The 57,671-nt window shown below is 54.5% G+C and carries 47 protein-coding genes (1 of these 47 running past the window's edge); 13 read left to right on the top strand and 34 right to left on the bottom strand.

Annotation, left to right across the window (positions count from 1 at the left end):
* Positions 1 to 908 carry the 5' portion of an ammonium transporter gene (locus ACWICV_RS01745; protein WP_105657853.1) on the bottom strand. 313 nt of this gene lie to the left of the window's left edge, so the window shows 908 of its 1,221 coding nt (coding positions 1-908); its start codon is at positions 906 to 908; its stop codon lies off the left edge, out of view.
* A 260-nt stretch (positions 909 to 1,168) separates the two neighbouring features.
* A complete protein-coding gene (locus ACWICV_RS01740; RefSeq protein ID WP_454090840.1) occupies positions 1,169 to 1,828 on the bottom strand; it encodes a hypothetical protein in 660 nt (219 codons plus the stop codon).
* Positions 1,829 to 1,937: 109 nt separating this feature from the next.
* Between ACWICV_RS01740 and ACWICV_RS01735 the strand changes: the two genes are divergently transcribed.
* Positions 1,938 to 2,612: a DNA-3-methyladenine glycosylase gene (locus tag ACWICV_RS01735; RefSeq protein WP_454090841.1), complete on the top strand. Its 675-nt coding sequence runs from the start codon at positions 1,938 to 1,940 to the stop codon at positions 2,610 to 2,612.
* Positions 2,613 to 2,676: 64 nt separating this feature from the next.
* Here the strand turns inward: ACWICV_RS01735 and ACWICV_RS01730 are convergent, their stop codons facing one another.
* Positions 2,677 to 4,809, bottom strand: a complete 2,133-nt coding sequence (locus ACWICV_RS01730) for an acyltransferase family protein (RefSeq protein ID WP_454090842.1) — start codon at positions 4,807 to 4,809, stop codon at positions 2,677 to 2,679.
* A 440-nt stretch (positions 4,810 to 5,249) separates the two neighbouring features.
* Complete coding sequence (gene ftsY / locus ACWICV_RS01725) at positions 5,250 to 6,431, bottom strand: signal recognition particle-docking protein FtsY (RefSeq protein WP_454090843.1); 1,182 nt, start codon at positions 6,429 to 6,431, stop codon at positions 5,250 to 5,252.
* Between the two features lie 176 nt (positions 6,432 to 6,607).
* On the opposite strand from ftsY, the gene ACWICV_RS01720 reads away from it, so the two are divergent.
* Both ACWICV_RS01720 and ACWICV_RS01715 read left to right on the top strand, forming a co-directional pair.
* The gene (locus tag ACWICV_RS01720) at positions 6,608 to 7,843 is read left to right on the top strand and encodes an MFS transporter (protein WP_133833473.1); all 1,236 of its coding nucleotides are present in this window, start codon (positions 6,608 to 6,610) and stop codon (positions 7,841 to 7,843) included.
* A gap of 285 nt (positions 7,844 to 8,128) precedes the next feature.
* A complete protein-coding gene (locus ACWICV_RS01715) occupies positions 8,129 to 10,198 on the top strand; it encodes a cell wall-binding repeat-containing protein (RefSeq protein ID WP_454090844.1) in 2,070 nt (689 codons plus the stop codon).
* A gap of 138 nt (positions 10,199 to 10,336) precedes the next feature.
* On the opposite strand, the gene ACWICV_RS01710 is transcribed toward ACWICV_RS01715, so the two are convergent.
* Both ACWICV_RS01710 and smc read right to left on the bottom strand, forming a co-directional pair.
* Positions 10,337 to 11,782: a glycosyltransferase family 2 protein gene (locus tag ACWICV_RS01710; protein ID WP_454090845.1), complete on the bottom strand. Its 1,446-nt coding sequence runs from the start codon at positions 11,780 to 11,782 to the stop codon at positions 10,337 to 10,339.
* 78 nt (positions 11,783 to 11,860) lie between these two features.
* On the bottom strand, positions 11,861 to 15,433 hold the full coding sequence (gene smc, locus ACWICV_RS01705) for a chromosome segregation protein SMC (protein ID WP_454090846.1): 3,573 nt from the start codon (positions 15,431 to 15,433) through the stop codon (positions 11,861 to 11,863).
* A 149-nt stretch (positions 15,434 to 15,582) separates the two neighbouring features.
* Between smc and ACWICV_RS01700 the strand changes: the two genes are divergently transcribed.
* The 5 genes from ACWICV_RS01700 to ACWICV_RS01680 all read left to right on the top strand — a co-directional run bounded on the left by ACWICV_RS01700 (position 15,583) and on the right by ACWICV_RS01680 (position 21,380).
* Positions 15,583 to 16,410, top strand: a complete 828-nt coding sequence (locus ACWICV_RS01700; RefSeq protein ID WP_454090847.1) for a serine hydrolase domain-containing protein — start codon at positions 15,583 to 15,585, stop codon at positions 16,408 to 16,410.
* Positions 16,411 to 16,576: 166 nt separating this feature from the next.
* Positions 16,577 to 17,491, top strand: a complete 915-nt coding sequence (locus ACWICV_RS01695; RefSeq protein WP_400288835.1) for a hypothetical protein — start codon at positions 16,577 to 16,579, stop codon at positions 17,489 to 17,491.
* Positions 17,492 to 17,770: 279 nt separating this feature from the next.
* On the top strand, positions 17,771 to 18,616 hold the full coding sequence (locus tag ACWICV_RS01690) for a hypothetical protein (RefSeq protein WP_400288833.1): 846 nt from the start codon (positions 17,771 to 17,773) through the stop codon (positions 18,614 to 18,616).
* 124 nt (positions 18,617 to 18,740) lie between these two features.
* Positions 18,741 to 20,567 (top strand): hypothetical protein, encoded by a 1,827-nt coding sequence (locus tag ACWICV_RS01685; RefSeq protein WP_454090848.1) that lies wholly within the window; start codon positions 18,741 to 18,743, stop codon positions 20,565 to 20,567.
* Positions 20,568 to 20,651: 84 nt separating this feature from the next.
* Positions 20,652 to 21,380 (top strand): DUF6270 domain-containing protein, encoded by a 729-nt coding sequence (locus ACWICV_RS01680; RefSeq protein WP_133833480.1) that lies wholly within the window; start codon positions 20,652 to 20,654, stop codon positions 21,378 to 21,380.
* 1 nt (position 21,381) lies between these two features.
* Here the strand turns inward: ACWICV_RS01680 and mutM are convergent, their stop codons facing one another.
* The 4 genes from mutM to ACWICV_RS01660 are packed head-to-tail and all read right to left on the bottom strand — an operon-like array spanning position 21,382 to position 23,751.
* On the bottom strand, positions 21,382 to 22,311 hold the full coding sequence (mutM, locus tag ACWICV_RS01675) for a bifunctional DNA-formamidopyrimidine glycosylase/DNA-(apurinic or apyrimidinic site) lyase (RefSeq protein ID WP_454090849.1): 930 nt from the start codon (positions 22,309 to 22,311) through the stop codon (positions 21,382 to 21,384).
* A 10-nt stretch (positions 22,312 to 22,321) separates the two neighbouring features.
* Entirely contained in the window at positions 22,322 to 23,020 is a 699-nt protein-coding gene (gene rnc / locus ACWICV_RS01670) for a ribonuclease III (protein WP_388021798.1), read from the bottom strand.
* Between the two features lie 3 nt (positions 23,021 to 23,023).
* On the bottom strand, positions 23,024 to 23,227 hold the full coding sequence (gene rpmF / locus ACWICV_RS01665) for a 50S ribosomal protein L32 (RefSeq protein WP_013348816.1): 204 nt from the start codon (positions 23,225 to 23,227) through the stop codon (positions 23,024 to 23,026).
* 2 nt (positions 23,228 to 23,229) lie between these two features.
* On the bottom strand, positions 23,230 to 23,751 hold the full coding sequence (locus tag ACWICV_RS01660) for a YceD family protein (protein WP_181148963.1): 522 nt from the start codon (positions 23,749 to 23,751) through the stop codon (positions 23,230 to 23,232).
* A 421-nt stretch (positions 23,752 to 24,172) separates the two neighbouring features.
* On the opposite strand from ACWICV_RS01660, the gene ACWICV_RS01655 reads away from it, so the two are divergent.
* Positions 24,173 to 25,387: a CDP-glycerol glycerophosphotransferase family protein gene (locus ACWICV_RS01655; protein ID WP_133833482.1), complete on the top strand. Its 1,215-nt coding sequence runs from the start codon at positions 24,173 to 24,175 to the stop codon at positions 25,385 to 25,387.
* A gap of 76 nt (positions 25,388 to 25,463) precedes the next feature.
* Here ACWICV_RS01655 and ACWICV_RS01650 read toward each other — a convergent pair whose 3' ends face one another.
* From ACWICV_RS01650 to coaD, 11 genes are all read right to left on the bottom strand, one after another.
* A complete protein-coding gene (locus ACWICV_RS01650; RefSeq protein WP_454090850.1) occupies positions 25,464 to 28,976 on the bottom strand; it encodes a CDP-glycerol glycerophosphotransferase family protein in 3,513 nt (1,170 codons plus the stop codon).
* A gap of 302 nt (positions 28,977 to 29,278) precedes the next feature.
* Entirely contained in the window at positions 29,279 to 30,556 is a 1,278-nt protein-coding gene (locus ACWICV_RS01645; protein WP_388021791.1) for a CDP-glycerol glycerophosphotransferase family protein, read from the bottom strand.
* A 48-nt stretch (positions 30,557 to 30,604) separates the two neighbouring features.
* Entirely contained in the window at positions 30,605 to 31,066 is a 462-nt protein-coding gene (locus ACWICV_RS01640) for an adenylyltransferase/cytidyltransferase family protein (RefSeq protein WP_134780344.1), read from the bottom strand.
* Between the two features lie 66 nt (positions 31,067 to 31,132).
* Positions 31,133 to 32,023 carry a glycosyltransferase family 2 protein gene (locus tag ACWICV_RS01635; RefSeq protein ID WP_400288827.1) on the bottom strand — a complete coding sequence of 297 codons (891 nt, stop codon included), beginning with the start codon at positions 32,021 to 32,023 and terminating at the stop codon, positions 31,133 to 31,135.
* A 40-nt stretch (positions 32,024 to 32,063) separates the two neighbouring features.
* Complete coding sequence (locus ACWICV_RS01630) at positions 32,064 to 32,882, bottom strand: CDP-alcohol phosphatidyltransferase family protein (RefSeq protein ID WP_434690169.1); 819 nt, start codon at positions 32,880 to 32,882, stop codon at positions 32,064 to 32,066.
* A gap of 2 nt (positions 32,883 to 32,884) precedes the next feature.
* On the bottom strand, positions 32,885 to 33,922 hold the full coding sequence (locus ACWICV_RS01625; protein ID WP_388021784.1) for a glycosyltransferase family 2 protein: 1,038 nt from the start codon (positions 33,920 to 33,922) through the stop codon (positions 32,885 to 32,887).
* 7 nt (positions 33,923 to 33,929) lie between these two features.
* Positions 33,930 to 34,721 (bottom strand): ABC transporter ATP-binding protein, encoded by a 792-nt coding sequence (locus ACWICV_RS01620; RefSeq protein ID WP_388022946.1) that lies wholly within the window; start codon positions 34,719 to 34,721, stop codon positions 33,930 to 33,932.
* 85 nt (positions 34,722 to 34,806) lie between these two features.
* Positions 34,807 to 35,655, bottom strand: a complete 849-nt coding sequence (locus tag ACWICV_RS01615; RefSeq protein ID WP_133833488.1) for an ABC transporter permease — start codon at positions 35,653 to 35,655, stop codon at positions 34,807 to 34,809.
* A 136-nt stretch (positions 35,656 to 35,791) separates the two neighbouring features.
* On the bottom strand, positions 35,792 to 36,766 hold the full coding sequence (locus tag ACWICV_RS01610) for an LCP family protein (protein ID WP_400288821.1): 975 nt from the start codon (positions 36,764 to 36,766) through the stop codon (positions 35,792 to 35,794).
* Positions 36,767 to 36,976: 210 nt separating this feature from the next.
* Positions 36,977 to 37,879 (bottom strand): UTP--glucose-1-phosphate uridylyltransferase GalU, encoded by a 903-nt coding sequence (gene galU, locus ACWICV_RS01605; RefSeq protein WP_402696288.1) that lies wholly within the window; start codon positions 37,877 to 37,879, stop codon positions 36,977 to 36,979.
* A 55-nt stretch (positions 37,880 to 37,934) separates the two neighbouring features.
* Positions 37,935 to 38,405 carry a pantetheine-phosphate adenylyltransferase gene (gene coaD, locus ACWICV_RS01600; RefSeq protein ID WP_454090851.1) on the bottom strand — a complete coding sequence of 157 codons (471 nt, stop codon included), beginning with the start codon at positions 38,403 to 38,405 and terminating at the stop codon, positions 37,935 to 37,937.
* A gap of 110 nt (positions 38,406 to 38,515) precedes the next feature.
* On the opposite strand from coaD, the gene ACWICV_RS01595 reads away from it, so the two are divergent.
* Both ACWICV_RS01595 and ACWICV_RS01590 read left to right on the top strand, forming a co-directional pair.
* A complete protein-coding gene (locus ACWICV_RS01595; protein ID WP_133833490.1) occupies positions 38,516 to 39,727 on the top strand; it encodes an aminotransferase class I/II-fold pyridoxal phosphate-dependent enzyme in 1,212 nt (403 codons plus the stop codon).
* Positions 39,724 to 40,506: a spermidine synthase gene (locus ACWICV_RS01590; RefSeq protein ID WP_454090852.1), complete on the top strand. Its 783-nt coding sequence runs from the start codon at positions 39,724 to 39,726 to the stop codon at positions 40,504 to 40,506. Before ACWICV_RS01595 ends, ACWICV_RS01590 begins: the two co-directional genes overlap by 4 nt.
* On the opposite strand, the gene rsmD is transcribed toward ACWICV_RS01590, so the two are convergent.
* The 4 genes from rsmD to ACWICV_RS01570 are packed head-to-tail and all read right to left on the bottom strand — an operon-like array spanning position 40,483 to position 45,304.
* Positions 40,483 to 41,067, bottom strand: coding sequence for a 16S rRNA (guanine(966)-N(2))-methyltransferase RsmD (gene rsmD, locus ACWICV_RS01585; RefSeq protein WP_105661164.1), 585 nt, complete (start codon positions 41,065 to 41,067; stop codon positions 40,483 to 40,485). The two genes, ACWICV_RS01590 and rsmD, sit on opposite strands and share 24 nt — an antisense overlap.
* Before the next feature lie 19 nt (positions 41,068 to 41,086).
* A complete protein-coding gene (locus tag ACWICV_RS01580) occupies positions 41,087 to 43,273 on the bottom strand; it encodes an ATP-dependent DNA helicase RecG (RefSeq protein ID WP_454090853.1) in 2,187 nt (728 codons plus the stop codon).
* Positions 43,266 to 44,234: a DAK2 domain-containing protein gene (locus tag ACWICV_RS01575; RefSeq protein ID WP_105661162.1), complete on the bottom strand. Its 969-nt coding sequence runs from the start codon at positions 44,232 to 44,234 to the stop codon at positions 43,266 to 43,268. The genes ACWICV_RS01580 and ACWICV_RS01575 overlap by 8 nt, the downstream gene beginning before the upstream one ends.
* A 23-nt stretch (positions 44,235 to 44,257) precedes the next feature.
* Positions 44,258 to 45,304, bottom strand: coding sequence for an LCP family protein (locus ACWICV_RS01570; protein WP_105661161.1), 1,047 nt, complete (start codon positions 45,302 to 45,304; stop codon positions 44,258 to 44,260).
* A gap of 141 nt (positions 45,305 to 45,445) precedes the next feature.
* On the opposite strand from ACWICV_RS01570, the gene ACWICV_RS01565 reads away from it, so the two are divergent.
* Complete coding sequence (locus tag ACWICV_RS01565) at positions 45,446 to 45,895, top strand: DUF3515 domain-containing protein (protein ID WP_400289345.1); 450 nt, start codon at positions 45,446 to 45,448, stop codon at positions 45,893 to 45,895.
* 77 nt (positions 45,896 to 45,972) lie between these two features.
* On the opposite strand, the gene ACWICV_RS01560 is transcribed toward ACWICV_RS01565, so the two are convergent.
* The 6 genes from ACWICV_RS01560 to leuC all read right to left on the bottom strand — a co-directional run bounded on the left by ACWICV_RS01560 (position 45,973) and on the right by leuC (position 52,568).
* Positions 45,973 to 47,085 carry a D-alanine--D-alanine ligase gene (locus tag ACWICV_RS01560; protein WP_434690153.1) on the bottom strand — a complete coding sequence of 371 codons (1,113 nt, stop codon included), beginning with the start codon at positions 47,083 to 47,085 and terminating at the stop codon, positions 45,973 to 45,975.
* Positions 47,085 to 48,119, bottom strand: coding sequence for an NAD(P)H-dependent glycerol-3-phosphate dehydrogenase (locus tag ACWICV_RS01555; protein WP_454090854.1), 1,035 nt, complete (start codon positions 48,117 to 48,119; stop codon positions 47,085 to 47,087). The genes ACWICV_RS01560 and ACWICV_RS01555 overlap by 1 nt, the downstream gene beginning before the upstream one ends.
* A 33-nt stretch (positions 48,120 to 48,152) precedes the next feature.
* Positions 48,153 to 48,836, bottom strand: a complete 684-nt coding sequence (locus ACWICV_RS01550) for a lysophospholipid acyltransferase family protein (RefSeq protein ID WP_105661158.1) — start codon at positions 48,834 to 48,836, stop codon at positions 48,153 to 48,155.
* 95 nt (positions 48,837 to 48,931) lie between these two features.
* Positions 48,932 to 50,251 carry a UDP-N-acetylglucosamine 1-carboxyvinyltransferase gene (murA, locus tag ACWICV_RS01545; protein WP_332503888.1) on the bottom strand — a complete coding sequence of 440 codons (1,320 nt, stop codon included), beginning with the start codon at positions 50,249 to 50,251 and terminating at the stop codon, positions 48,932 to 48,934.
* A 257-nt stretch (positions 50,252 to 50,508) separates the two neighbouring features.
* Positions 50,509 to 51,114 carry a 3-isopropylmalate dehydratase small subunit gene (gene leuD, locus ACWICV_RS01540; protein WP_013348787.1) on the bottom strand — a complete coding sequence of 202 codons (606 nt, stop codon included), beginning with the start codon at positions 51,112 to 51,114 and terminating at the stop codon, positions 50,509 to 50,511.
* Between the two features lie 14 nt (positions 51,115 to 51,128).
* On the bottom strand, positions 51,129 to 52,568 hold the full coding sequence (gene leuC, locus ACWICV_RS01535; protein ID WP_454090976.1) for a 3-isopropylmalate dehydratase large subunit: 1,440 nt from the start codon (positions 52,566 to 52,568) through the stop codon (positions 51,129 to 51,131).
* A gap of 122 nt (positions 52,569 to 52,690) precedes the next feature.
* On the opposite strand from leuC, the gene ACWICV_RS01530 reads away from it, so the two are divergent.
* Positions 52,691 to 53,416 carry an IclR family transcriptional regulator gene (locus tag ACWICV_RS01530; RefSeq protein WP_105659150.1) on the top strand — a complete coding sequence of 242 codons (726 nt, stop codon included), beginning with the start codon at positions 52,691 to 52,693 and terminating at the stop codon, positions 53,414 to 53,416.
* A gap of 27 nt (positions 53,417 to 53,443) precedes the next feature.
* Here the strand turns inward: ACWICV_RS01530 and thiL are convergent, their stop codons facing one another.
* The 3 genes from thiL to ACWICV_RS01515 all read right to left on the bottom strand — a co-directional run bounded on the left by thiL (position 53,444) and on the right by ACWICV_RS01515 (position 57,639).
* Positions 53,444 to 54,391, bottom strand: coding sequence for a thiamine-phosphate kinase (thiL, locus tag ACWICV_RS01525; RefSeq protein WP_454090977.1), 948 nt, complete (start codon positions 54,389 to 54,391; stop codon positions 53,444 to 53,446).
* A 75-nt stretch (positions 54,392 to 54,466) separates the two neighbouring features.
* Positions 54,467 to 56,110 carry a GTPase gene (locus ACWICV_RS01520; protein ID WP_454090855.1) on the bottom strand — a complete coding sequence of 548 codons (1,644 nt, stop codon included), beginning with the start codon at positions 56,108 to 56,110 and terminating at the stop codon, positions 54,467 to 54,469.
* Positions 56,110 to 57,639 (bottom strand): dynamin family protein, encoded by a 1,530-nt coding sequence (locus ACWICV_RS01515; protein WP_454090856.1) that lies wholly within the window; start codon positions 57,637 to 57,639, stop codon positions 56,110 to 56,112. The genes ACWICV_RS01520 and ACWICV_RS01515 overlap by 1 nt, the downstream gene beginning before the upstream one ends.
* Positions 57,640 to 57,671: the final 32 nt, after the last annotated feature.

The raw sequence follows: 57,671 nt of genomic DNA, 5'->3' as shown, positions 1-57,671 counted from the left end.
AGCTTCCATTTCAGGTTCACTGCCCAGGCTGCACCGGCTCCAGCCAGGACGCCCAGCAGCATCGCGGCCCACGGGGCCACATCTGCGCAAGAAGGAGTGATGGCGACCAGGCCGGCCACCAGGCCGGAGGCGACACCCAGCGAGCTGGGGCGGGAACCGCGAAGCTTCTCAACCAGGATCCAGCCAAGGACGGCCGCACCCGGAGCTGCCAGGGTGTTGACCCAGATGAGGCCGGCCTGCTCTACGGTGGTTGCCGCACCGGCGTTGAAACCGAACCAGCCGAACCACAGCAGGCCGGCACCGAGCATGACCAGCGGGGTGTTGTGCGGCTGCGGACGATCGTGGAAGTTGTGGCGCTGGCCCAGCTTCAGGGCCAGGACCAGGGCTGCGATACCTGCGTTGGTGTGGACCACTGCGCCGCCGGCGAAGTCAATGGCTTCGCCGAAGATGCTGCCCAGGAATCCGTCTGCGGAGAGCAAGCCTCCACCCCAGACCCAGAAGGCCACCGGTGCGTACACCAGGGTGACCCACAGCGGGACGAAGAACAGCCATGGCGCAAAGCGGGCACGGTCGGCGATGGCTCCGGAGATGATGGCTACCGAGATCATGGCGAAGGTACCGGCGAATCCGGCGGCGAGCAGCTCGGACTGCTCGGTATTGTGCATGGCAAAGTCGCTGATTGGATTGCCGACGATTCCGGCGATGGCTGGTTCCCCGGCGGAGAACGAGTAGCCCCAGAGCACCCAGACAACGGCGGTGATCGCCGCGGCGGAGAAACTCATCAGCATCATGTTCACCACGCCGGTGGCGCGAGTCATGCCGCCGTAGAAAAGTCCCAGTGCCGGTGTCATCAGCAATACGAGTGCGGCAGCTATCAGGATCCATAAGCTGGCTACATCCAACTCCATCTGGATCACTTCCCCTCAAGGTATTCGGTGTATCGGTGGTGTTATGACTATCTAACGCGCCCGATGTTTCCGAACACTAGCTGCTTCGTTTCCGCTGTGTATCAAGTTCCTGCCGGGGGTAACGTTTGCTTCTCGGCAATGTTTCGCCGCCGTTTCGAACAGTTCACGGTACTGCTGGCCGACGGTCAAAAGAACAGCCCGGCATCAGCAGAAAGTGCTTTCTGCTGATGCCGGGCTGGCAAGGTGGACGCCGGCAGCGGCTATAGCCGCTTGATCTTCACGACCTGGAACTTCGGCACCGTAGTGGATCCGCCGATGGTCGTGTCGTAGCTCAGGGATCCGGTCACCGTAGCGGTGATTTGGACAATGTCCTCTGCCACGATGTCATCCAGCGCCTCGCAGTCCTCCAGGCCGTCACCGGCAGTGAACATCGAATTGTGCTCGTAGTCGTATTTGCCCACCCGCGCGTGGCTCAGCTCGGCACGGAAGGTGCAGGGACCGGTCGCGGAGTCGAACTGGGTGACCAGGCCGTAGAGAATCACGTTCTCATCGATGTGCGAGTCCGGTTGCTTCACGATTTGCGCCAGCGCCCGCTTGGTGACCTTCTTGGCCTTGTTGGCCTTGGCTTTTTCCGCCGCGGCCTCAGCTTCCCTGTCTTTCTTTTCCTTCGCCTTGCGTGCCTTCTGGGCTTCTGCGGCCGCTGCGCGTTCTTCCTCGGCTGCGCGAAGCTCTGCTGCTTCTTCGTTGGCCAGGGCCAATTGCGTTTCGGTTTCTGCCAGCTGGGCTTGCAGTGCGTCCTTTTCAGCAGCTATGGCTGCGCTCGAGGCTTGCGCAGCCTCGAACTCTTCTGCCGATACCCCGCAGGCAGCCATCGATAGAATTCCGGCCAGTGCGGTTGCAGTTGCTAAGAACCTTTTCATGCTCATTCCCCATTTCACGAGTGCGAGTTGCTTGAACCCCCAAGTTTCAAGTACCCATGATCCTTACAGGGGCCGGGGACAATTTAGATGGAGCAGGCACACTGGAAGCATGGACCGATCTTTCTTCTTGCCCGATGCCTTGGACGTTGCGCCCCGGTTGCTCGGGGCCACGCTCACCGTGGATTCCATTGACGGACCGGTCAGCGTGCGCATCACCGAAACCGAAGCGTACATGGGCCTGGGAACCGCAGGGCCCTATGACCCGGGCAGCCACTCGAAGGACAGGAAAACCGAACGCAACGCGTCCATGTTCCTGGAACCCGGGCACGCGTACGTGTACTTCACCTATGGAATGCACTACGCCCTGAATTTCGTCTGCTCACCACCAGGAGCTGCGTCGGGGGTGCTGATACGTTCTGGCGAAATTATTTCCGGCGCCGACCTGGCCCACGCACGAAGACTGGAGAAGCGGCCCGTCCGCTACGCCCGCAATCCCATCGCGGAAATCCAGCTGGCCCGTGGACCGGGGAACTTGGCCACCGCATTGGGCCTCACAAGACTGGAACATGACGGGCTGGATCTGTTCGCTGCACCCTTTACCCTCCATGCTGCCCCTGGTCTCCCGGAAGCTTTGCGCACTGGACCCCGCGTTGGCGTCGCGGGGATAGCCGGCGGTCCGCAGTTCCCCTGGCGATTCTGGCTGCCCGATGAGCCAAGCGTTTCCGCATTTCGCCCGGGCCGCGATGCTCCCGGGGCAGTCACGGGCATTAGGAAACAGAAATAGGCTCTGGCCCCAACGCAATTAATGCGTTGAAGCCAGAGCCTATCGAGCAAGGTGCCGCAAAGCCCTATGCTGCCGGGAACAGTTCCTTCGAATCCAGTTCCTTCTTCAGCCGGGATTCCAGGGTCTGGGACAGGGACTCGGCAAAGGTTTCGGTCAGGTGCGAGTGGTCCCAATAGGCCACGATGCCACCGACTACCGCAAAGCAGCGTCCGTCCTCGCACAGCTGGTCATTCATGTCGACATCAATAATATTCGGCTTGTCCAGGGCCTTCACGGCGTCGGCTTGCGGATCCATCGGGATCCATTGCTTCGCCTCGCCACTGCATTCGCTGAATTCGCCATCGCTGGAGGCCACGCAGTCAGGTACATTCTCCACGGTCTCCCCCGGGAAGGACGTATCCCGGATGACCGCTACAGCGGCGCCGGTGCCGGCCCAGTCCTGGAGAATCTTTTCGTAGGCCTGCTGGGCAGGCTCAGCGGTGTTTTCCATTTGGTATCCGGAAACCGGAAGGGACTGGCGGTTGGAGCTGATCACCAGATCATAGTCTTCCTTTTCGATCTGCTTGGTCACCCAGCTGCCATAGTCAGCGCAGCCCTTTTCCCGTGCCTCGGAGTCAAAGACCTGGGGTTCGCCCATGACGGCGCAACGGCTGGCCAGATAGGTATCAATACTCCAGCCATTCTTCTTCGCCATCGGTTCCAAGGCAGGAATCCACTGGCCTGCATGCGAGTTTCCAACCAGTGCTACCTTGATCTTGCCATCACCGTAGTTGCATACCGGGCGGTCCTTGTAGTCGGCGTCCTGGCTGGCGAAGCAATCATCCTTGTAGACAACCGGCTTGTCGGTCTTCGCAACTACCGGGGCGGGAGCCACCGGCTGGTAGGCCGTCTCGATATTCACTGCTTCACCGCATGATTCACTGAGCGACGCGGCACCGAAGCAGTCTTCGCCCAGCTCCTTTTCGACCTGGGCCAAGGCCTTGTCGACGTCTTGGGCGTCATTGATAATGCGTTCGGTGTTGAGGTAGAAAGCTCCGGCAACCAAAGCCAAGACGAGGCTGCCCGTGGCAAGGAAGCGTGGCGCCGTGAGCAGTACCGAGGCGTCAATGAACTTACGGAATCGAACCTCGACAAGCTTCTGCGTCAAAACAGCCAAAACCAGCGTCAAGGCCAAGGCAATGATCTTCTGGGGCCATTTGAAGTCATCCACCATGAACGGCATCAGGATCAATAGCGGCCAATGCCAGAGGTAGATGGCATAGGAATTGTCACCGAAGAACTGGAACGGCTTGCTGCTCAAGAACATGTTCGGCGAGTACTTATGCGTGGAATGGCAGAGCAGGATCAGTGCGGTGCCGAATACGGGAATCGCTGCGATGTATCCGGGGAACGGCATCTGCCCGGTAAAGGCCACCGCGCTGAATGCGATGGCAAGGACTCCGCCCCACGACCCGATCAAGCTCATCGCATCCTTCTTGGCCGCATGCGCACGCGTTCCCAAAGCCGCCACCAGGGCGCCTGCCGAGAATTCCCAGACTCGGGTAAAGGTCGAGAAGTACGCGCTGCCCGGTTCAGTCGCGGTTGCGGATAGCGAGTATCCGAAGGAAATCAAGAAGACGGCGCTGATTCCGGCCAACGCGGCGGTTGCCGGCTTGATTCCGGACTTGATTGCGGCGAAGATCAGCACGCCGATCAGAATTGGCCATACGAAATAGAACTGCTCTTCTGCAGACAGGGACCAGAAATGCTGGAAGGGGCTTGGAGCTTCGCCTTCGGCAAGGTAATCGACCTTGGTCAGTGCCAGGTACCAGTTCTGGAAGTAGAACGTCGCGGCCATCGCTTGCAGCCCCCAGTCCTGCCACACCGTGGACGGTGCGAAGAACCAGATGCCCAAGACGCTGGCCAGGATCACCAAGAAGGAGGCGGGGATCAGCCGCTTGACCCGCCTCATCCAGAAATTGACGACATCGCCAATGTTCTTCGGCGGCTTGGCGAGTAGATGCGAAGTGATCAGGAATCCCGAGATCACGAAGAACACGTCGACTCCGACGAAGCCGCCGGGCAGATAGTGCCCCCAGAAGTGGTACAGCACAACGACACCTACGGCGATGGCGCGCAGGCCCTGGATGTCCATGCGGAAAGCCCTGGGCTTAGGGTCCTGCTTGACTGGTATGGGCAGGTCTTGGTTCGACGACACTTCTGGATGGATCCTTTACCGGCTGGTCTGGCCGCACGGGGGCATCCAGAACCAACCGGAGTATCCCTCATGCAGTGCGTAAAGATTGATGGGACACACTTCCCCAGAAAACATCTTTACCCAAGTAGTCTGGACGTTTTCTGTAGCGCTGGCCACTGCTTCCTTGGGCGACCTGCGGCCAGAAGGCGCAGGGAAAGCTCCATTCGCTCGCTGACTAGATCTTCTCCGCGGGGGCTCCAAGGAAAGTTTCGGACCCATAATCGGGTGGTGTGACTGACATCACTGCAAGATTTCCTTGATCCCAACCCCTGTGTGCGCCCCATGGGCCAACAGGAACAAAACCGCTCTGTGCAGGAATTGCAGATGCGCAGTGCCCGCTTAAACAAGATCTCCCCGCCATTTCAAGCGACGGGGAGATCAAGAAAAGATGGAATTATCGATTAGCCTTCGAGCAGTGCGTCCACGAACTCTTCCGGGTTGAAAGGCGCGAGATCATCCGGGCCCTCGCCCAATCCCACCAGCTTCACCGGAACACCGAGCTGACGCTGGATAGCCACGACGATGCCGCCCTTGGCAGTGCCGTCGAGCTTGGTCAGCACGATGCCCGAGACGTTGACAACCTCGGAGAAGACCTTGGCCTGCTGCAGGCCGTTCTGCCCGGTAGTCGCATCGAGGACCAGCAGGACTTCGTCAATGGTGGCCTTCTTCTCGACCACGCGCTTGATCTTGCCCAGCTCGTCCATCAGGCCGACCTTGTTCTGCAGGCGGCCGGCAGTGTCGATCATGACAATGTCGACTTCCTGCTCGATGCCCGCGGAAACGGCTTCAAAGGCAACGGAGGCCGGGTCGGCGCCATCGATCTCGGAACGCACGGTAGGCACGCCCACGCGGTCGCCCCAGGTAGCCAGCTGCTCGGCGGCGGCCGCACGGAAGGTATCGGCAGCGCCCAGCAGGACGTCCTTGTCTTCCGCAACGAGTACTCGCGCCAATTTGCCGATGGTGGTGGTCTTGCCAACACCGTTGACACCGACCACCATGATGATGCTTGGGCGGTCCGGATGCGGTTCAGGCAGGTAGCTGCGGTCCAAGCTAGGATCCACCAGCTTGAGCAGTTCCTCGCGGAGCATTGCCTTGACGCGAGCCGGGTCCTTGCTGCCTTCAATCTTCACTCGTTCACGCAGTGCGTCAACAAGCTCAAGTGCAGGCTCGGTACCCAGGTCTGCCATCAGCAGGTTTTCTTCAATCTCTTCCCAGACATCCTCGTCAATCGAGTCTTGGCTGAGCAGGGCCAACAGGCCCTTGGAGAACATGCTGTTGGATTTGGTCAGTCGCGCACGCAACCGGGCCAGACGGCCCTGCACTGGTTCTGGAACATCGAGCTGTGGCGCAGCAGGTGCGGCAGGCTCTTGGACCGCGACAGGCGCATCGCTTGCACCGGCAGTGTCCGCTGCGGCATCAGTATCGCCCTCAGCACTCTGGCCAGCTGGCAAGTCGTCTGCATCGCGCTCTGACGTATACGGAGTCTTGGGCTTGCGGCCCTTGGTGACGAAGGCAATGACGCCAATGGCCACCACGGCAACAACCGCGACAATGATGATGGTTAATATAAGCGAATCAGACACGCTCTAAATCGTCTCATATCTCCAACGATTTAGGGATCATATGGCAGGCAGCACCAGCATCAGCGCATTTTGCATTCAAGGCTAGACTGGCAGGTGGGTTGCTTAGCCCCGTTCGTCGTTCCAGAAAGGCTGAGGGTTACTGCTCGCTGAGCGGCAGAACCATCTGTTCAATTGATATGGCATTGAAAACCACCCGTGCTGCCAAGGCGCCCATCCCCCAAGAGATCAGCGTATTGCTGGTTGCGGCATTCATCATCGCATTGGGTTTCGGGCTCATCGCCCCCATCTTGCCCCAGTATGCGGTGAGCTTTGATGTCGGCAACGCGGCCGCCACTATTATTGTCAGCATTTTCGCCTTTACCCGATTGATTTTCGCACCGGTAGCAGGTGTCCTGGTAGGCAAGCTCGGCGAGCCCAAGATCTACGTCACCGGTGTTTTGCTGGTTGCGGTATCGACTTTGCTTTGCGCTGTGGTCCAGGACTATACGCAGCTATTGATTGCTCGTGGACTGGGCGGGTTCGGGTCGACCATGTTCACCATTTCAGCCATGGCATTAATTGCGCGCCTGGCTCCGGAGAAATCCCGTGGACGCATCTCGGGCTTGTACGCCGGCTCGTTCCTCTTGGGCAACGTCTTCGGCCCGGTTCTTGGAACCTTGCTTGCCCCGCTTGGCATGCGTATTCCGTTCTTGATTTACGGCACCGCCCTGGTCATTGCCGCAGGCGTGGTCTACATGGCCTTGGGCCGTCGCCGCGATCTGGATGCAGATGCGGCAAACCCGCGATCAAGGCATTCCGATATTGAAGTGGTGACCACCCGCGAGGCGCTCGTCTCCCCCGCCTACCGGGCGGCATTGTTCTCCGGGTTCAGCTACGGCTGGCTGGCGTTCGGCGTGCGCAACAGCATGATCCCGCTTTTCGCCTTGGCCGTGTTCGGCCAAACCATGGGTGCCACGGCCGCCGGAATCTCCATGACGGTGTTTGCCATCGGCAATGGTTGCGCGCTGGTGTTCTCCGGTCGCCTGACAGACAGCATTGGACGCAAGATCCCCGTGGTCCTTGGCATGAGTGTCCTGCTCGTGTCCATTGGCGCGATGGGGTATTCGACCTCCCTGGTTGGCTTCATCGTCTTCTCGGTCCTGGCAGGCATTGGCGGCGGGCTGCTGGGCCCAGCACAGCAAGCGTCCGTGGCTGACGTGATTGGTTCCGGCCGCAACGGCGGCAAGGCACTGGCCGGATTCCAGATGTGCACCGATCTAGGCTCCATCATCGGCCCGCTGCTGGCCGGGGCCATGGCCGACATGATCAGCTTCCAATTAGCCTTCAACATTTCGGCTGTCGTGGGCCTGGTCGGAGTGGTTGCCTGGCTGTTGGTTCCAAAGACCATAAAACCGGTGGAATTGGCCGATTAAGCAATTCCGCAGTTTTAGATTTCCCTTGGCATCGGCGGCGATATTAATTCCCGGAATCTTGCCGGGAAACATCGGGTAGATATACTAGCAAAGGCTTTCGCCATTTCACTTGCACTCGATTATTCAGGGGAATCCATGCCGGCTATCCGGACGCGACGATCCAAAGCTCTATCAATTGCGGTTATAGCCGCACTTTCCATCCCGCTTTCTGCTGGTCCGGGGTTCGCCTCGCCAACAGAAGAGCCCTCCGCTCAAACTGTTCAGTCTCCCTCGCCCACTGCTACCGTGGCTGATGCGCCGGAACCATCGTCTACGCCGTCTCGCGAGGCCGAGGCCACTGGGACCAGCACCAGCGAAGTTGAGTCCGAGGCGCCAGCACCAAGTGCGCCGGCTGCGATTGCCACTCCAGCAGCTGAAGAAATTTCCAAGGCACTGTCCAAAGACGATGATCTTTCCAAGAAAGAACGCGTACAGCTAGCCGACAAGGCGCTGGCCGAAATGGAGCTCGAGCACCTCGATGCCCAGCTGGGCCAGGGTGCCAAGCGAATTGCCGAAACCGGTGACGCGACGATCCCTACCATGGATGAGCTAGCGGATCTCGCGAAGCTGTCTTCAAATGATTCTGCGACTTCAGTTCCGTTCCAGGTGGGCGCGCCGGCTTCCCTTGATGAGTTGCGGACCTGGCGTCCACCGGGCACCCTTGGGATCGATGTTTCCCGCCATCAAGGCGACGTGAACTGGTCCACTGCCAAGGCAAACGGGGCACGTTTCGCCTACATCAAGGCCACCCAGTCGTGGCCTTCTTCCTTGTACAAGGACCCTAAGTTCAGCCAGAACTACACCAAGTCGCGCAATGCCGGCCTGATTCGCGGTGCGTACCATTTCGCCATGCCTGCCCATTCTTCCGGTGCTGTTCAGGCCAGGGAATTCATGGCTAACGGTGGTGGTTGGACCAATGACGGGTACACCATGCCCCCACTGCTGGATATCGAGTGGAACCCGTACAACAAGACCGCTTATCCGCAGGGCAAGGGCGATATGTGCTACGGCATGACGCCTTCCCAATTGGTTACCTGGATCAAGGACTTCGGCAATACTGTCAAGGCCAAGACCGGTCGCCTGCCGATGATCTACACGGCCCAGTCGTGGTGGGATGAGTGCACGGGTGATTCCGTAGCGTTCAAGTCCTGGCCACTGCATGTCTCGATCTTCCCCACCGCTGACGTTGCGAAGAATCCCCGCGAACTTCCTGAAGGCTGGACCACGTTCAATGTCTGGCAGTATTCTTCCAACTCCAATTTGTTGGGGTCAACGAAGAATGTGGATGCCAACGTGTGGAACGGCGATCTGACGTCGCTGCGCGACTTTGCGAAGAACCGCCGCAGCACGCAGTACAAGCTGACAACCAGCTACTTTGGCAATATGGATGTCTGGCCGACCCGCTTGGGCCCATCACGCATGTCTGGCGCCAACCGCTATGGAACGCCTGTTGCGATCTCCAAGCGCACCTTCCCCTACGGGGCCAAGACTGTTGTCGTGGCTTCCGGCGAGCACTTCGCTGACGCACTATCAGTTACCTCGCTGGCCAACCGCCACAATGCCCCGCTGTTGCTGACCAAGCAGGCCTATCTGCCGAGCGCAGTGGCTGCGGAAATCAAGCGGCTCAATCCGTCCCGCATCATCATTGCAGGTGGCCCGACCGCCGTCAGCAGCAAGACGTTCACGCAGCTGAAGAAGTATGCACCGGTATCCCGAGAAGCAGGAAACACGCGCTATGGAACCAGCGCAGAGATTGCTACGAACTGGTCTTCTGCCAAGAACGTGTTTGTGGCATCTGGACGCTCGTTCCCTGATGCCCTGTCCATGGCAGCTGTCGCGGCAGACCGCAAGGCTCCGTTGCTGCTGAGCAGCAAGAAGTACGTGCCAAGCACCATCTTGAAGCAGCTCAAGCGCCTGAATCCCTCCACCGTGTACTTGGCTGGCGGGCCACTGGCAATTTCCAGAAATGCGGAAAACGAGATCCGCAGAGCGCTTCCGAATGCCAGGATCGCTCGCTACGGCGGAGAAACGCGTTATGACACCAGTGCTGTCATCGCCAAGGCCTTCTGGCCAAATGGTGCGCAGCGCCAGTTCATTGCCAACGGCAAGAGCTTCCCCGACGGATTGAGCGGTGCCGTTGCTGCAGGCTACAACGGCGCGCCAATGCTGCTGGCTAAAAAGTCCTGCCTGCCTAAGTCCATAGGCTCAGCGCTGACCGGCATGGAAGGTTGGACTAATGTGCTGATTGGCGGTCCGCTGGTTCTCGACGAGACTGTTGCCTACCGAAATGACGGAACCCTCAATACGTGTTCGTAGGCGTTGCGAGTTAGGGTTCGCCTAGCTGCACAGAGAGGCTCGTAGTTGCTGTTTGGGGCAACTACGAGCCTCTCTGTGTTCTGCAGGAGGGTGCCTGTCCCGGGGAAGGCGGACAGCCCGGCTCCCTATAGCTCCGTGCTACTTAGCTTGGCGAGCATCTATGCTCATATATCCATTGGCCGTTGCGTAGACCAGCAAGCCCGAGAATTCCTGGCTCGCAGCGCTTTTCCCCATCTTGATCCGCTTTGCAGGAACGCCCTGATACTCGATGAAGATGTTGCCCAAGCGAGAAATCGATTCAAGCACGGTGGCACGCGGGAAAGATGCAGTGAGCCGCGATCCGCTTTCGTCAACTGCAAGCTCTCCCCTTGCCACGGTTTCGGTGTCCCGATCCCTTATATGAATGCCGATTGGCGACGGTCCCGAGGCTGGAAAATCGACAACCAAAGAAATGCGTTCAGCAGTATTTTCGACCGAAACAACTGCAGGCGCTTTCTCGGAATCCATTTTATTCTGGGCAAGCTGCTCCAGGTATTCCAAGTCGCCGGCGAGGATGGCGTCGACCAGCTTTGCCTCTTGCGGCTTGAAGAGCGCTGCAGAATTATCCAGTTGGAAGGTTTCCAAGAAACTCTTGTGGCTCGACACCCATGCTGCGCGCTGTTCTGCGGTATAACGCAGGAAACGTTGTCCGTCATAGAAACGCAAACCCTTGCGAACGAACAATCCGGCAATGCGCTTCCTTGCCACTTCCAGATCCGGCCCCGTGTACGTCGCGATAGTCTGCGCGATCTTGGTCAAGGAACCTACATAACCGGCAGGATCGATTTGCTGCGTACTAATATTCTGGCCGTCCGACCTTAGCCGGATCTCGTAGTAGTTGTAGTCGCCCAGGATGCTGATTCGCCGAGCAGCGGAATATGCTTCGACCATGGCGATGCCATCTTCAAGCCTGACTTTTTCTTCGACAAAGCGGATGCCATGCGAATTGAGAAGCCGTCGCCTGATCATCTTTTGCGGCGAAAGGGTCCGCAGAATAAAGTCGTAGTCGACATCGAGAATTGTTTTTTCAAACAGCTTCGCTTGAACTCTCCGGCCGTCCAAACCGACCATTTTCGGCACGAGGACATCCACGTCGTGCTCCAGCGCAAATGAAGTCATGCGCCTTAGCGCTTGAGGCCCGAGCCGGTCATCACTGTCGATGAAGAAAACATATTCTCCACGCGCATTCTCAATGCCTACATTGCGCGGCTTGCCCGGCCAACCACTGTTCTCTTGATGCAGGGCGATGAAGTTCGAATTTCGCTTCGCATAGACATCCAAAATCTCTCCGCCAAAATCCGTCGAGCCATCATCCACGGCAATGACTTCGAATTCTTCTGGCTTCAGGTCCTGGGCTTCCAGAGAATTAAGCAGTTCCGTAAGGAATGGCATGGCGTTGTAAACGGGAATAACCACACTCACCAATGGAGAAGGTCCCTGGAGCGCCGACCCGCTCGGGAGGACATCCTCCTGCCTTGATTCCCGATGCACAGGACTCTTCGTAACAGCAGGGTTATCATTGATACGTTTACGGAAAAATGCCATGTCATCCTCAGTAGAGACAGTGAATTACAGAGCAAGCAAGCAAGCTCGCTCCTGCAATTCCCTACTTTACCGCAATAGCTACGTCGTCACAGCTCGTTTCATTTTCTGGCTAATCACCGTAGAAACCCCGTCGCCGCGCATAGTGACGCCGTACAGGGCATCAGCTACTTCCATGGTCTTCTTCTGGTGGGTAATCACAATCAGCTGCGAGGACTCGCGCAACTCTTCGAAGATCGTGATCAGGCGCCCCAAATTCATATCGTCCAAGGCCGCCTCCACCTCGTCCATCACGTAGAACGGCGATGGGCGAGCCTTGAAAATGGCGACCAGCAACGCGACAGCAGTCAGCGAACGCTCGCCACCGGAGAGCAGCGAGAGCCGCTTGATCTTCTTGCCGGCCGGACGCGCTTCCACCTCGATGCCTGTGGTGAGCATATTCTCGGGATCGGTGAGCACCAGCTGGCCCTCGCCGCCTGGGAAGAGGCGATCGAAGATCCGCCTGAACTGCACGGCGGTGTCGTTGTAGGCCTCGGTGAACACCCGCTCGACGTGGGAATCAACGTCGGCAATGATCTGCTGCAAATCCCCTCGGGACTTTTTCAAATCCTCGAGCTGGCCGGAAAGGAACTTATGGCGTTCCTCCAAGGCAGCGAACTCTTCAAGTGCCAACGGATTGACCTTGCCCAAGGCCGCCAGGTCGCGTTCTGCCTTCTTCAGCCGCTTTTCCTGCTCGACGCGATCATATGCCCGGGTGCCGACAGGATTGCCTTCTTCATCAACGTTTTGCCGCAGCGCGCCCCACTTGTCATCTTCGTCGAGGGCCTCCGGAATCAGCTGGTCTGGACCGTAATTGGCGATGAGGTGATCAGGGGTGTATCCCAGTTCTTCCAGGGCCTTGGTCTCAAGATTTTCAATGCGCATCCGCAGTTCCGCACGGGCCATCTCGTCACGATGCACAGCATCAGCAAGACGGGCCAGCTCGGCGGAGAGCTGCTCCGCTTCCTTGCGTTGGCTGACAAGCATGGATTCCAGTTCGGATTTCTTTCCGGCCAGCTCTTCGCGTTCTTGGCCAGCCATCGATACGGATACTTCAATGAAACGCAGGACGCGCTCAGCAGCTTGCTCAATACGGATCGCATTGGCCGCTTGCGCCTTACGCTGCTCAGCGCGACGAGCTGCAACTTCACGGTGATTGCGCTCAGCTGCCGCAGTGCGGCGCAGTCCCTCAACGCGTGAACGCAACGCAGAAACGCGCTCTTCACTACTGCGCAAGGCAAGCCGGGCTTCTAGCTCCTGCTGTCGTGCCGCGGCTGCAGCATCTGCAAGAGCTGCTCGTGCCGCGTCATCAACGGTTTCTTCATCTTGATCCGTTGAAGCTAGCTCCATGCGCTCGGTAATCTCTTCAAAAGATTCCTGCTCGATTTCCAGCTTCTCCAGCGTTGCTTCGAGCTTTTCTTCCAGCTTGGTTTTGTCCGATCGCGCGCTGCGAAGTTTCTGTCCAAGACGTGCCAGATACGAGGATAATTCATCAATGGCGGCATCAGATTCAGCCAGCGCCGACAGGGCTTCATCTCGCTGTTGCTGAGCGATGGAAAGCTCCGGTCCCCGCTGAGCCAATCTGTGCTCGACTGTGGAAAGTTCTTCCTGGCACTGGGAAAGTTCAGTTTCCGTCTGCTCCACTAAGGCCTGCTGCGCGATCAGGGAAGCGCCTGCTGAGTCCCCCACGGAACTGCGAACTGCCGAAACAGTGATGCCATCCAAGGTGGTGAGCAGCGCAGATGGGTTCTGCACCAAGGCCGCAGGAGCTTGGCTCATTTCCTCAATGATGTAATGGCCAACAAGAAGCTGATCAAGCAAGCTGTCCAGCGGGCCATCGGCAGCTACAACTTCACGAGCGCTGACGGCATTAGGCATCGCAGGAGCCTTTGCACCACTTGGAAGAACTTCGGCGTGCAGGAATACTTGGCTGGCCTGCTGCTGTTGGAGGTCTTCGATGAGATCCAACGCATCACCAAGGTTCTTGGCTACCAAAGCTTCGGCACTGTCACGCAAAATCGCGGCGATGGCCTGTTCATATCCCGGATTAACCGTAATCAGCTCCCCCAAACGACCGAGGAGCAGTCCGGAAGTTGATCCAAGAAGCTGTGACGACTGATCATCTGGTTTGGAATTCAGCTTCAGGGCTTCAAGGCGGGCACGCAATCCGGAAACACGCACCGATAGCTCGCGTTCACGCTGACTATCGGCATCGTGCTCTTCCGACAATGCTGCGTGTTCGCGATCTGCGCTCTCAAAATCGATATTCAGCTGGGCTTCGCCAGCCCATTGTTTTTCAAGATCACTGGCAACTTCTGCGTGAGAGCGCATATCCAGTTCAAGGTCCGAGTCGAAGGACTGGACGCTTTCCTGGAGTCGGGATATTTCGGCCCTGGTCACATCGACACGACTGCGTGCGGAAGCCACCTGCGAGGCGAGCCGTGACATGCCTTCTCGACGGTCCGCCGCGGCGCGGAGCATGGCAGCCATCCGCTGCTGTTCGGCGCGTGATGCTTCCTCGGCCTGCTCTTTAGCCTCTACAGCTTCAGCAAGAATCTCGTGGCGGTCTTCAAGAGCTTCTTCAAGTTCCTCAAGTTCTTCGCTCATTCGCTCAGCTTGAGCTTCCAAACGCTCAGGATCACGGCTGGAATCGAAATGGGTTTCATTGCTTTCCAGCAATTTCCCGCGTTCACGAGCCAACGCGGCCAGCGATCGATAACGCTCTGCCTGCGTGCTCAACGAAACCCACGTTTCCTGGATCTGAACCAGTCGCGGGGTAATGGTTTCCATCTGGGCAGTCAGTTCAGCGATGTGCTTCTTGATGCGTTCCAGGCGTGCCGCAGCGTCTTCTTGCTGAGCTTGGATTTTGGATTCGTCATCAATATCCTGGGCCAGCTTGTTGTTCAGTGTGACCAAATCATCTGCCAGCAGACGGGACTTTGCATCCCTGACATCAAGCTGCACCGTCTGCGCACGGCGAGCGATTTTCGCTTGCCGTCCCAACGGAGCCAATTGGCGGCGAACCTCGGCGCTCAAATCCTCAAGACGATCCAGATTTCCCTGCATCGCTTGCAGCTTGCGCAGGGTTTTCTCCTTGCGCCGTCGGTGCTTGAGCACGCCGGCCGCTTCCTCGATGAAACCACGACGATCTTCAGCGGTGGCGTGCAAGATGCGGTCCAGCTGTCCCTGACCGACAATCACATGCATTTCTCGACCCAGACCGGAATCCGAAAGCAGCTCTTGAATGTCCAGAAGACGGCAAGAACTTCCATTAATGGCGTATTCGGATCCACCAGTACGGAACAGCGTGCGGGAGATAGTGACTTCTGCATAGTCGATAGGCAGCTGGCCATCAGAGTTATCGATTGTCAGGGACACATGGGCACGGCCCAGTGGTGGGCGGCCAGAAGTGCCAGCAAAGATCACGTCTTCCATCTTGCCGCCGCGAAGCGTCTTGGCACCCTGTTCACCCATGACCCAGGACAGCGCGTCAACCACATTGGACTTGCCGGAACCGTTAGGTCCTACAACAGCCGTGACGCCCGGTTCAAACTCAAAAGTGGTCGCCGATGCGAAAGACTTGAATCCGCGAACGGTGAGAGTCTTGAGATGCACGGCGTGAAGTTCCTATGTTTGGGCGAAATCGCTAAAGTTAGGTTGGGCAATCAAACCCAATCCTTGTCGCAATTCTAGCGAAGCGCACTGGGGATTATCTGGTTGTGCTCGCAAAATCCGAGGAAGAAAATCGAGGGATAGATCATTCTATGAGCATTCTGACGCAGATTGACCAGTGGCCAAGTGACAACTCGGTATCCGTGGTGGTGAACGGCAATGGTGCAATCGTTGACCAGCACGGTGATACTGCCCGTGTTTACCCCTTGGCTTCGGTGACTAAGTTGCTCAGTGCCTACACGTTCTTGGTTGCTCTGGAAGAAGAAGCCATCACCCTCGAAGACCCTGCAGGGCCAGAGGGTTCAACCGTGCACCACCTATTGGCGCACACAGCCGGGTATGACTTTGATTCCGGAACCATCCGCTTTGCCGTAGGGACTAAACGCGGATACTCGAATTACGGCTTTGAAAAGCTCGCAGAGCATCTGGAACAACAGACCGGAATCAGCATGGCCCAGTATGCCCAGGAAGCGGTCTTCGCTCCTCTGGGGATGGCTGATACAGAAATTGCCGGCAGCTGCGCAAAGGATGGCCGATCCACCGCTGCCGACCTGGCAAAATTCGCTGCCGAACTTTTGAACCCAACTATCGTGGCGCAAGAAACATTGAGCGAGGCAACGCGTGTGCATTTCGAGAACCTCGCTGGAATTCTGCCCGGCTATGGCCGGCAGAACCCGAATGACTGGGGACTCGGGTTTGAGATCCGATCGTCCAAAGCGCCGCACTGGACAGGTGCAAACCATCCCGCGTCCACCTATGGACACTTTGGGCAGTCTGGTACGTTCCTCTGGGTGGACCCTAAACATCGTCTGGCCTGTGTGACGCTCACCGATAAAAGCTTTGGCCAGTGGGCTGTTGACGCTTGGGCCCCGTTCAATGACCAAGTTCTAGTCGCCACGAAAATTACTCGGAATAACTAGTTATTCCGAGTCAGTCTGCCTACGATCCTTTAGTTTGATCTTCGATCAAAACAGCTAGACTGATCAACAGATATAGAAACAGTGTGAATCACAGCTATTCTAAGCATAATCACTATTACAGCTCACTCCTTTCAACACCTATCATCCAGAACTAACGAGGATTTCAATGACTGATAAAAACTACAGGCAGTGGCAAGTTCTGCACTACGTATGGGACAACTTGTCAGATTTTAAAAATCGCTGGATTATGCTACCGGGGATCCATACCATTCAATTTGGTAAAGATGAATCCCCAATTGACATTTATGTAAATGAATATATTAATGCGTCAGATTTTAAAGCACAACCAGTGTTCTTCACAGGTGCCATCTCTTCTCGAGGAGATAAGAAAGGGCCATTCTTTTCCGGACTGGGACTGACGAACAATAAAAAACTTCCACTAATCGCCGTCGCGGACCCAAGCCTCGATGATGACGCTTCCTTAAGCCTAGCCTGGTACACAGGTGGTCCAACCGACAACTTCACAGCTAATCTACTCGCGACTTTAACTGTCCTTCAGGAGAGCCTTAAACGCGAGTTGATTTTCATAGGTGGATCAGGAGGTGGATTTGCTGCGCTAAATATCGCTTCAAGGTTCAAAGGAGACTCGACCGCGCTGGTTTGGAATCCACAAACGGATATATATGAATACGCAGAACGCTTCGTAAAAGCATACTTGAGAAGTCGGTTTAATTTCGCCTTTGCGACTTTAGGCTCACCCGATTGGAAACAATTTTGTAAGAGCAGAACCGATTCCAAAGTACACACCCACGTTTTGCGAAGCCAGACTCTTACCGCGCCCCGACGTGTTATTTACCTTCAGAACAGTGCTGATTGGCATCGGAGCAAACACCTCAAGCCCCTCTGGTCAATGACGACGCAAAAAGAACTACAAGAAGGGGTCAATTCGCTGGACGATAATCACATCGTCTTCGTCAGGGAATTCGCCGAAGGGCACGCACCACCACCGTCCACCCTAATCGGTAGCCTCTTGGAACAATTAATGGACCTCTCGATGAATGCCAAAGATTTAAAATTCTAAGAAGCAAACTCAAATTGAATTCATCAAAAAACGGAAGCCAGTGAGACTGACAATGCTTCCCGCTAAGCAGCTCGCACTGTCCGACCTAGGTTCATCCCTCGAAAATTGCCCATGTTTTCGATATGAAGAAGAGCGGGACACTCCTACCCTAAAGCCGGAGTCACGAAATAAAATGCGCGCTCCTTGTTTACCCGCAATGGGTCAAATGAGATTTCGTTGTGATAACACGAAGCCATCGACCGTCAAAATAACTATCCAGCCCCAGATAAGGTCCTAGATATGCTGAATCGTACCAGGAACATTAAGAAGCACTCTTCCCGCGGTAGACGCATATTTGACGACTTTGATAGCGCACTTCGTGCAGGTCTTTCTGAAGGGCTTACCATTATCAAATCCAACGGACGATATTTCGATTTCTACTTCGAAGACCGAAATTCTCCGGTGACCCTTGTCACATTCCATGCGGCAACTGGACCCAAAACCGTTGAGTATCCTATTTTTACCGGATCGGGTTTCGCTGAGAAGCTCGGTGTCAACTTACTCGCCTTCGCCGACTCCGCTTGTGGCGGAGCAGAAAAACTACTCACTTTTTGGCACCAAAGCACCAAACGAGTTCCGTCTGGTAAGTTCATCCCGTCAATCATCGCCCTGACACAGCGTCCCGGGCAAGAAAAACATCTTATTTTTTTTGGTTCCTCCGCTGGCGGATATGCGGCTCTTCATTACAGTACCTACTTTCCAAAGTCAGTTGCATTAGTGATGAATCCTCGCATTGAACTTCTTGGAAAACCTGATCGCTTTGACGACTACTCCCGAAAAGCGTATCCGGGATGGAACCCACAAATGATTGCCGCAAAAATTCCAACAAGCATGTCAAAGTGGTACGCCAAAGGAAGAGAAAATACCGTGGCATACATACAAAATACTGGTGACAGACTGTATTACGAGAATCATTTCTCGCGCTTCGAGGCTGCTACGCGTGAGCAATCAAATATTCATTTTAAGATCCAGAATTGGGGAAAGGGGCACATAGTCCCTCCTGCGAACGAATACATGGAACCTCTTAAGTCACTCGTTAACCATGCTCCGAATTGGAACGCAGGGCTATCAAATTTTGCCAGTTGAGGCACCCGTACTTCCAATTCTAGTCACCGTTCATTCGTGATTATCATCTTGGGTTCAGGTTGCTCGTAGTCACGGGGACTGCCCACCGAGACTTGAACAAACATCACATAGTAAGGTTAGACGTATGGCTTCTACTAAGACCTATGCTCCGGTGATTACGGGGTTACCGCATACCTCAATCAGTTCGGCGCCAATAAACACAGTTGTGAAACGGAATGAAGATCCCGTTATTCGTGGTTCACGACGATTCTGGCTCGATGGAAGCGTAATTCTAAACGGAACATGCATTAAGCGAACTGCGGATCTCGATTCGTCACTACCACAAGCCGCGGAACGGTGGAGTATTGAAGAACTTGCTGATTGGTGGTCGAAAGGTGCACGAAACCCTGGTGCACTATTCATTGAAGATTCAGTAGATTCATGGAGCGCTTGTCTGCCTGACCCACTGGGCGGTGCACTTGCGTTCTCTCTCAATAAGCAGGGCAAAGCATTCGTTTCTACCAGCATCGTAGAACTTGTACATGCAGCCGAGACACATGGAATCATCTTGGAAAAGGATCCATTGTTTCAGGTAGAGCGTCTCATGCTTGGCAACGGAGGGCTCACACCTGCAAGTTACAAGGGTGTACATTCACTTGAGCCTTTTCAGTATTTCGTATTGTACGGAAATCAAATCTTTACAAAGAATTACAAGATTCGCGAGAGCCTTGACTCTGCATCGCTCTATGATTTGTTTACAATTCTCCGATCTGACGTCCAAGGCGCTGTCCAAGCAATAGCAGAGACGAATTCTCAGCAAATCACCGCACACTTGACAGGCGGTTTTGACTCACGCCTAGTTCTCTCCGCAGTATTGAACCTAGAACTGCGAGATCGAGTCAATATATTCTGTTCCGGCCCTGAAGGTTCCACCGATCGAATAATCGCCGATGGCCTGACGAGACAATACGGCCTACAACGAGTAGACGGGGCAGGGCTCACGACTGCACCAACGACGAACATGTCAGAACGACTAATGGGCGCACTCTTTGCGAGTGGTGGAATAACTAATACGGGCCCGTTCGGTCGAGAAATCTCTGTACCAGTTAGCGCAATGGGCGGCGGCTACGGAGAAGTGCTTCGAACATTCTTTGGAAACAGAAAGATTACCGACTCACTTGGTCGACTTGATAGCAGCCTCCTTATATCAAGCTATCTGCCCACAGCAAACACCAAGAGCACCTATTTTTCGCCAGAAGCAATCGCGAACGTTTCATCATTACTAACAAAAAAATTCGATCACTTGTCCCATCTTTATCAGGATGCCAGTTTCATAGGCGATGCGTTTTATACGCATAATCGGAATCGCTACCATATCGGTCAGACGTCTTTATTATGGAGTCGTGTTGGCTCTAGGTTTGACCCGTTGTATTCTGTTGCTGGTTTCGAATTAGCCAGAAGATCTACGCAACATGTCAGATCGGCAAATCTCATTGGCCATGATTTACTAGACTCGCTGAAACCTGATCTATTATCATGGCCCTTCGATTACGACAGGTTCAGCCAAGACCTATTGCAACTAAGAAATCGACGAGAATTACGTTCATGGCCAAAGAATAACGAGAAAATTAATTTTGTAAAAGGGCTCACACCTGAATGTGAAGCTGATAGCACTTTCCTATCCGTTCTTCGACGCCTAAATGCCACCGAACCCAAACTTACTGCCGCGCAACGCAAAGCTAAGGTGGAGGAAGCCAACGGATTGGGAGTTAATTTTTGGCAGGTAGTTTACAAGGAGACTGGACAAGAACTGTTATCTAGCGCTCTCGAACAAACGAATGGTACTGCTTTACAGGGAACTGTCGATATCGAATACATTCGTAAATTATCAACTGCAAGTTCACTAAACAAGAAGCAACTTCGTGATCTTTACAGTTTGGGTGGGATCATGTCTTGGCTCAGTTTCGGGTAATTAAGAATAGTCTTACTAGGTTAAGATCTTCAGTATCCGATAATCTTTTCTCTCATAACTACTAATATTTATTTCGCAGGAACAATGGTAAATTTCTTCATATACGGTGGCTGCGTTTCTAGGGATGCCTATGAACTGGTCAAGGATGAACATTATTTAACGGGTTACATCGCTCGCCAGTCGCTTATTAGCGCCAACTCGCTACCCGAGACACGAATTAACACAGCAAATTCATCGACAAACTTTAATTCCCGGATGGTAGTCGGAGACATTAAGTCCTCGCTCTTCTCTACTTTGCGTGAAAAATCGAATGAAGTCGAAGTATTCCTATTTGACATCTTAAGTGAACGACTAGGAGTTTATCGACTCCAGGGCGGGCGATACATCACGAACTCCGCGGAACTATCCAAATCAAGTCTTTTAGATGATTTTCCGTATGCCAAGGCTAAGATTCATTTTGGCACCAGCCAACACTTTGAGCTTTGGAAACAAGGAGTACTTACCCTCAAAGATATTCTCGTAGAATGTGGTCTATTCAGCAATAGCATATACATTGAGACCATTTGGACTGATCATTCTTGTCAAGGCAGTAACGTTCCTAAATTCAGAAACTGGTCCGCTCATTACGCGAATAAGTTATACGAACCATATTTTTCGTACCTTCGAGAATTGGGTTTTAGATCAATAAAACCATCTCTGGATATCAGCCTATCCGATGAAAATCATAAATGGGGTAGTTCACCGTATCATTATCAGCCGGAGTACTATCAGGAAATCCTTGTGCAAGTATTCGACCAAATTTCAGAAAAGTAGCTTATCTCGGTGCACGGCGTGGTCGCGGCTGGCACACTGGGCAGCTATAGGAAGAACGGCCCATGAAGGGATCACGACGAATCAGAGACTCACGGCCGTTTTCTCTGCAACGCAAACAGGCTTTGCCTTCGCGCCCGTAGGCGTTCAAGGACCTGGAGAAATAACCGCTAGCGCCGTTAACATTCACGTATAGAGAATCAAAGCTCGTACCACCAGCGGCGAGGGCGCGTGTCATCACATCAACCAAAGCATCATTGAGGCGTTGCACTTCGGGACGCCTGATAGTGCCAGTATTGCGCAAACCTGAAAGGCCTGCTTGCCAAAGTGCTTCATCCGCATAGATGTTGCCGACTCCGGAAATGATCCCCTGGTCCAGAATGGCTCTCTTGAGTTCTGTCGTCTTTTTGCGAAGCGCGACGTACAGGTCTTCGGTCTTGCGGTGAGGATCCATCACGTCTCGGGCAATGTGAGCAGCCGCCTGTGGGATCGATGCTTTTAGCGACCCGGCTCCGGCAGGCAACCCATCGGTTGTTGCAACCAGTGGGGAGATAAACATTCCCCCAAAGATTCGCTGGTCTACGAAACGCAGTTCGCTGGGGAAATCAAATCTCTCGCTGAGTGAGAGCCTGACTTTTAGATGTTTCTCATCGTGAGCATCAGGTTCTTCGACAAGAAGTTGGCCGCTCATGCCGAGGTGGGCAACCAATGCTGCCGGAGTTGAGAGGCCTTCGAGGTCCATCCAGAGGAACTTGCCCCGGCGAACCACGGAAGCGATAGAGCAACCGCTCAATGTCTGTTCAAAATCTTCAACGCCGTCGGTATGACGGCGGACGGACCGCGGGTCCAGCACTTGAGCGGTTAGTACCGTTCGAGTGCGAACCCACTTATCCAGTCCTTCTCGGACCACTTCAACTTCTGGCAGTTCTGGCATGAACTAAACGCTATCCCTTAGGTAGCTGCTCACCTGGATGCAGCAACAGCCAAGTCTTGTGTGCCGCTTCCTGCTCAGCTTCCTTCTTGGATGGCCCATGCCCCTGGCCGTATCCCTCGTTTCCGATGCGGAGTTCGGCAAGGTAAGTGCGTGCGTGGTCAGGACCGGAACCACTGACCTGGTAGTGCATCTCGCCTAGCTTTTGGGAGGCTACTTCTTCCTGGATTACAGTTTTCCAGTCAGTCGTCGCGCCCAGCAGCCGATGATCTTCCAGCAGTGGAGTGACGAAGCGAAGCACAAACGAGCGCGCAGCTTCCATGCCTTGAACCAAGTAGGTGGCCCCAAGAATTGCTTCCATGGTGTCTGCCAGAATGGAGGATTTATTGGCTCCGTTGGACTGGGCTTCCCCACGTCCTAGGAGCAGGTGCTCCCCCACTTCCAAATCACGGGCAATGATCGCCAAGGCGCGGGTACTGACAATAGCCGCTCGCCGCTTCGCGAGATCGCCTTCTGGCAAATTCGGGAAAGTTGCGTATAGGTATTCTGCAACGCAGAAGCCAAGAATTGAATCACCTAAGAATTCAAGGCGTTCATTCGTTGGAATGCCACCGTTCTCATAGGAATATGAGCGGTGGGTAAATGCAAGACGAAACGTCTCGGAATCAATATTGATTCCGAGACGCTTCATAAGTTCTTCTTTTGAAGACATGTCTTAGACGTCTGCGACCTTGCGACCCTTGTACTCAAGGAACAATTCGGTACCAGCCGAGTCGGTGACAACCTTAGCCTGGTGAGGCAGGCTGTAGGTTACGCGACCGTTTTCAACGGTCTTCACCAGGTTCGGTGCGGTAGCCTTCCACTGAGAACGGCGGGCACGAGTATTCGCACGGGACATCTTCCGCTTTGGAACAGCCACGACTACTTCTCTTCTCTCTTGTCTGACGTTTTATCATTTGTCGCATCCTCTGCGACAATGTCGGACAGCTGCGCTAGCGCTGCCCAACGTGGATCCAGGATCTCATGATCATGCTGAGGGTCATCGTTGAGACTGATTCCGCATTCACTGCAGAGCCCCAAGCAATCTTCCCGGCAAACCGGCTGGAACGGCAGGGCGGTAACCACTGCGCTCCGTACTACCGGATCGATGTCAATCAAGTCACCGACCACCCAATACTGATCCACATCATCATCGTCTTCGAATTCTTCGCTCTCTTCATAATAGAAGAGCTCTTGAATATCAGCCTCGAAGTCGTACTCGATGGGCTCCAAGCATCGTCCACATTCCCCAGCGATTTGCGCTGTAGCGGTACCCGATACCAGAATTCCTTCATGCACGGCTTCAAAGCGAAGATCTAAGTCAAGCTCAGATCCTCCACGAATACCGATGAGTGCATTTCCCACATCTGCGGGTGCCGAAACCTGCTCATTGAGAGTTTTCATTGAGCCAGGCGAACGGCCGAGCTCCCTGGTTGAAAAAACCAGAGGCGAGTTGCGATCGAGTTCGCCGTGTGACGATCGATCAGAACGCTTTTCGCTAATGATGACTCCTATAGAAACATAGTCCGACATTTCATCTTAGCTTGCCGTAGGCCAAGTTCCCAAACTGAAACCAGTTTTCAGAGCTCGATGCCGGTGTTGCACTCACCACAGCATATCGTAGACGACCTGCCAATCCCTACTTGCACGCGTTGCTAATCCAACATTCCCGACCTTGCAATCCGCGCCGCGGACTTCGAAGAAGAATCGGAATAACGCCAGGGACGAGCGCGACGCAAAACGGCTTATAGCAAACATCCCGAAGAAAGCTTGCCCAGCGAATTATGCTTGGTCATGCTTCGAATTAAGTGGTGAGGGATTCTCCGTGAAAGTGTTACGAACCGTCAATAGCGTCGTCAAGAAAGTGCAATCGCGCTTTGAGACACGGCGACACCTGAAGTTCATTCAGAACCACGCCACAGAACTACGCCACCTGCCCGTGGACGCTGACCGGTACAAGGTAGCGCTGCACTTTCCCGATGAGATGGCCAACGCCTACCAGATCAGGCAATGGTACGAACCGCTTTTAGCCTTGGCAGAGTTCGTGCCGGTGGTAATCATCGCACGAAGTCCAGATACTGCGCTGTCGCTGCGCAAGGAATGCCCGCTACCGATTCACTTCGCCCCCGCCGTGGTAGATGTTGAGCGATTCATGCAATCCCAGGATCTACGTGTGGTGTTCTACGTGAATCAAAATATCCGGAACTTTCAAATCATGCGGTTCAATGCGCCTAATCATGTCTTCATCTGCCATGGCGAAAGCGAAAAAGCCTACATGTGGTCCAACCAGCTCAAGGCCTACGATTATGTATTTTCAGCCGGTGAAGCAGCTAGAGATCGCCTGGTAAATCACTTGCGCAATTTCGACGCTTCGTTGCGATGCCGGTTAATTGGGCGTCCGCAAATAGATGTGGATTATGCGTCGCCTGTCGACCTGAATAAGGAACTACCGACGCTTCTCTATGCCCCAACCTGGGAAGGCGACCGGCCTTCCATGAATTATGGCTCCGTACTATCCCATGGTGAACAATTAATTGACGCCTTGATCAAGGACGGCGGATTCAACGTTATTTTTCGCCCCCATCCACGTTCTGGACTGGGTGCGAAACCCTATGGGCAAGGCGTAGAAAGAATCCGAAAACAGCTGAGGGCGCACAGCGAAACTTCGAAAGCCCAATTCATTTTCGATGACTCGGCCCACTGGGGCTGGCAGTGGTCAGCTGCCGACCTTTGCGTGACTGACATTTCCGCAGTTGCTTATGACTTTTTAGCTACAGGAAAACCAATGTTCGTGACGCAACCGGTGTCGACCGAGGCTACCGTTGATGAATCTCCAGCGCTGCAACAGGTGCCTGCCCTTACAGCTGCGGCGGCAACGGAAATCAGCCGGCTGGCGCGAGAAGCCTTGGCCGGCAACAACCCGCAGCTACGAGGACTGGTCAATTACTACTTTGGCGACGTTTCCCCCGGTGCCAGCATGCAACGTTTCATTGCAGAAACGCTGGCGCTAGTGCAAGAAGACAGCGTCACTGATCACTAGCCAGCTTCAGCAGCATAGTGGTGCCGGGCCTGCAGGAGGCCCGGCACCGCAATTTCAATAAGCTGCGGTGTCTTCCTTATTTGAAGAAGCGCTCAACAACGCGCCGCGCGGCATGCCCGTCATCATTTGGGGCAAACTTTTGAATGAATTCGTCTCGATTCACCCCTGGCAGATCAGCCCCCGCCAAAGCTGACGATAGTGCATCCCAAAGGTCGTTCTCTTCTTCAACAATTGGGCCAGGCAACGCACTCTCGTAGTCCAAATAGAAACCACGCAGATTATCCCGGTAGTTCTCCAGATCGTATGCATAGAAGATAATTGGTCGTCGCAACAGCGAGTAGTCGAAGAATACCGACGAATAATCAGTAATCAATACATCAGAAGCAAGGTACAGTTCCTGAATATCTGGATGACTCGAGACATCGATAATGCGATGCCGCAGGCTCTCCGGAATCGACACGGCATTTGATACCAGCACATGCATGCGCAACATCAAGATGGTGTCTTCGCCAAAACGACGGTCGAACTCCTCCAGATCCATTGGCAGGTCGAATCTGAATTTACCGCGGCTTGAAGCCGCATCGTCACGGAATGTCGGCGCGTAAAGTACGGTCTTGATTCCTGGGGGTACCGCAAGCTCATCACGTACACGCTTTTCTTGCTCAGCAACGTCGGTACCGGTCAAGATGTCGTTTCGGGGATAGCCAAGCTCCACGGCTTCGCCTGAGAATGCATAGGCGGATCGCATGATTTCGCTAGTGTAGCGAGAAGGTGAAATGAGGTGCGTCCATTGGCGCGTTGCTCGTGTAACACGCTCAAGATACCCCTCATCGCGGCCTTGAACTTCGCGAACATCGAGTGCCATCTGTTTGAGTGGTGTTCCGTGCCAGGTCTGCAGGAACACTCCCTTCGCGCGACGCTTCACATAGTGCGGGAAGCTCTGGTTATTCACCCAGTATTTTGCCCGTGCGAGATGCCAGAAATATTCTGGGGACAATCGCTTAACGGTAGTCGTCAAAGGATCGGAGAAGCGGTGCTTTCCCGAGTAAACCCATACCTTGCGACGTGTGTCACCTTGTCGCAGCAATTCCTCGTAAATATACCGAGGAGAGTCGCCGTACTGATTCCCGAGACCCGATTCGAAGACGATGAGGTCTTCTTCCATGGGAGCAAGCTTGTACAACTTGTATAGCTTGCGCATGACGTCAAAGTACCGCTTGTTCCTACGGAACTTGTTCTTCAACTTAACCGGCAATTCGGCACGCCAGCCAACGTTGGGTCTGCCACGCAACTCGGCTCGCTCTATTTCTCCCGTTATGCGTTGCGAATTGTTTTGGTCCCGGTGGGTCATGAACACGTCAGCACGTTGACGGTACTTGTCTTCCATGGCTTTACCTCGTTGCAGGGTACGCGAAAGATCATGCAGCAATGTTTCTGCATCAAAGGCAATGCGGCCTGGCAATTCGTCGTCCAAGTTCAAATGCGATCCGCTCGGTCCCAAGAAGCGAGAGCGATCGAACTGGTAGTAGTGAACAGGCTTGTGCAGGAAGCTGAAGTCAAAGTTCACTGAAGAGTAATCCGTGACCATGATTGCCGCGGTCTTGATTAGTTCCTGGACGTCAATTTCACCTTGGACAATTAGTCGAGCGGGCGTGCCAGCGAAATGATCCCTGAATTGCATCATGTTGGGATGGAGGCAGAAAACAACTTCCAGGCCATGCCTCTGGACTAATTCTGCAAGTTCCGCCGAATTAAGCAGGTTTTTCCATTGCTCGAGGTAGTCCGATTCAAGGAAAACTTCCTCATTCTGCAACCAATCACGCCACGTTGGGATGATCAGGAGCATGTTCTCGTTAACACTCAAATCCGTCGCTAGCAAGGAATCGAACCGGGATAGCCCGGTGACCTTGACTTCGTCAGGCGAATAAAGGAAGTCCTTAACGATGTACTGCTTCTCGCGCTCAGAGGAAACCATGAACAGGTCCGTCGCAAAGCCAGGTGAATTCTTGCCGTAGTTGGGAACCATCCATTTGGTTCCCATGACGCCATGCTGCAAGAACACCCGAGTAGCGCGGCAACGCGACGAGAAGCTATGGTGCCTTGTTGGGTACAAGTAATCGGCATGGTGCGTGCCGATGACTCGTTGTGCACGAATAGCCAATTCAAAATGTTCTTTGCTGCCATGGAAAACGACGTGATCCATGGAATCGAAATTCCGCAAATCGGGAGCTTTCTCATCGATGACATAGTATGCATCAATATCTGGGCGTTCTTTGCGCAGGTATTTGAACAGATGCAGCCCGTTGTCCTGAGCCTTGTAGGACAGTTCGCCGACGATCCAAATCGGCTTCGAATCCGATGGCTGGCTGATTGGGAAACTGCGCTGTTTAGCGTTAGCAAGTACGGCAAAGGCTTCTTTGTCGAACACTTCCAGAATCACCGATGTTGATTTTGCTTTGAAGGTGAAATACGGAGAAATCGCTAGAGTCTGTTCACCGATTGTCACCGCATCCGCCCGCGTCGTGCTGCGCACGGCAAACGGGGTACGAGTCACCCGGATGCGTGCAAGCTCACCGCTGGAATTCGAAGTCGCCAGCAAATAGAGATCGTAATTATCTCCACGATCGATCGCCTCCCAGTCAGCAGATTTGAAATCCAGGGTTGCTGACCAGCTGTAGATAGCACGTCCAAAACGCTTTGCTGCATGCTTTTCGTCGAAAACCAGCTCCGCTGGAACTTCCACTGCAAATTCCGATTTTCGTCCAACCAGTTGCAAAGTGACTGAGGACAACCGGTCGCTCTGCGTTTCCAGCACTCCGCCCAACGACAGCATGCCGTCGTGGATCCGGGTGATGTCAGTACGAATTCGATATTTGAAGCGTAGAGGGCGGTTCAGGGCCAAAGCCACTTCGGCCTTCTTATTGATATAAAGTCCTACGCTGCGTTCGCCTGAATTATAGACCGTGTCATGGCTAAAAGTAGTCGACGAGAACCGCCCCAGAATACGGTGGGCGATAACAGGGCCGCTGAGGATTAGTTCCCCAACGTCGATCCGTTCCCGGACCTCTTTGCGCCTGAGCAGTTCGCCGTCTTCAGTTAGCTGCAACCATGCGATACCCGGAGGCAATTGATCGAATTCGGAGCTGAAGGTTAGTGCAAGACGAACCGTACCGGCGTACAGGTCATTTTCTAGAGTCACGTGGTTGTCATCTGCGTCATCCGAATCAGGAACGCTGGATTCCGGCTCTTCGTCACTGGAAGCGAGTTCGCGATAGTTTTGCCACCGATCAAGAAGGGGATGCAGAGAGATCTCAGCATGGATTCGATGGGATTCATCGTGACCGTTTTTGACTAGATCAGACGTAAGTGGCGCAACAGAAAGAACGATATGGCTACCGTGTAATACCGAAACGGATTGCACGGAATGGGCAACGCTAGCGTCCAGATGCAGAACTTCATCACGAATTGCAAGGTTCAGCTCTTGGTAGCCGCTGTAGTAGCGATACTTCTTACGCTTCAACCGCTGGGTACGCAAAGTCTGCATCGCTGACTGCGCCAAGTCTTGCATAGCTCGAATTTCAACTGCCACGAATAGTGTCCTTCAATGTTTTAGCTGTTATCCCCCGCGTCAGTCTTTCAGCGGAACAGCCTGGAAATCGCGCGTGTACAACATGAATAGGCCGCTAGCACCACACGGCAGTGGCCGTCATTTCATGTGATTCACAGTCTAAGATTACCGCCCATGGGCGCTCAAATCAGTTTGAAACCGCCACGGACACCTGCAAATGGCCATAGAGTCTGCCTCGACTGGAGCGTTGTCATTATCTGGCGCTTAAAGCAATTGGTCCCAATTCGTATGGTACGAATCGGGACCAAGGAGTCAGCGGACCTCTAGCTGTGCCAACCCCGGAAGTTCTCCAGCTTTCCTTGACGTTCAACAATCAGCTTCTGAATGACGTCCTGGAATCGCTTAGTTGAATCGCCTCGGTTCAGGTCGCCAAAGTAGAACTGGCGCATTTCAATGCGCTGATCCTTGTGTCCGTCACGAGTCAGTGCATCGGCGAGCAGGTCTCCAACGTTCTTCACGCTATCTTGGTCTACCACGTGGCAGGCCTGCGCAACGGGTGCATCGCGGTGAAGAATTTCGCGGTTACTACGTCGGTCGGAAATGACTAACGGATTGCCCGGGTGGAGGTACAGGTAGTCCAGGCCTACGCTGGAAACATCGGTAATCAGCGCATCGGTCGACTCGAACATGGCCAAGATATTGCCCTGTTCGGATATCGCGTGCTCTCCGCCGGCTTCATTGGCAGCTTCGATCATTTCCAGAATGCGTGCGTGTGCCTGAGCAACGCCAGGAGTATTGCTTTCCTGAATTCGTGGGTGCGGCTTGTAGACGACGCGCCAAGAAGGGTTCTCCAACAATGACTCGACAATGGCAACACCGTATTTGTCCAACGAGGTGTAGTTGTTGTCTTCGTTTTCCCCTTCCCACGTCGGCGCATACATGACATCGAACTTCTCGCTTGGTTCCAATTCAAGTTCGAAGTTGATATCCAGCTGCGGACGACCGGTGACTTCCAATTTGTTGAACTCGAAGTCAATCAACATTGCCTCGTGGCGCTTGATGGCTGCAGGGCCTGCGACAAAAACCTTGTCGTAGGCCTTGGCCTTATTCGAAACCATCGAGAGTTTGTCGCTCTCACCATGGTTTACATGCACGTGAACAAGCCTTGGGTGATCCAGGGACTGGAAATTCGTGCGCGAATTGTTGGTGTATATGACCAGCTTCAGGTCATTGTCATCATAAAGATCCATGAGATCGGTCAATCGGCGTACATAGATCCGTGGCAGGTCTGTAAATTTCTCCGCCGCTTTGAAAGCACTCAAAGTACGGAAGACCAGCAGAACTTCTTCTTTCTCATGGAGTTCTTCAAGCACCGGAAGCCACTGAGTCACCTGATAGATCTTGTCAGCGCCATCGCCGAAGTAAACCGCTACAGATCCTGGTACCGGAATATTGGATACACCAACATTCACATTGGCCGACGGACGACCGGTTAGCCCCATCAGACGGGATATCCGTTTTGCTTCCGGACGTCGCCCCACTTTTTGCAGGGCGCCCTTTACGCTGGACTTGATGGAGTCTGTGATGTGCTCGCTAGCCATGAGTACTTTCAAATCTCGAAAACAACAACTTACAACTAAACGAGTTTACTAGCTCAGTTCCTTCACGATCTGGCTCAAAGTGTCCAATGTGTTCTTTAACGACGTGACATGTCGCTCATCGAACTCGCTCAGGACACGTTTCATTTCAGTTGTCGAGATACCGGAGGTACGTGGAAGGTAGACAACTTCGACTTCATCACCGAGGTCGTCAAACTTGCCCATCCAGTCTTCGCCGATGCCGAAGACCTTTGCATCGTACTTCTTGATGTCCGTACGTTTCTGTTCCCAGTTCTCTTCGGGAATGGCGAGGTCTACGTATTTGATGGCCTGGACGATCTCAAGACGCTGTTCGAAAGGAACTACAGGCTTCTTGCCCTTGATGGCGTTGAATTCGTCAGTGGATACGCCAACAACCAGGCGGTCGCCCTTCTCCTTAAGACGCTTCAGGATATTCAGGTGGCCGATATGGAACAGGTCAAAAGTTCCGTACGTCAAAACAGTTTTAGTCATGGGTCCCTTTCGAAGTAAGGTAATAGCTTCGCTTGCTCAGCTAGTGGCGCTCACTTGTATTCGTCGTTAGATAATAGGCAGACGACCCGCGAGGGTCATGCGAACTATTGTTTTCCATCTAAGTTTAGGCCGTGGTTCACGGTACCAGGGGCTGCCGGTCCAACCTGCCCGCCATCCGGCTATGTACTGGGACACAGCGCTTTTGTTGTGTCGCAGCCGCAAGCACTCAATGAGCATCCAGGTTGTTGGATAGATCCAACGCAGCGGCACGGGCAAGTTACGGCGAGCCAGCCACACCCGGTTTCGGGCATTCAAACGATAGAACTCGTCGTGGCGTCGTGGATCCACGATTGGATGGCCAATCTGCATGTCGCCGGCATACCAGACGTAAGTGCCGGTGTCCCATACACGCCAGGCAAGTTCGATGCCTTCATGCGCGTACCAGAATCCCCCTGCCCAGCCACCAGTGGAATCAAAAATTCTACGGGTAGTAACTAGGCAAGTTTCACCCACGTGGAAAACTTTGCTTGGTTCAACTGCCGTTCGTTTTTTCAATCGCGGGATCCAACGTCGTGGATTCTGTTCTTCGTTTTCCGGATCAGTGATGCGCGGCTGCAACAGCCCCATGCGAGGGTAATGCTTGAACCGTTCGACAGCCGTAATCAAGAAGTCATCATCGATGAACCATGAATCGTCATCGAGGAAGCACAAGTATTCGCCATTTACCTGGTTCACTCCAGCATTGCGGCCGGCCGGAATGCCCAAATTCTCTGGAAGAAAATGAGTCTTGATCCCTTCAGGGATATCCGTAGGATCCCATCCGTTGCCTACGACTACAGCGTCAATCAGCACTGAGCGTTGGGCCAGCAAAGATTCCAGGGCGCGTCGGAGCTCAACCGGGCGGTTACCCATGGTCAACACAACTACGCCGATGGTTGGCTTGATCTCTGCAGGCATTTGTCCTCTAAGGCGGTGGGATATACGGAATTAGGTCAAACTATGCTTTGAGTCGGGACGAGGCCATATTGGAAAGGAAATGCCCAAAGTTCACCAAGACGCATGCAGGCAACAGGATCCAGATCATCCACTTTTCAGCGACTCCTGGAATACCAACGATTACGGAGATAATTGAGCATCCAAGAATGATCAGCGATAGTTCCACTGCGTGCAGTAGCTTATGGAATGGCAAGAAGCGAGCCAAGGAACGCAGCTTTCCAACGAATGAAATTGTTGGAACAGATCTGGCGGCGGCAGTATCCGGCAATTTCCCGAGACCCGCCATGCCTCTGGCCGCATGAACCATGAGTGACTGCGAACGGTTCAGGACCAGAAGAACCGACAGGCAAGCGGCCATGAACAGTGTAGGCCAGGCCTGCTCAACTGAGGAATCATCCGCAGATAGTTCTCTGAAGACTCGGTAGCCCAAAGCAATTGGGATCAGCGCCTCTGTTGTGTGGTGCCCAACCATGTCAATGAAAATACCGCGAGGAGATTGAGTTCCCCTCCAACGTGCGACTTCTCCGTCAGAACAGTCAAAATACAGCTGGAGCTGCGACAAGATTACTGCCAGCAACGGTCCCCAGATGCCAGGGATCAACAGCGCTAGAGACATGAACCAACCCGCAAGAATCATCAAGCCGGTAACGCCATTGGCACTGATACGCGTGCGCACCAGTATTGCGGTGAGGTAAATGGAGATATGGCGCAGGTACAGCTCAGCTGTCCAGTGCTCGGCATTCTTACGCGCACGGACTTCCGGAGGTTGGCAGACCGCACGCAGCTGTTCGAGCGTTGGATTCTTTGGACGTTCAACCATGATTACCTAACGCGCCCTTTGTCGACAGTGCCGGCTGCCCCGCAAAAACGACCCTTGATGTATCCAAAAGCCCAAGGCAAATGGATTGCGGGGAAAGCACATGCTGCCAGCAACTTGTCTTTCAATCCTTTTGCGTTGCTAGTCAGCCCCGCAGCCAACGCGATCGCTGCATAGACCGCAGGTACGGCCTTGGCCAAGTTCAAAACTACGCTCACACCGGTTGGGGCTGCTTCGCGAACTAGCGGCTCAATTACAGTTGCCGCTAGTCCCGTTGCAACCCCCAAAAGCAATAGTGGTGGAACATCGTGGCGCAACGACTTACCTTCAGGGAAGCGCCGCGCAATTTCTGCTCGCCAAGTCCCCGAGGCCTTGGACTGGCTAATCAAGGATTTGAAGCTATCACGCGGATAGTAGCCGACCTTTAGTTCTGGATCGAACCAAACGGTGTGGCCCGCCTGGCGAATACGCAAGCAGAGTTCCCAATCCTGGGCTCGCCATAGTTCCTCGTTGTAGTAACCGACTTCTTCAAATACTTCGCGACGAAAGATACCGAGGTACGCAGATTCAGCAGGGCCTTCTGGGGCACCCGAATGATATGCCGGTCCGCCAAAACCAAACTTCGAATGATAAGCCGCTGCGATTCCTCGCTGGACAGGTGTACGCCCTTTTGCGTCCATCAGTCCCCCAACGTCGTGCGCATTCACGCGAAAAAGAGTTTCGATTCCACGTTGTGTGTAGTGCGACGGCAGCTCGCTATGGGCGTCGACGCGAATAACTATCGGCAAAGTAGACGCCCGAATAGCCAAGTTGAGACCAATGGGTGTTCTGCCAAGAGGATTATGGACTAATACGATTCTTGCGTCGGCATCAGCCAGGCGTCGGGCAACGTTGTTTGTTGTATCAGTACTGGGCCCTAATGCCAGTACAAGTTCCTTCTCGCCAGAATAGTCCTGCCCCAAGATCGAACTTACCGCTTCTTCAAGGTAGTCCGCTTCGTTCAGCACGGGCATGACATAGGAAACGCCAGGAAGTTGAGTCATGCGGGCCTTACTTCTTCGCTTTCAAGAATTTCTGATATTCCTTTATCACTGAAGCAGTGTCACCATCCATCATTTGCACACCCTTTTCAATCCAGATGCAACGATCACAGGTTTCCTTGATGGAATTCATAGAGTGGGAAACATTGAAAATGGTACCCGCGCTATCCCGGATTTCGCGGATTTTGGCCTCACTGCGCTTTCGGAATTTCGCATCGCCTACAGCAAGAGCCTCATCAACAATGAGGATGTCATGTTTTTTAGAAGCTGCAATCGCGAACTTTAGCCTTGCGCCCATGCCCGAAGAATATGTACGCATTGGGAGGTCGATAAACTCTTCGAGCTCGGCAAATTTCGTAATCTCTTCCCGCATCTTCTCGACTTCAGCGCGGCTATATCCAAGCGCCAACCCGCCTAGGGTAATGTTCTTGTCGCCTGAAAGATCGGGGATTAAAGCTGCGCCTACGCCAAGTAGGCTGGGGCGTGAACGAGCGAATACTGCGCCATCCGATGGCGGAGTCAGTCCAGTGATGGCCCTAAGCAACGTGGATTTGCCCGAGCCGTTCGAACCAATTACACCGATTGATTCATTTTCATAGGCGACAAAGGAAATTCCCTTGAGCGCATGAACTGTTCGAACACCTCTGAGCTTTGGTTGGAGAAGGCGGCGGGCGCCTGCGTTTCCAATTGCCTTGCCACTTGCAAACACCTCATACTTCACATGCAGATTATCGACGATGACGACAGGCTGCCTTGACGAATCCACAGTAATCGACTGCGACTCGACTTGGTCAGGCGTCACAACATCGATGAAGGAGGTGTCATCTGAGAATATAGGCGCTGGCTCGTACTCCGGATGCAGCTGCGGGTTAATCAGATCATCGAAACTAATTCGCACGTCCGTACCTTTCTTCGGCCTTCCAGAAGAAGATCAACCCAGCGATAAGCATGAAAATTGCCCAAACGGATATAACCCACCATGCCTGCGGGTCATACTCAGCATGATCCATGATGAATCCACGAGCCAATTGCAGGGTCTGATATATCGGATGTATGTCGAAGATTGCAATCATCCAGGGCCAATGATTCAGAAGTCGTTCTGCGCTGAAAAGCACTCCTGAGGTGTAAAACAGAACGCGGCCAATCATGGGTAACACGTTCGAGAAGTCACGGACGTGCACAGTGATGCGAGCACAAATTAACGCGACTCCGAGGTTGAAAACAGTAAAGATCGCAAGGATCGGTATAATCCCAAACCAAGTCCACTTAGGGCTGGTACCAAGAATCAGAGCGTAAATGAACATCACTGCGATCATTGGCATGAGAGTCAGCAAGTTCTGGGTAACCTGAGCGACAGGCAGAGATAATCGTGGGAAGGCAAGAGATTGCACCAAAGCCGCATTTCCCGTGATCGACTTGGCTCCGCCGTTCATCGAGGTTGAAAAGAACTCGAAAAGGAAAACGCCGATCACGACATAAACGGGGAAATCGACACCTCGTGCGCCGCCCTGCAAGATGCCGAAGACAAATCCGTACACCAAAGCATTGAATGTCGGCTTGATTACGATCCATACCATCCCCAGGCGATTTCGCTGGTTCTGCGATTGGACGCGTGCTTTAGCCAGCTCATAAATGAACTCGCGGCGTTGCCATGTCTGCTTCAGATAGTTGACCAATGTTGGTCTTGCACCAACACGGTGCAAGCCGTATTTTTCGGCCTCATCTGCAACTGTCATGCGAATTATGTCCTCTTGTTCGAATGCTTCTTGATGCATTATCGGCTAAGCATAGATGTACAAAGTCTAGTAGATGGAGAGCTGTTCTTCTGGCTTTCGCTCTTCAGCTTGGTGTAGTACATCCCACATCTACTACTTACGGTGTTTCAGGCGGGTTTTCGCGAAGGTAGTCAGCCATGGCATCGCCTTGCAAAGCTTCGCTAATTTGAGCAATAGCGAGTTCGCTTGCCAATTCTATTGATTGCCCGTCTGCACTAGTCGATGTTCCAGCAGTTGGCATGGTGAACATCTCCATATTCTCCGTGTCCACGTTTTTGAGTTGCAAACCCAGTCCGACCAAGGTTGCGGCATCAAAGTTGTCGTCAAAGGTGAGATAGGGAGAAACCTTGTCGACGATTTCGTACAGCTTGACAGGGTTAGTTAATGTTCCTGATGAGAGCACCTGATTTGCTGCTGCAGCGATGAACTTGCGTTGATTCGCGACGCGTTGGTAATCACCATTGGTAAACGACTTTCGCTCGCGCACAAACCGAAGTGCGCGGTCGCCTTCCAGCGTGATGTCGCCGGCTGGGTAGAAGTAGTCCGTGTCGTTTGCCGTGAATGGGATCTCATTATTTACAGTCACACCACCGAGAGCAGTCGATAATTCACGGAACCCTTCGAAATCAACCATGGCTACATGATCAAGCTTGGTGCTGAAGAGTCCTTCAATCGTTTGCATCAACAGAGGAACCCCGCCAAGCGATATCGCGGCATTGAGCTTGTTCATTCCATGCCCCGGAATCTCCACATACATGTCTCGAACCATCGACATAACGTAGACCTGTGAGCGGTCTTCCGGGATATGAACAAGCATCATTGAATCGCTACGTTGTGAAACTGCCCCATCAAGAGCTTGAGCATCGGCGGTACCTTCATCTGCATGATCGACGCCCAGTAATAAGACATTCATGGACTTATCTTCAGGATCTTTGATCGGACGAGCTTGCTCCTCGGCGTCTGAAAATCCTAAATCCACGGTATTAGATTTCGTGTTGAACTGGCGCTGCAAATCGAAAAGAACATAGCCGGTGCTGAGCACTGCCACCAGGAGCACTACAACTACAGACACGACGATGCCTTGTGTTCTCTTCTTTTTCCGACGTTCAGATCGAGTCCGCGCGCTCCGCGACAAAAAGACTGAATCTTGGTCTTGCACTATTCTCATTCCTACTCCACCGGGCAACGATCCCCCAAGGTCAACGGCAGCCTGGGTGACTTCGCGCAATGAAAAAGACTACCCAAGATAAATGTGATTATCCTGAGTAGCCTAGGTCAAGAACTAGTCTTCTAGAGTTCTAACGAAATTCTTCAGCCAAGTCTTCAAGTTGGCCCCGAGTTCTTCGTTCTCCACAGCAAGGGCAATGTTCGCTTGCAGATAACTTAGTTTGTCGCCTGTGTCGTAACGCCGACCTCGGAAAACTACAGCGTGGACACCAGCTCCCTCCCCGTCGGCAGTCGCCAACTCTTGTAGAGCATCCGTTAACTGAATTTCATTGCCCCTACCGGGAGCCGTGTGCTTCAGAATCTCGAATACACGGGGATGCAGTAAATAACGTCCAATGACAGCTAGATTACTCGGTGCTTCTTCAACGCTCGGTTTCTCAACCAATCCATTAACTTTGACGTAGTCGGCATCCGCTACCGGGGACACATCTGCACATCCATAAGCACTGATTTGTTTCGGATCAACTTCCATCAGAGCAATAACTGAACCGCCAGTCGACTTTTGAATGTCAATCATGGAAGAAAGCAAGTCATCATCTTCATGGATCAAGTCATCACCGAGAAGAACCGCAAATGGTTCATCCCCTACATGTTGCTTGGCACATAAGACTGCATGACCCAGCCCGCGAGGATCGCGTTGCCGTACATAATGGATATCCCCCAACGCTGTGGCATCTTGCACCAACGCGAGCTTCTTCGTATCACCCTTCGCTTCCAAAGACGCTTCCAGTGACGGAACACGATCAAAATGGTCTTCAAGAGCGCGCTTGTTTCGTCCGGTAATCATCAGGACATCATTAAGCCCAGCACGAGCAGCTTCGGCGACAACGTATTGAATCGCTGGCTTGTCGACGACTGGGAGCATTTCCTTTGGCATTGCCTTCGTTGCAGGAAGGAAACGTGTGCCTAAACCGGCTGCCGGAATGACCGCTTTGGTAATAGCGCGAGGTGCAGACATAGTGTTGAATCCCCTATCTTCGGATTAGTTAATGGCGACAGTATTGCGCAACTACCTACGGATGAGTAAGCCTCTTGATTACAGCGCGCGGGAAGTACTCATCAACGTCCCCGCCAAGAGCCTGTACTTCCTTGAGCAGAGATGAGGAAAGATGCGTGTATCGCGTATCAGCCTGAAGGAAGACCGTTTCAACACCTGTCAGATGCCGATTCATCGTGGCCATGGGAATCTCATAGGCGTAGTCAACAGTGCTACGCAATCCCTTGACGATTGCTTCCGCTCCCTGCTCCTTGCAGAAATCAGCTAGCAGCCCATGGCCCATCGGCACAGCGGAAACCCCACGCAGTCCACCGACAGTTTCTTCTACCATGGCGACTCGTTCGTCTTCGCTGAAGCGATACTTCTTGGAGTAATTCGTGGACACTGCCACGATCACCTCATCAAAAAGGCTCGCCGCACGCGCAATGATTTCGACGTGTCCATTATGAATTGGGTCAAAAGAACCCGGGCATACCGCTCTTCGCATGAACTGAATCTATCAAGAACTCATGTCAAATTAGCGATCTGGTGTGAATGTCTCGTAAAGATTCCATGACTTAATACCCTCGTTCCTCTGTACGAGACGATAATGGACTCATGAGCATTGAATTCACTCCATGGCAGCGAACCGCATATGGTGCCAACCTACTAGATTCCAATGGACAGCCCGGAGTGACGATCTTTGAAGAAATCACCGCATTAGCGAATCACCACAAGGCCATCAATCTAGGCCAGGGGTTTCCCGATTCCGAGGGTCCACCAGAAATCAAGCAAATTGCCATCGACGCAATTCAAAATGGCGCTAACCAATACGCACCAGGTTCAGGGACCCTGAACCTCCGCGAAGCTATCGCTGCGCATCAGGAACGGTTCTATTCGTTGAAGCTTGACCCGGAGACTGAGATTGTCGTTTCCACAGGCGCAACTGAAGCCATCGCCGCTTCTCTGCTGGCATTCCTGGAACCTGGCGATGAAGTTGTGACCTTTGAGCCTTACTACGACTCCTATGCAGCCATGATTGGGTTGACCAACGCTGTGCATAAGGTCGTTCAGCTCAAGGCTCCGAATTTCGAACCAGATTTGGATGACCTTCGACGTGCAGTCACTGACCAGACGCGGGTAATCCTCGTGAATAATCCCCATAATCCAACTGGCACCGTATTAGATGTTTCAGTGCTCCAAGAAATCATTGCCCTGGCGCATCAGCACAACTGCATCATCATCGCCGATGAGGTCTATGAACATCTGACTTTCGGTGTGCGACATGTTCCCATCGCGAGCTTGCCCGGTGGACCAGAGCGAACCATCACCATTTCTTCAGCGGGCAAGTCTTTCTCTTTTACTGGCTGGAAAGTAGGCTGGGCAACCGGTCCTCGCCAACTGATCACTGCTGTCCGTACAGTGAAACAGTTCCTGACCTACTCCTCGGGCCCAGCGTTCCAACCGGCAGTAGCGAAAGCCCTGCAACTTCCAGACGCCTTCTTCGAGCGCTTCGCCGCCGATCTCGGACAGTCGGGAGAAATTCTCGCATCAGGTCTGGAAACAGCTGGCATCCCGGTGATTCGCCCAAAGGGTACCTACTTCTTGGTTGCTGATGTACGTGGCTTTGAATTGAATGATGCTGCTGAAGTAGCACGAATGATGCCCGAGCACCTCGGAGTTGCGGCGATACCGATGTCGGCCTTTGTCCATCCCGAAAACCGAAATGACTACCAGGGCCTGCTGCGCTTCGCCTTCTGCAAAAAGCCTGACGTGATTTCCGATGCAGTTCAGCGATTGCAGCGCCTGCCAGAGGTGCTCTCCAATTGACACGAAAGCTGGCTAAACGGTGGCTTGGTTTCGTCCAGGAACACGCCACGATTTACGACGATGACTTGGTCCCCGGGTCAAAAATACTCGCCATCGGCGACGCGCCCCAGTCGCATGTCAATCTTTCGCATCCGGAAGAAGTCTTCTACGAATATCTCGCGCGCATTGCCAATCATCTGAAGGTCCTGCGCCCAGAGGAGCGTCCAATGAAGATGCTGCATCTCGGCGCAGGCGCTTTGACTCTGGCTCGCTGGGCGAGTGTGGTTTATCCGTCGAGTACTCACGTAGCTGTAGACATCGAGCGGGAACTTCTTGATTTCGTTCTCACGCATCTGCCTTTGCCTCAAGGCTGCGATCTATCCCCAATTGTTGCCGATGCAAGGAGCGTGCTTGCCGAACAACTGGTCGATGAAAAGTTTGACGTCATCGTACTGGATATCTTCTCTGGGCCGGACGCACCAGAACACCTCACCACCGACGGCTACTACGCAAAACTCAAGAATTCATTGGCCAACGACGGATTGCTGTTTGTGAACATTGGCGATGATCCTCCCTTGGATTTCACTTGTTCTCAAGTTGAGGCAGCAGGTTCCAGCTTTGAATTCGTGATGCTGAGTTCAAGTCCGGAAATGTTTACCAAGCGCTTCCCCGGGAACTTGATATTGACAGCGTCCCGCCAACGATTCCGGGACGATCTAATACTCCAATGCCAGGCAGCGGGACCACACCCGTCAGAGGTTCGCCATTCGATGGATCTAGATGGGTTCTGCAAACCATAGGTGCGTTTCGCCGTATTTCTTGTCGGCGAACTTCTCCATGGCGCTCGGCCATGTTGGTTCTGGTGAACGACCGGAACGCTCGACGATCACGGTGGCATCTTCAGCTAGGATTCTGGATATCTTCTCGAGCGTGACAGCTAGTTCTTCTTCAGTCAGCGGGTAAGGAGGATCCAGCAAGACCACGTCAAAGGTCTTGCTGGGCACTCCCGAAACCGCGTTGTAATACCCATCGAGGACGCTATCAACACTCCCGCGCTGAACCGTAACGGTATCGGTCTTCAGAACCTTATTCACCAGTGCCGCATTTTGCTGGCAAACAGAGACCGCTTTGGGCGCCTTTTCTACCAGAACAACCTGCCGCGCCCCGCGGCTGGCTGTCTCGACGCCTAGCGACCCTGATCCTGCAAAGAGATCCAGTACTCGTGCGCCAGAGAGGATATCCCAGCTTTCCAAACGGGAGAAGAGAGCCTCTTTGACCCGGTCCGTTGTAGGGCGTGTTGCATCACCAGGTACGGACTTCAGTGGACGCCCGCCAGCGGCTCCAGCGATTATTCGGCTCATTGCCTAGATCTACCTTCAATCAGTTCTTATTCAAATATTCTTTGGTGGATTCATCAAGCCAATTCCCGGCAACCGCCAGGAGTCCGGGGTGTTGACGTCCCCAGTTGCCATCGGCAAGGAGGAGACCCGCATCGGTTCTAGCCCGCTCAATAAGCGAGCGGTCCTTGATGATGCTCAGTTCCCGCAACGACGATCGGCTACCCGACTGCTGAACGCCAAGGATATTTCCTTCTTTGCGTTCCGCCAAGTCTGCTTCAGCTAGCTCAAAGCCATCGATTGTTGACTCGATCGTCTTCAATCGTCCTACCGACGGATGGTCCGCGTCCAACCATGTGGTCATGAGGCACGTCCCGGGAAATCCGCCACGGCCTACGCGGCCACGCAGCTGGTGGAGCTGCGAGATGCCAAAGCGCTCAGCGTCCATGATCACCATCAACGTCGCATTATGAACGTCAACACCGACTTCAATGACAGTCGTAGAAATCAGCACGTCAATTTCGCCACGTGCAAAGGAATCCATGGTTTCTTGCTTGTCTGCTGCATCCAGTTGCGAGTGCAGCGCTTTGGTACGTATCCCAACAAATTCAGGCATCCCACCCAGCAACTCCTGCATGGCTTCGACGCTCATGGTTTGTCCGGCAGAATCTTCATAGGTCGCTAGGAGAACGCCTTGTTCCGCTGTCGTGTCCGAAATTCTTGGACACACCACATAGACTTGGTGGCCCTTCCCGACTTCCTCAATGATCCTTGAGAACAACCTGTCCCGGAAACCGGTCAGCTGCATGGGCACAATATGCGTTTGGATCGGTGCGCGCCCCGCGGGCAGGCGCTTGATTGTCGACGTGTCCAAATCGCCGAACACGGTCATAGCGACGGTTCTCGGGATCGGCGTAGCGGTCATGACCAGTGTATGCGGAACAGAGCCGGCCGCCTTAGCCCGCAAGGCATCGCGCTGTTCAACGCCAAAACGATGTTGCTCATCCACGACGACTAGGCCAAGTTCAGCAAATTGCACCTGATCGCCCAGCAGGGCATGCGTCCCAATCACCAGTCCTGTTTCACCGCTGGCAATACCTAATAGAGCTTCGCGACGCTGTGCAGTTTTTGCCGAACCTGTCAGGAGCGCGACTCCAGTTCCCTCGCCTTCGCCGAACAATCCGGGTTCTGCAAGGTTGCCAAGCATCTTCTTGATAGACGCATAGTGCTGGGCGGCCAGGACTTCTGTCGGCGCTAGGAGCGCCGCCTGTCCTCCGGCATCGATCACCTGCAAGATGGCGCGTAGCGCGACAATAGTCTTGCCGGAGCTCACCTCTCCCTGGAGCAACCGATGCATCGGATGTGGCTGTGCCAGATCGGCAGAGATTTGTTCTCCGACAAGGAGCTGGTCTTCAGTCAGGGTAAACGGCAGGATGGCATCAAATTTATCGGCCAGTCGTCCTGGCACCTGTGGACGCGCGATAGCTTTCTGCGCTCCCAGCTGGCGACCGCGTTCCCCTAATGCCAGCTGCAGCATGAAGGCTTCTTCAAAGGCAAAGCGCTGTCGAGCCACGTATGCCTGCTTGATTTCTTTGGGAAAATGTCGATCCAAGAACGCTTGATGGCGTACTGGGTAATGATGGGTGCGTAGCAGTTCTGCTGGAAGAAATTCAGGAAGATTCTGATCTGTGAATTGTTCCATCAACAACGCCATCAAATCCCTGATGCGCTTATTCGGCATCTTCGCCGAAGCCGGATAGATCGGGATAGGGCGCGGATCCGCCTGTGATGCCTCATCTAGGATCGCGTATTCGGGCTGGCTCAGCTGCAGATGGTCTTGGTACCAGCCAACCTTGCCGCTGAACATTGCAATAGTTCCAATATCCAGGTCCGTTCGGGCTTGGTAACCATTGAAGAAGGTCATCTTCAGCTCTTGGCCACCTGCACTGAGCTCATCGCTAACGGTCACTTCAAAAATGAAACCGCGACGCGAGTGCATCTGCCGCTGGCTAACGTTGACCACCTGGGCTACAACGGTGACGTGCTCGTCAAAGGGAAGCTCTGAAATCGGCGTAAGTTCGCCTACTTCGACATAGCGCCGCGGAAAATGCCAGAGGAACTCCCCCACTGTGCTGTAGCCGAATGCCTTTTCCAGCGCGGTGGCGTTCTTATTTCCGAGGAATGTTGAGAGTTCTGCATTCTCAAACGTTGTCAGCGTTGTTTCAGCCATCGTGGGTGCACAGATCGGTGACGCTGATATTCACTGGGTCACCGTATTTCTTGATCAGGTCCAAGGCTTTTTCAGACTCCGGGACATGCACATGTACGCGCCAACGGTAAGTGTCTTCTTCAAGCTGGTTTACCGGTGACATGATCACGGAATTGCCCATAGCATCTAGCTGACCGCGCAGAGTAGCAGCGCCTAATGCATCCAGAGATACAGTGCACATGACTTCGACGCCGGTTTCAGTGTCATTGTTCAGATGAACATGCGGATCCTGGACCTGATAGCCATGGAATTTCTCGTAGGACTCAAAATCAGTGGCGTCGCTTCGAATAGCAGCGCAAAATTCATCGATGATGATCAGCATGCCCACCGCGCCCGCATCTACTACACCGGCTTCGACGAGGGACGGGAGCTCTGTTTCAGTTCCCTTCACTGCCAATCGAGCCGCTTGGCTCATCTGGGTCAATACCGTGTCCAACGCTGCACGGCTCTCTAAATCACACTTCAAGTGAGCAAGGGTTGAGCCTGCGGCCAACGCGATGGCGTTGATCACGGAGAGCATGGTGCCTTCAACTGGTTCACTCAGTGCTGACCAGGAGCGCACCTTGGCACGTTCAAGCCCAAGAGCTAGCAGCGGAGCGGTAAGCCGCTCGTAACCGACCCACGGTTCACTCAGGCCGCTGAGAAACACAGCCAGCAAGGTTCCAGAGTTGCCGCGCGCCGATTCCATTGACGCGCGCGCAGCAACTTCCAAGAAGCCACCGATGTCGTCGCTTTCCAGTTTACTCACTGCATCGTGACCTGCCCGTGCAGTCAGATACAGGTTACTGCCCGTATCTCCGTCTGCTACCGGGAAAACGTTGATGGCATTGAGCCGGTCAGAATGGTTCCCGAGACTCTTGACACTCCGTGCGAGCCATTCTCTGATGGCACGCACCGAGGTATCGAGTTTTTGGGGAGTCATGGAAAGTTGGTCCTTCAGTGGAGTTATCGTGACAGGTCAGTAGTTTCTACGAACTCTGCCATCTTGTCTTCTTGCAGTGCCTTGCCAAACTTCTCAATCACTTCCATATCCGGAATGACAATTGACTGTCCGTCGGCAGAACGTCCCGGACCCTTGTTAGGAAGGGTGAAGAATTCCATATCGTTCGAACGCAGGTTCAGCATGGAGGAAGCGTAAGAGGCAACCTTGCCAGAATCCAGAGTTTCATCAACTGCAATGAACGGTGCAATTTGAGAAACAACTTCAGAGACCTTACCCGGGTTGGTCAGGGTTTCCTTGGACATCAACTGACCAAGCAAAGCCTTGACGAAAAGCTGCTGGTTCTTGACGCGCTCGTAGTCGCTGCCTGGGAAGGACTTGCGTTCACGGACAAATGCCAGTGCCTGTTCACCGTCCAGAGTTTGAACACCCTCTGGGAAGTACATGCCATTAACAATCGACTGCTTGAAGCCGCGCGGATTATTGACGGTAACTCCGCCCACTGCATCGGTTAGACCCTTGAATCCTTCGAAATCGACGGACGCGACGTGGTTAATGCGAACACCAAAGAGCCCCTCAAGGGTTTCGACTGCTTTGGGCACTCCACCGCTGGCAAAAGCGCGGTTGATCTTGGCAGTGCCTACGCCCGGAATATCAAGCCAGGTGTCGCGCATGACGGAGGTGACAAACACATTCTCGCGGTCCGCAGGAATATGAACCAGCATCATGGTGTCTGAGCGGCCACCGTTAGGCAGGGTACCAAAGTCTTCGCTGTCCTCATCCGCCTCACGAGTTGCGCGAGTATCGCTTCCGAGCAGCAGGATGTTGACGGCGTCCTTGGACTCGTCATTGACTTCAGGACGAGTTTCTTCGGCAGGGAAGGCATCCGTAATCGTCTGGCTTTCAGAGTCGAAAGTTCTGCCAAGGTTCCAAAGGTAACCGGCGGCAACAAGCGCCGCGACCATGACGAGGGCAAGCACGCTTAAGACGATGGCTCGCCCTGTGCGCTTTTTCTTTTTGCGCGGTCGCGCTGGGTGCTCTTCAAAGGACATTTGCTACCTTTCACAGTTTCAACTCTGTACATCCTATCTTTCAGAGTGCCGATGTAGTCTTATAACGTGTCTAAAATCAGCTTGAAAGCCCGACTGTCACCAAAACTTAACCGAAAACTTGCTCAAACTTCGGCATTGGTGATGAGCGGTACTTTATTACTACCAGTACTTGCAGGCTGCGCATCAGTCGCTTCCGTGGACGCTGCCCCGGACGCAGCCAACCCGCTTTGTGCGGAAATGATGGTTGTCCTGCCCGAAGCCATCGATGATGCCGAGCGTCGTTCAACGACCTCGCAGGCAACCTCGGCCTGGGGCGACCCGTCAAAAGTTGTCTTGCGTTGCGGTGTCGAAGTTCCAGGACCCACTACTGACCCCTGCGTATCCGTGAATGACGTCGACTGGGTAGCGAATGAGGATGAAGAATCAGGTATCTGGACCTTGACTACTTACGGCCGGACGCCGGCGACCGAAGTCGTCTTGGATCCTAACGTCATCCCGTCAAGTACCGTGCTGGCCACGCTGTCGGATGCAGCCCAGAAGATCCCGGCTTCCAAAAAGTGCGTCAGCGTTGACAAGTCAGTGAACTTGTAAGCGGATCGCCTACAAGTAAAGCGTGAGGGTGTGTTGATTCTTCAACACACCCTCACGCTTTAACGGCTATTCCCGGATTAGCGCAAACCGATATTCCGGTCGGTAGCCAGCCCAATCAGCTCATCAATAAGTTCACGGTACTCAATTCCCGTTTTGGCCCACATTTGCGGGTACATGCTTGACGGCGTGAAGCCGGGCATGGTGTTGATTTCATTGATGATCCACTCCCCTTCAGGAGTGTAGAAGAAATCAACTCTAGATAAGCCTTCTGCATCAATAGCGTCGAAGGCCTTGACTGCAAGTTCGCGGATTTCGCGAGTGGCTTCTTCGCTCAGATCTGCTGGGCAGCTGAGCTCGGCCGCGGCGCCATCAACATATTTCGCTTCGAAATCGTAGAAGGTGTGCTCGTTATCTGCCACCGCGATTTCGCCTGGCAATGACGCACGCGAAGGTTCGCAGCCGCGGCCTTCAAGAACACCGCATTCGATTTCACGGCCAACGATCCCCTGCTCGATGATCACCTTGGGATCTTCAGCACGGGCAATTTCAATAGCGGCACGAAGCCCCGAAGACTCGTCTACCTTGGTGATGCCTACCGAAGATCCTGCACGGGCCGGCTTGACGAACAACGGGTACTGCAGGTCTTCGCAACGCTTCATGGCAGCTTCGCTGTTGCGCAGCCACTGCTTGTTGGTGATGACTTCGTACGGGCCTACTTTGAAGCCTGCCCCTTCGAAGACTACCTTCATGAAATGCTTGTCCATGCCCATCGCGCTGGCTGCGATACCCGAGCCAACGTAGGAAACGCCAGCCATTTCCAGCATGCCCTGGATTGATCCATCCTCGCCAAATGGACCATGAAGCAACGGGAAGACCACGTCGATCTCGCCCAGATCTGCCACCGTGGAGTCCGAGTAGGACAGCAATGATGTCTTCTGCGCGTCGGTGGAAAGATGCACCGGATGATCCACCGAGGAAATTTCTGGCAGCTTGCCAGTATTCAGTGCCCAGCCTTCTGGATCCTCGTCCAGCAGGGTCCAGCCGCCGTCGCGGGTGATACCCACCGGAACAATTTCGAAACGCTCGCGGTCGATGGCGTGCATGACGCCGGCCGCAGTAACGCAGGAAACGGAGTGCTCTGAGGAACGGCCACCGAAGAGCAAGAGGACGCGGAGCTTGCGTTCAGTCATTAGTGACGTTCTCCTTCAGATTTCAATTCACGCGCCAACAGGCGTGCAGCCATATTTTCAACGCTCAAGGTGCCCTCCAGGACCATGACCACTGCTTCGCTGATTGGCATTTCCACGTGATGGGCCTGGGACAAGTCGAATACGGCACGTGCTGACTTGATGCCTTCCGCAGTCTGCGACATGCGGTCATTGACCTCTTCCAAGAAGAGCCCCTGGCCAAGCAGGCGTCCTGCAGTGTTGTTGCGGGAGAGCGAGGAAGAACAGGTAGCCACAAGGTCGCCTAAGCCAGAAAGACCTGCCAAGGTGTCCAAACGGCCACCCAGGGCGAGGACCAAGCGAGTGGTTTCAGCCAAGCCGCGCGTGATGACGGTGGACTTGGTGTTATCGCCCATTCCCATGCCATCGCACATGCCAACGGCAAGGGCGATGATGTTCTTGACGATTCCGCCAAGCTCAACACCCAAGACATCGTCATTAGTGTAGGGACGGAAGTATGCAGCGGAGCACAGTTCAGCAATCCACTGCGCAATATCAGAATCGGTGCAGGCCACGACCGAAGCCGTTGGCTGCTCGCGTGCGATTTCCATTGCCAGGTTTGGTCCGGACAGCACAGCGATCTGCTTTGCAGGCAGCCCGGTGACTTCGGCGATGACCTGGCTCATGCGCAGATCGGTCCCGCGTTCAAGACCCTTCATCAGTGAAAGCAATACCGCACCGGGTTCAAAGAATTCTTTGAACTTCGCCAATTCCTGGCGCAACGACTGAGCCGGAATAGCCAAGACGACAAGGTCAGCGTCGTTGAGAACGGTCTTTGGATCCGATGATGCCGTGATGTTTGCCGGAAGCTTGGTTTCGCGCAGGTAGCGTGAATTGGTGTGGCGTTCATTGATTTCGTTGGCGGCGTCTTCGCGACGGGCCCAAATCTGAACGTCGATGCCCTTGTCTGCAACGGAATCAGCAAGCACCTTGGCGAAGGTTGTCCCCCAGCTGCCAGCGCCCATGACGGCGATTTTGCGTGGTAGCGGCTTAGTCAATGTCAGTCCTCTGGAAGGTGTTGATCAAGGTAATTAGTTATCCGGGGTATCGAAATTGCGGCCAGTCTTCGACTGGCCATGCTTGCTGGGATCCCAACGCGCAGCTGGTGCTTCTTCTTGGCGCAGTTCTGCGGTCAGTGCGGTGATCGCGTCCATGATGCGATCGGTGGCTTCTTGCAGCACTGCACGAGTCCGCGGGCCATCACGCAAGTCATCAAGATCCACTGGCTGGCCAACTGACACGGTGACGTGCTTTCGCGGGAACGGATACATTTTCTTGGAATAGCGCGGCAGCAGTTCCTGGTCGCCCCAGTGAGCCATCGGTACCACTGGTGCGCCAGTCTGCAGGGCCAAACGTGCGGCACCGGTTCGTCCTACCATTGGCCACAGAGCAGGGTCGCGGGTCAGCGTCCCTTCCGGGTAAATGACTATGACCCCGCCGGCGTCCAGGACTTTTCGGGCCGCGGCCAGCGATTCGCCAGCATTGGATGCGCTGCGTGACACCGGAACCTGTCCGGTCTCGCGAAGCATCCATCCGAGCACTGGGATCTTGAACAAGGATTCCTTGGCCAGCCAGCGTGGCAGCCGGCCATTGCTGTAAATAGCATGGCCGACAACCAACGGATCAATCTCGGTCAGGTGATTGGGGCAAAGGATGTACCCGCCCGGAGGGAGGGTTTCGAAGCCCTTCCACGTTTTGCCCATCAAACCGTTCATGGCAGAACGGACAATGCCCGCCAATAGCGAGAAAACCCGTTTAGTCTTAGCAGATTCGCCAGGGGCCAGAATCTTTACCACGAATCGGATCCCCTTTAGTTGCTCAGCTCGACATTTGCGCCCAGGGCCTGCAGCTTCTCCATGAAGTGCTCGTAGCCCCGGTTGATGATCTCAATGCCGGTGACCTTGCTGGTGCCTTCTGCAGCCAGAGCAGCGATCAAATGGGAGAAACCGCCACGAAGATCAGGAACATCGATGTCGGCACCGGTCAGCTTCGCTGGGCCTACGACAACAGCAGAATGCTTGAAGTTGCGCTGTCCGAAGCGGCAAGGTGTGGACCCGAGGCAGTCGGTGTGAACCTGGACGGTGGAACCCATGCGAACCAGCGCATCGGTGAATCCGAAGCGGTTCTCATACACGGTCTCGTGAATGACCGATACGCCCTTGGCCTGGGTCAGGGCCACTACCAGCGGCTGCTGCCAGTCAGTCATGAAGCCCGGGTGGACGTCGGTTTCCAGGATCAGTGGATTAAGGTCTCCACCTGGGTGATAGAAGCGAATGCCGTCGGACTTGACGTCGAATTCACCACCGATCTGGCGGTAGACGTGCAGGAAAGCAGTCAAATCACGCTGGGTCGCGTCCTGGACGAAAATATCGCCCTTGGTGACCAGCGCGGCAGAGGCCCATGATGCGGCTTCGTTGCGATCAGGCAACGCGGAGTGGTCGAAGCCCGTAAGCTTCTCGACACCCTGGATGCGGATCACGCGGTCGCGGTGCACGGAGATGATGGCGCCCATCTTCTGCAGAAGCGAGATCAGGTCAAGGATTTCTGGCTCAATGGCCGCGTTGCTGACTTCGGTGACACCCTTGGCTCGAACGGCCGAGAGCAGTACCTGTTCGGTGGTGCCGACACTTGGGTATTGCAGTTCAACCTTGGCGCCGGTCAGCCCATTAGGGGCCGAGATGCGGATGCCATCGGCAGCCTTGTCAACGATCGCTCCAAAGTCGCGCAGCACTTCCAGGTGGAAGTCAATCGGACGGTCGCCGATGCGGCAGCCACCCAGATCCGGGATGAACGCTTCGCCCAGGGCGTGGATCAATGGTCCGCAGAAAAGAATAGGGATACGCGAGTCACCGGCATGGGCATCGATCGCCTGGTTCGAGGCGGTCTTGACCTGGGTAGGGTCCATGGTGAGATCGCCGGTTTCAGGGTCCTGGTCAACCTTGACACCGTGAATTTCAAGAAGGCTGCGCACGACAGCTACATCTTTGATCTCCGGTACGTTGCGCAATACCGAAGGGGTATCGCCAAGCAGAGCCGCGACCATGGCTTTTGGCACTAGGTTCTTTGCTCCGCCGACTCGTACGGTGCCCTTGAGCGGGACACCACCATGGATCGTCAGGATCTTACCCATGTATGAATTACCTCATCGCGTAGTCGTTATCGCCCGCCGAAGCTTCTAGGCTTTCGAACTGGCAGGACTAAGTAAGCATACCGCCTCTGTACCTGCCAGTATGCCCAGATCATCTCGTGGCGCACACATTGTGAGCATGCTTTCAGACAGACCTATTACGCTCTGCCGAAAATCATTCCATCAGGAATGCAATAATCCGCTCACCCCTAACAACGTCAGGGAGGAGCGGACCATTCCAATTACTTTGAACTCGTTGCTTAGCCTGCGGTTCGTGCCGGCAAAGTTTGCGGCTTATGCGCAGGACGCTTGGCTTCGTATGCGGTGATATCTTCCTCATGCTGCAAGGTCAGGCCGATATCGTCCAGGCCTTCCATCAAGCGCCAGCGGGTGTAGTCGTCAATCTGGAACGGTGCCGAGATGGAACCGCACTGGACCGTACGCGATTCCAGGTCAACGGTGACCGTGGTGCCTGGATTGTTCTCCAGTTCCTTCCAGATCAATTCAATGTCGCTCTGGGCCACTTCAGCAGCAACCAGTCCCTGCTTGCCCGAGTTGCCACGGAAAATATCGGCAAAACGAGCGGAGATCACAGCCTTGAATCCGTAGTCCTTCAACGCCCAGACAGCGTGCTCGCGCGAAGAACCGGTGCCGAAGTCGGGACCTGCCACCAGCACGGAGCCGGTATTGAAAGGTTCCTGGTTCAGGATGAAGTTCTCATCCCGTCGCCAACCCGCGAACAACGCATCCTCGAATCCGGTGCGGGTGATGCGCTTGAGGTAAACGGCAGGAATAATCTGGTCCGTGTCCACATTGCTCTGGCGCAGTGGAACACCAATACCGGTGTGGCTGACAATCTTTTCCATGACGGTGATCCTTCCTAGACCGAAGTCGGTGCGTTGACGAGGTCGCTGGGCGACGAGAGGGTTCCACGGATAGCGGTAGCCGCGGCCACCAGCGGCGACACCAGGTGGGTACGTCCGCCCTTGCCCTGTCGTCCTTCGAAGTTGCGGTTGGAGGTGGACGCGCAGCGCTCCCCCTCGGCCAGCTGGTCCGGGTTCATGCCCAGGCACATGGAGCAACCTGCAAAGCGCCATTCAGCACCGAAATCCTTGAAAATCTGGTCCAGGCCTTCAGCTTCGGCTTCCAGCCGAACACGCGCCGAGCCGGGTACCACGATCATGCGGACATCAGGATCCTTTTCCTTGCCCTTGATGACCTGGGCAGCTGCACGCAGGTCCTCCATGCGGGAGTTGGTGCAGGACCCCAGGAAGACGGTATCCACGCGGATGTCCTTCAGCGGAGTGCCGCCGGTCAGACCCATGTAGTTCAAGGCACGCTCGCAGGCCTTGCGGTCATTCTCGTCTTCGAAGTCTTCCGGAGAAGGCACATTCTCGGACAGCGAGACACCCTGGCCGGGGTTGGTACCCCAGGTGACAAATGGTTCGAGTTCGTCTGCATTCAAGAAGACTTCAGCGTCGAAGCGCGCGCCTTCATCGGTGTGCAGCTGCTTCCAGTCCTCGACGGCGGCGTCCCAGTCTTCGCCTGCCGGTGCATGCGGGCGTCCCTTGACGTATTCGAAGGTGGTCTCGTCCGGAGCGATCATGCCGGCACGGGCGCCAGCCTCGATGGACATGTTGCAGATGGTCATGCGGGCATCCATGGACAGCGAGCGAATCGCAGAACCACGGTACTCCAGCACGTACCCCTGGCCGCCACCGGTACCGATCTTGGCGATGACCGCCAAGATAATGTCCTTGGAGGTAACACCAGGCTTCAAGGTGCCTTCGACGTTAATCGCCATGGTCTTGAATGGCTTCAAGCTCAGCGACTGGGTGGCCATGACATGCTCGACTTCCGAGGTGCCGATACCCAAAGCCAGGGCTCCGAAGGCGCCATGGGTCGAAGTATGCGAATCACCGCAGACAACAGTCATGCCCGGCTGGGTCAGACCCAGCTGTGGACCCACCACGTGAACGATGCCCTGCTCCTTGTCGCCCAAGGAGTGCAGGCGAACACCGAATTCCTTGCAGTTATCCCGCAGGGTGTGGATCTGGGTGCGGCTGGTCAGGTCGGCAATGGGCTTGTCAATATCCAGCGTGGGAGTGTTGTGGTCTTCGGTCGCAATCGTCAGGTCCGGACGACGCAGCGGACGGCCAGCCAGGCGCAGGCCCTCGAAGGCCTGCGGCGAGGTCACCTCGTGCAGCAAGTGGAGATCAATGTAGATCAAATCCGGCTGGCGGGCTTCGCCTTCGCCTTCTCCTCGGCGCACAACATGTGCATTCCAGACTTTTTCTGCCAATGTCTGGGGCGACTGCATGGCGGACATGCGACACACTCCTCAAGCTACGAACATTTGATACTCCAACTTTGACACTTCATAGATCGACTTTTCCAGTATGCGGACTTGAATCTCAAATACTGAGACATGATACTGGAACCATGACAACAGGCAGCGGCGTAGGCGTACTGGACAAGGCAGCAGCCATTCTCAACGCATTGGAGAATGGTCCCACTTCCCTGTCCCAGCTGGTAGAACTCACCGAAATCTCGCGTCCTACGGTGCACCGCATTGCGCAATCGCTGGTTCACCATGGATTGGTGGGACGCGACATGCATGGCCGCTTTGAACTGGGAAACCGTCTGGTGGAACTCGCCAGCGCCGCTGGCGAAGACCGATTGGTCAGCGCCGCTGGCCCCGTGCTCATCAAGCTTCGCGACCTCACCGGTGAAAGCACGCAGATTTTCCGCAAGCAGGGCGATTATCGTGTGTGCATCGCCAGTGCTGAGCGTCCAATCGGCCTGCGTGACACCATCCCTGTTGGAACCCAGCTGTCCATGAAAGCCGGCTCGGCAGCCCAGATTCTGCTCGCCTGGGAAGACAATGAACGCATGGTCGATGGATTGCATCACGCGCGCTTCACGCCGACAATTCTGGCTGGCGTCCGTCGACGTGGTTGGGCCCAGTCGCTGGGAGAACGCGAGCCAGGTGTTGCTTCCGTATCGGCACCTGTTCGCGGTCAGTCCGGACGAGTCATCGCGGCTCTGTCCTTATCCGGCCCGATTGAACGGCTCACGCGCCAGCCGGGGAAGATTCACCACGAAGCCGTGACTAGCGCCGCCCACGAGCTTTCTGAACTGCTGCGCATCCAGAATGATCGCGCGTAGCCAGCTCTTGAAGCACGTTCGGTGCAGCTAGCCGAAGTGGTCAAAGCCTGTCTCGGGCTTTGAGACCTTGCCATCAAGTTTCACTACTGCGCGGCGGCCATTAGCCGGCTTGGCAGCACCAATTACGGTGAATTCCTCTGGGATTTCAATTCCCTCTGGGAAGGCGGCAAGGAGTCCAAAATCTTCGCCGCCGTACAGTACCCACGACATCGGATCGGTGCCGGTCAGTTCTGACGCGGCTTCCAAGCGAACAGCATAATCCTGCAGCGCGGAAGACTCTAACTCGAGATTCACATGGCTGGCTTTGGCCAAGCGCCCAGCGTCACGGATCAGCCCATCAGATATGTCCATCATGGCTGTAGCACCTGCTTCCGCGGCACGCGGGCCGGATTCCAACGGTGGCACGGGTCGGCACTGCGCCTGGACCAGCCGGCGCACCGCCCGGCTCCAGTCTTGTTCGTTGCGATCATGTTCCAGGACGGAAAGCCCTGCCCCAGCTGCACCGACACGTCCTGCCACGGCAATGCGGTCGCCAACTTGGACTCCGCTCCTCAGGACCTTGCCATGCTCGCATTCGCCCAGAACTGTAGTGGTAACGGAAATTTCTTGGGACTTCCCGAGGTCTCCCCCCAGAATGGTAAGTTCCTGTGCGCCAAGTCCCTGTATCGCCTCGGCGATGCCGCGGCTGAAGTCCCTGACCCATTCCAAGGAAGTGTCCTTCGGCAGGGACAAAGAAATCACGGCGCCAGTTGCGTGACCGCCCATCGCATTAATGTCCGAAACATTTTGGGCAATGGATTTCCACCCGATGTCATAGGCTCTGTGCTCTAACCCGCTGGGCCAGATCAACCTAAAATCTTGATTCTCAACCAGAGTATCCACGGAGACGAGAACTTCCGTTCCGCGCACGCGCAGCGCGCCTGCGTCATCGCCGGGCCCGAGACTTGCTTGTTCAGAATCAAGCAGCGGCAACATCGCGTCCAGGATGCCTTGTTCCCCAAGGTCACCTACCGTTGCATCGACGTTTGGTTGGTTTGTAGTCACAGAGTTCTAATCGGCTTTCTTGGCTGCTGAGGTGATCAATGCTGAATAACTATTGAAGGTGTCCAAGTGCTGGTCAACAGGATCAATCACGGCCTGCCTGACCAAGTGGGATACCGAGCGTTCAATGTTCTTCAACGCTTTCCTACGCTTAACTTTAGCGACTATTCGGTTGACAAACGAGCAAGCCAAGCCAAGGACAATACCCAGCAGTATTCCTATGAAAACCAGCAGCGTCGGGACTGCGATTCCTTCGACCCGGGGAGCCTGTGGCAGGTCGAATTGGAAGTATCCAGCCACCGGATAGCCTGCGAGCCACAAGGCTCCGCCCAGGGCCGCAACAAGTGCCACCCATTGGATGACTTTGACTACCGGCCACCACCACGAGGACCGTTCAACACCCAGCGGTGTGCCGGCTATAGCCGCATCGATGCCGTCATCTAGTACCTCCGTATTCGCGTGCACCTTTTCACGCAGTGGCTCTTTCCAGCTTTCCGGAAGATCGTTGGAAGCCTCGGAAACATACTGGTTAATGCCATGTTCGATAGCCGAAGCCTCCGCGACAGAAAGCTCTGGACGCGAAGTCAAGGACAATTCCGGGTCTTCATGCCGGCGCCCAAGATTCATCCGTTTCAGCGGATCGTTGCGCAGCTTGACCAGCCACGTGGTCAAAGGCCATCCTGTTCGCGAAGCACCCCGAAGCAGGTAGGAGGTCTCCACTGCGTCAGCAATGTACTGGGCGCCGTGCGCTTTTGCGATCACACGCTCCAGCTCTGCTTGGTGCAGCTGGCTAGGCAGGCGCACCTTTTCCACCTGGAGCTCCTCACTGAGGCGGTGGATGACTTGATCAACATCTGCGCGGAGCCGACGCGTGGAAAGTGCCTTGTTTTTCGCCGCGGCCGCAATCTTGGCATGCACATCTGCGATCCCTTCGCCCGTGGCAGCAGAGGCGCAAACGATGGGAAGGTTCTCCAAGCCGGAGGTTGCCAAGATGCCGCGCAAGGAATCGACGACTTGCTTGCGTTCTTGTTCTGCAATCTTGTCAATCTGGTTCAGGACGATCAGCAGGTTCCCCTGCTGGCTGCGCAAGGAATTGAGATATCCATGGTGTATTGACGCGTCGGCGTATTTCTGCGGATCAAGCACCCATACCAGATAATCCACTTGGCCCACCAAACGAGCAGCAATCTTGTGGTGATCCACTGCCGTGGAATCCATGTCCGGTAGGTCCAACAGCAAGAGACCGGAGTCGAACTTCTTTTTCTTTCCAGGTTGCGCCCGGCTGTCCTGATCGCCCATGACGTGACGAGTAGTCACTTCCAGCCAGTCCAGTAACTCGCTTGATCCTTCTGGTTCCCAGATTGCAGCGACAGTATCAGTAGTAGTCGGGCGGATGACACCCGTGGCCGCCAACTCATGCCCTACCAAAGCGTTGAACATCGTTGATTTTCCGCTGCCCGTGGCACCGAAAAGTCCTACAACCACATGTTCGGATGAAAGCTGGCGCCGAGATTCAGCACGCGTGATAACGTCCGCGGCTAGATCGATGGTTTCTGGTTCCAGATATGGTTCTGCAAGCTGCATCGCTTCCACGATGCTGTTGATTTGAGAGTTGAGACCGCTGACTGCTCTGAGAATCTTGCGCTCGGACATTAGTGAGCCCCTTTGCTGCTCAAGGCTGAGGTAATCTTGCCCAAACGATCGGCAAGCTCCGGCTGCGATTTTGCGGCTAGCTCGTCCAGGTAGATCGACGAGGTCCTATCCAGTAGATCCCGTGCCCGGGTGTCAAGCATCTTGCGGGCTTTGGTGGCCATGCGACGTACCGCATCCTCGCCAAAAATTGCTTCCAGCAGTTTCTGCCCTACCAATGCGGAGCCGCCGGCAATACCGATTTCCAGACCGGTGAGGCCCGCTGTTGACGCAAAGACCACGACCATCAGGATGACCGCCACCCCGTTGACTCCAAATGCCGCCATGCGGGCCGTCTTGCGCTTCCCGGCGCCCTCCTGCCGAATCATGTCCAAGACATCTTTTTGCCAAAGCCGGATGCTTTCCGAAGCTTGCTCATTGAGATCCTGTGGCGGGCGCGGCGATTGCAGATTAGAGCGTAACGCTTGGCCAAATGGCGTGTTCTTCCACGACCTGTCAACGTCGTGGCAGGCCTTGGTTGCCTCGGCGATGAAGACCATGTGCAGGCCTGATTCGATGGCTTGTTCAACACGATGGGTCGCTGGCGGTTTTCCCGTCAAGAATGCGCCAACACGATCCCTCATCCGTCCAATGGCGCCTTCGATTCCGCGCAGCAGCTCGCCCGCTCCTACGAAGTCCTGCCACCGGGCCAGGATTTCGCCACGCAGCAATGAGCCGTCATTGAGCGAATCGTTAATTCTGGCCAGCGATTGCTCAAAGCGCTCATTGGTAAGGGCGCGCAATTCACCGAGCTGTTTCTCCTGCTCTTGCAGTTCAGCGATAAGCTCACTGACATCTGCGGTGGTGCGCCGCAACGCGCCGTCAAGTGTTTGGGCCGCAATCTGCTGCCGTTTAGCGGAATCTGCTGCCAGTGAGTTCAGCCACGCGAGCAAGGGTTCCACGTGCTCACTTGGAATCAATTTCTGGTCATCCAGTTGCGTCTCGTTCAGGACATGCAGCAACGACGGATCCAGGTCCTTCTCGCTTAACAGGCGTTTCAAATCCGGAACAATATCGTCTTCGGCTCCAGGTGGCACCCTGTTCAAGACGACGCAGACGGTAATTTTCCGTGCGCCGGCTTCGGTGAGCATATCCCAAGGAAGAGCATCGGCGTATCTATTGGCTGTGGTGACAAAAATCCATAGATCTGCTGCGTTCAGAAGCTGGCCCGCCAATTCCCTGTTCTCGTCGGAAACCGAGTCGATATCCGGGGCATCGAGGATGGCCAAACCTCGTGGTACCTGCTCACGGGGCGTCATCAACAGCGCATGATTACTGTCTGCTCCGGCATCGGCATTGAAGCCACGTCCGGCTACGCGTTTAAGTTCGGGAAGAATCCGTTCAGATTCAAAGAAGGATTGGTCAACAGGGTTGAAAGCCAAGACCGGAGTCCGGGTGGTCGGACGCACGGCGCCGGAGAGACTGACAGGTTCTCCCAGAAGGGAATTGACTAGAGTCGATTTGCCCGAGCCCGTGGAGCCACCGACGACCACCAGTAGCGGTGCGCCGAGATTCGAAACTCGTG

The organism is Glutamicibacter sp. NPDC055354 (assembly GCF_053644955.1).
This window is presented reverse-complemented; position numbering and strand designations above follow the sequence as displayed.

Excerpts from the sequence above, each read along its gene's own strand:
- ACWICV_RS01740 (WP_454090840.1), bottom strand. The coding sequence starts at position 1,828 with ATGAAAAGGTTCTTAGCAACTGCAACCGCACTGGCCGGAATTCTATCG.
- ACWICV_RS01735 (WP_454090841.1), top strand. The coding sequence starts at position 1,938 with ATGGACCGATCTTTCTTCTTGCCCGATGCCTTGGACGTTGCGCCCCGG.
- ACWICV_RS01720 (WP_133833473.1), top strand. The coding sequence starts at position 6,608 with ATGGCATTGAAAACCACCCGTGCTGCCAAGGCGCCCATCCCCCAAGAG.
- ACWICV_RS01710 (WP_454090845.1), bottom strand. The coding sequence starts at position 11,782 with ATGGCATTTTTCCGTAAACGTATCAATGATAACCCTGCTGTTACGAAG.
- ACWICV_RS01700 (WP_454090847.1), top strand. The coding sequence starts at position 15,583 with ATGAGCATTCTGACGCAGATTGACCAGTGGCCAAGTGACAACTCGGTA.
- ACWICV_RS01695 (WP_400288835.1), top strand. The coding sequence starts at position 16,577 with ATGACTGATAAAAACTACAGGCAGTGGCAAGTTCTGCACTACGTATGG.
- ACWICV_RS01690 (WP_400288833.1), top strand. The coding sequence starts at position 17,771 with ATGCTGAATCGTACCAGGAACATTAAGAAGCACTCTTCCCGCGGTAGA.
- ACWICV_RS01685 (WP_454090848.1), top strand. The coding sequence starts at position 18,741 with ATGGCTTCTACTAAGACCTATGCTCCGGTGATTACGGGGTTACCGCAT.
- ACWICV_RS01680 (WP_133833480.1), top strand. The coding sequence starts at position 20,652 with ATGGTAAATTTCTTCATATACGGTGGCTGCGTTTCTAGGGATGCCTAT.
- mutM (WP_454090849.1), bottom strand. The coding sequence starts at position 22,311 with ATGCCAGAACTGCCAGAAGTTGAAGTGGTCCGAGAAGGACTGGATAAG.
- rnc (WP_388021798.1), bottom strand. The coding sequence starts at position 23,020 with ATGTCTTCAAAAGAAGAACTTATGAAGCGTCTCGGAATCAATATTGAT.
- ACWICV_RS01660 (WP_181148963.1), bottom strand. The coding sequence starts at position 23,751 with ATGAAAACTCTCAATGAGCAGGTTTCGGCACCCGCAGATGTGGGAAAT.
- ACWICV_RS01645 (WP_388021791.1), bottom strand. The coding sequence starts at position 30,556 with ATGGCTAGCGAGCACATCACAGACTCCATCAAGTCCAGCGTAAAGGGC.
- ACWICV_RS01640 (WP_134780344.1), bottom strand. The coding sequence starts at position 31,066 with ATGACTAAAACTGTTTTGACGTACGGAACTTTTGACCTGTTCCATATC.
- ACWICV_RS01635 (WP_400288827.1), bottom strand. The coding sequence starts at position 32,023 with ATGCCTGCAGAGATCAAGCCAACCATCGGCGTAGTTGTGTTGACCATG.
- ACWICV_RS01630 (WP_434690169.1), bottom strand. The coding sequence starts at position 32,882 with ATGGTTGAACGTCCAAAGAATCCAACGCTCGAACAGCTGCGTGCGGTC.
- ACWICV_RS01625 (WP_388021784.1), bottom strand. The coding sequence starts at position 33,922 with ATGACTCAACTTCCTGGCGTTTCCTATGTCATGCCCGTGCTGAACGAA.
- ACWICV_RS01615 (WP_133833488.1), bottom strand. The coding sequence starts at position 35,655 with ATGACAGTTGCAGATGAGGCCGAAAAATACGGCTTGCACCGTGTTGGT.
- galU (WP_402696288.1), bottom strand. The coding sequence starts at position 37,879 with ATGTCTGCACCTCGCGCTATTACCAAAGCGGTCATTCCGGCAGCCGGT.
- coaD (WP_454090851.1), bottom strand. The coding sequence starts at position 38,405 with ATGCGAAGAGCGGTATGCCCGGGTTCTTTTGACCCAATTCATAATGGA.
- ACWICV_RS01595 (WP_133833490.1), top strand. The coding sequence starts at position 38,516 with ATGAGCATTGAATTCACTCCATGGCAGCGAACCGCATATGGTGCCAAC.
- rsmD (WP_105661164.1), bottom strand. The coding sequence starts at position 41,067 with ATGAGCCGAATAATCGCTGGAGCCGCTGGCGGGCGTCCACTGAAGTCC.
- ACWICV_RS01580 (WP_454090853.1), bottom strand. The coding sequence starts at position 43,273 with ATGGCTGAAACAACGCTGACAACGTTTGAGAATGCAGAACTCTCAACA.
- ACWICV_RS01575 (WP_105661162.1), bottom strand. The coding sequence starts at position 44,234 with ATGACTCCCCAAAAACTCGATACCTCGGTGCGTGCCATCAGAGAATGG.
- ACWICV_RS01570 (WP_105661161.1), bottom strand. The coding sequence starts at position 45,304 with ATGTCCTTTGAAGAGCACCCAGCGCGACCGCGCAAAAAGAAAAAGCGC.
- ACWICV_RS01565 (WP_400289345.1), top strand. The coding sequence starts at position 45,446 with ATGAGCGGTACTTTATTACTACCAGTACTTGCAGGCTGCGCATCAGTC.
- ACWICV_RS01560 (WP_434690153.1), bottom strand. The coding sequence starts at position 47,085 with ATGACTGAACGCAAGCTCCGCGTCCTCTTGCTCTTCGGTGGCCGTTCC.
- ACWICV_RS01550 (WP_105661158.1), bottom strand. The coding sequence starts at position 48,836 with ATGAACGGTTTGATGGGCAAAACGTGGAAGGGCTTCGAAACCCTCCCT.
- murA (WP_332503888.1), bottom strand. The coding sequence starts at position 50,251 with ATGGGTAAGATCCTGACGATCCATGGTGGTGTCCCGCTCAAGGGCACC.
- leuD (WP_013348787.1), bottom strand. The coding sequence starts at position 51,114 with ATGGAAAAGATTGTCAGCCACACCGGTATTGGTGTTCCACTGCGCCAG.
- leuC (WP_454090976.1), bottom strand. The coding sequence starts at position 52,568 with ATGCAGTCGCCCCAGACATTGGCAGAAAAAGTCTGGAATGCACATGTT.
- ACWICV_RS01530 (WP_105659150.1), top strand. The coding sequence starts at position 52,691 with ATGACAACAGGCAGCGGCGTAGGCGTACTGGACAAGGCAGCAGCCATT.
- thiL (WP_454090977.1), bottom strand. The coding sequence starts at position 54,391 with ATGTTGCCGCTGCTTGATTCTGAACAAGCAAGTCTCGGGCCCGGCGAT.
- ACWICV_RS01520 (WP_454090855.1), bottom strand. The coding sequence starts at position 56,110 with ATGTCCGAGCGCAAGATTCTCAGAGCAGTCAGCGGTCTCAACTCTCAA.